The sequence below is a fragment of the Galenea microaerophila genome (genome assembly GCF_054657255.1).
In genome coordinates, this window is the sequence record NZ_BAAHWZ010000001.1 from 230,687 (window position 1) to 287,555 (window position 56,869).

Here is a 56,869-nt window from a genome sequence, read left to right on the forward strand (position 1 = left end):
GGTGGTGGATGAAGCAGATTTCTTTGCGCGTTGTCATCATGTAGAGGGCGATTGCGGAGAGGGGCGTTTATCGGTGGTGATTTGGACGACCACGCCATGGACGCTGCCGGCTAACCAAGCGGTCTCTATTCATCCGGATTTAGATTATGTGGTGGTGCAGGTCGAAAAAGAGGGTGAAAAAGAGCGTCTGTTTGTGGCGGAGGCGATGCTAAAAGAGTGCATGGCACGCTGGGAGATTGAGCACTATCGTGTGGTGGCTTATGCGCCGGGTGAAAAGTTTGAAATGGCGCAGTTGCAACACCCTTTTTATGATCGTCAAGTGCCGGTGATTTTAGGGGAGCATGTCACCACCGATGCTGGGACAGGCTGTGTCCATACTGCGCCTGGTCACGGTCAAGAGGACTATATTGTCGGTATGAAATATGGCCTTGAGGTCGACTGTCCAGTAGATGGCAATGGGAATTTTGTCAAAGGCACGCCGATTTTTGAAGGCGAGAATGTGCTCAATGCAGATGATCATGTGATTGAAGTGCTGACCACGCGCGGCGCTTTGGTGCATCATGAAGCGATTATCCACAGCTATCCACACTGTTGGCGTACCAAAACCCCATTGATTTTCCGCGCGACTCCCCAGTGGTTTATCAGTATGGATCAAAATGGTCTCCGCCAAAAAGCTTTGCAAGAGATTAAGCAGGTCTCTTGGGTGCCTGAATGGGGACAAGGCCGCATTGAAGCGATGGTGGAAGGACGTCCAGATTGGTGTATTTCGCGTCAACGTTACTGGGGCGTGCCAATTACCATTTTTGTGCATAAGGTGACCGGTGAGATGCATCCACGCACGGTCGAGTTGATGGAAGACATTGCACAACGCATTGAAAAAGCGTCGATTGATGCTTGGTATGATCTAGATCCAAAAACGCTTTTAGGCGATGAAGCGGATGAATATGAAAAGGTGCTGGATATTTTAGATGTCTGGTTCGATTCAGGGGTTTCGCATTTTGCGGTATTGGATCAGCGCCCAGAGTTGCAAAAACCGGCAGATCTCTATTTGGAAGGTTCTGATCAACACCGCGGTTGGTTCCAATCCTCCTTGTTGACAGGGGTGGCGATAGACAATCATGCGCCTTATCAGCAGGTGTTGACGCATGGGTTTACTGTGGATGCGGAAGGCAAAAAGATGTCTAAGTCGCGCGGTAATGTGGTGGCTCCGCAGCAGATTGCCAATAAATTGGGCGCGGATATTTTGCGTCTCTGGATTTCGGCAGCGGATTATCGCTATGAGATGACGGTTTCTGATGAAATTATCAGCCGTACCGCAGATGCCTATCGTCGTATTCGCAATACGTCGCGTTTCTTATTGGCCAACCTGAATGGATTTGATCCTAAAGTCAATTTGGTCGATTATGAGGCGCTATTACCGCTGGATCAATGGGCGATTGGGCGCGCTTATACGCTACAGCAAGAAATTTTAGAGGCTTATGAAGCCTATAATTTCCATGCCATTTATCAAGCGGTATTGCATTTCTGTTCAGTCGATTTGGGCAGCTTCTATTTAGATGTGATTAAGGATCGTCAATACACTTGCCAAAAAGAGGGCTTGCCACGCCGCTCAGCGCAAACGGCTCTGTATCATATTATTGAAGCTTTGACGCGCTGGATTGCCCCGATTTTAAGCTTTACCGCCGAAGAGATTTGGCAATCGATTCCAGGCGATCGAGAAAAAACCGTTTTTATCAGTCAATGGTACACTGGGTTGACCCAATTGGATGAAAACAGTGAGATGAATTCTGACTATTGGGCGCGAATCATGCAGGTGCGCTCGGCCGTTTCTAAACAGCTGGAAACCTTACGTAAAGCGGGTGAGATTAAAGGCTCTCTGACAGCGGAAGTGACGCTTTATGCGGATGAACCTTGGCTGTCAGATTTGCAGAAGCTGGGGGATGAGTTGCGTTTTGTATTGATCACTTCTGAGGCGCAAGTGTTACCGGCAGACCAGCGTCCAGTCAGTCTCACTGAAAGTGAAGTGGCGGGCGTTTGGATTGATGCGAAACCCACCGATAAGCCTAAGTGTGAACGCTGTTGGCACCATCGCGCAGATGTCGGCACCCATGCTGAACACCCTGATTTATGTCAGCGTTGTATCGATAACGCCTTTGGCGCTGGAGAAGTGCGTCACTATGCCTAATGCTTCCGCAACAGGCTTAAAAACCCTCTGGTTGGCAATTGGGGTGGTGATTTTAGACCAGTTGTCAAAAATGTGGGCGGTAAACACCTTAACGTTGGGTGAGCCGATGGCGGTGATTTCTCACCTTAACTTTACCCTCAATTATAATGAGGGCGCCGCTTTTAGTTTTTTAAGCGATATGGGCGGTGCACAACGTTGGCTCTTTACCGGCTTGGCGCTGGCGGTAACAGCGGTGCTGCTGGTCTGGCTGCGTAAGCTACCTGCGCACTGGAACTGTGAAGTGGTAGGGATTAATTTCGTGTTAGGCGGTGCGATCGGTAATGTCATCGATCGTGTGCTGGCAGGTAAGGTGACCGACTTTATTGATTTTTATATCGGCAGTTGGCACTATGCGACTTTTAATGTCGCCGATATGGCCATTTCCGCGGGGGCATTCTGTTTAATTGTGCATGAGTTTTGGTGGAAACCGAAACAAAAATGCGCTGCTGAGAAACAGGAAGAAAATGTCTAAAAAACCCAGTCCTGCCCAATCCTTAGCTTCGCAGTCAGCCGCCTCTTTAAAGGTGGAGCCTGCTATTTTAGCCACACTGCCTAAATTTTCTGGCCATCCCAAAGTGGCCATTGTCGGCGCAGGCATCAGTGGTATGATGTCAGCGCTATTTTTGCATTTTGCTGGGGCGGAAGTGGTGTTGTTTGAGCGTCAACAAGCGGCACGAGAGGCCTCATGGGCAGGAGGCGGCATTGTTTCTCCGATGTATCCTTGGCGTTATCCCGATGCGGTTAATGATTTGGCCTCCATCAGTCAGCAACATTTTCCGGCCTTGGCGGCTTGGTTAAAAGCGCAAACCGGCATTGATCCAGAATTATTGGATTCGGGTATGTTGATGTTGGATGGAGAAGAGGCGATTGAAGCGGAGGCATGGTGCCGCCGTTATGGTCATTCTCTGGAAGTGTTGACACCGGAACATCGTAATTTGTTGGAGCCGCGGCTTGAGAGCTCAGCAGAGTTGGCACTGTGGATGCCAAAGATTCAACAGGTACGGAATCCGCGTTTGGTCAAAGCGCTGAAAGCCGCGTTGATTCAATTGGGGATTCCTCTTTATGAAAATACACCTGTCAGCGCTATCTGGCGAGAAGATGAAGGCCGATCAGTTAAAGGGATTCAAGCAGAAATATCGGGAAAAGTTCAATCGCTACCATTTGATCAAGTGCTGATCACGACGGGCGCTTGGACAGCTGATTTAGTGCCAGAAGCGGAAATTTATCCGGTCAAAGGACAGATGTTGTTGTTTGATACCCCTCCCGGTTTTTTAAAGCATATGGTGATGGAAAAAGGCCATTATGTGATTCCACGCAAAGATGGACGAGTGTTGGTGGGTTCTACGGTTGAGCCGCAGTCTGTTTTTGATAAGACCACAACTGAAGAAGCGGAAGTCATCCTTAAGGACTTTGCCTTTAGTCATTATCCAGAGCTGCAAATGTTTGAAATGGAAACGCATTGGGCGGGTTTGCGGCCAGGGAAACCGGATTCCGTCCCTTATATTTGTCAACACCCACATTATGATAATGTCTATTTAAATGCGGGTCATTTCCGTAATGGTGTGGTGCTTTCGCTGGGTTCCGCCTATCACTTAACCCAAGTAATGGCAGGGCAGGCGGACGGATTAAATGTGGAAGCTTATCAACTTAAGCTTTAGACGCTTTTTTCTGTTTTTGTTCAATTTTTTGCTGCACTTCCTTAATGTCTTCATGCAGTTTCGCCAGCTGGCTTTCTGTTTTACTCAGTTCGCTTTGAATTTTCCAAAATAGAAAGCTGGCAGGCTTTGGGGTTTTGCCTTGCGTTTCTTTTTTTGAGGGAGCGTTAGGGGTTGTCATGGGGTTTATCCTTTGCCTGTTGCAGATGTTTCAATAAGCGCAGTGTAGGTTGACCGTCGGCAGGCAAGTGATGCTGTTGTTGATACTGACGAATGGCAGAGCGAGTTTTATTGCCAGCAATGCCATCTGCTTGGCCAACGGGATAACCGAGCTGTAGGAGATGGGACTGAATGGCCTGCATTTGCTGTTTGTTTAAAGCTTTATCATCCTTGGGGCGTTGAACACTTAAAGGTGGACGACCGACAATGCGATCTGCTAAATGGCCGACAGCAAGGGCATAATTATTTGAGTTATTCCAGCGTTTTATCACATAGAAGTTGGGATAGACCAAGAAAAAAGGCCCTCGATAGTCGCTCGGCAGGAGCAGCGCGGCTTGCAGCTCTGTTTGTGGGAGTGGACGACCATCGGCTAATCGCAGTCCCATTTTCGCCCATTCGGAAAGCGGCTTTTGACTTTTGCCATCTGCTAAACTTAAATCAAAATTGGCCGGCAGTTTGACTTCTCGTCCCCAGTTTTCACCTTTATGCCACCCTAATTGATTCAGAAAATTGCCCATCGAGTAAAAGACATCGGCTAAGCTGTGCCAGAGGTCAATTTTGCCATCCCCGTCCCCATCCACAGCATAACGCAAGACATTGCTCGGCATAAATTGACTCTGTCCAACAGCGCCCGCCCAAGAGCCTTTCATCTCCTCGAATGTAATATCGCCACGGTCTAAAATTTTGAGCGCCTCTATCAACTCTTTTTGGAAAAATTGTGAACGCCGGAAATCAAAACTTAAGGTGGCCAGCGCTTCAATGGTATTGATATTGCCCGTATAACGACCATAGTTGGTTTCCAGCCCCCAAAAAGCGACCAGAAAACGACCGGGCACCCCATATTGACGTGTGACTTGGTCAAGCAACTGCCGATGCTGTTGATAGAGTCGGCGCCCTTGCAGAATTCGCCACGGTGTGACCGCCCGATTTAAGTAGCCCCAAAAGGTTTGACTGAATTCGGGTTGATAGCGGTCCAGTTTGAGCACTTTTCGGTTGAGGTGAATGCGGGCAAAGGCGTGATTGACCGTTTTTGGGGAAACGCCTGCTGCGATGGCTTTTGGCTTAAACGTTTGCAGCCATTGTTGAAATTCGACTTCTGTCGGTTGTGATTGCGCGGCAGCCACGCCAAAGCACACACTACTAAGTGCGATAAGGATCAATAACTTATGTAAGGCTCGTATTAGATAAAACATTCTATTATTTTACCCTTTTTATTAGGGGTTTAGTAAAATAACACAATTGTAATAAAGAGACCTCTGCACGAGATGGTTCTACGGCTAAAAATGGCTAAAATTTCCCCTATCGTTGTTGGAAAACTTGGCAATAGCTAGCTATTCCCTGCGTTTCCCGCCTAGATAAGGAAAATTTTTTCTCATTTTTAGCTCGCATCCCACTCATGCAAAGGTCTCTAAAAGAGAAATAATTGTGTTTGAATGTTTTGCCACCGCACCGAGCGGACTCAGTGAATTATTAAAAGAAGAACTTACCGATCTTGGGGCTGAAGAGGCCAAAGCGCAGCCGAGAGGGGTGCATTTTGTCGCGGATCAGGAAACGCTCTACCGTTGTTGTCTCTGGTCACGCTTGGCGAATCGTTTTTATTTAACCTTGGTGTCGGCGGAGCTGAAAGATCAAGATAGCCTCTCTAAGTTGGTGAAATCGATCAATTGGCAGCAACATTTGAATGTAGAAGGATCTTTTGCCGTGACCTTTTCGGGTCAAGGTTTGGGCATCGACCATACGCATTATGGCGCATTATTGATCAAAGACGGGGTGGTGGATTATTTTAAAGAGTACTTTGGTGATCGCCCTAGCGTTGATACGGAACAGCCGGATATTCGCATTCATGGACACCTAAATCGCAATCATTTCACCTTAAGTTTAGATATGACCGGCTATAGTCTGCACCAAAGAGGCTACCGAGAAGGGCGGCAAGTGGAAGCGCCATTGAAAGAGAATGTGGCCGCGGCCATCTTAATGCGTGCGCAATGGCCACAAATTGCCGCTGAGGGGGGGACTTTATATGACCCCATGTGCGGTTCAGCCACCTTTTTGATTGAGGGGGCTTTTATGGCCACAGATCGCGCGCCGGCATTGTCTAAAGTGAATGAGATGGCGTTTATTCACTGGAAAAAACATGATCCAGCCATATGGGAGGCCTTGGTGGCAGAAGCCGAGCTTCGCCATGAGAAGATGAAAGGGGAAATTCCGCCCATTTATGGTTCGGATCTCTCTCATCGCTCTTTGGAGGTTGCCGAGTCGGCCTTATGGGCAGCTGAATTAGATGACGTGGTCGAGCTTAAGCAGATGTCGGTGGCGCAAGGACGACGTTGGGGCGATTGGCCGCCTGGCTTGGTCGTGACCAATCCCCCTTATGGTGAACGACTCAGTGATGAAGCGTCGGTGAAACAGATTTACCTGCAATTGGGCACATTTCTGCGCAATGAATTTCAAGGGTGGCAAGCGGCTGTGCTCACTTGTCATCCAGAGTTAGGACTGTATTTGGGAATTAAAGCGATACGTAGCCACAGTTTTAATAATGGCGCCATGGCGTGTAAGCTGCTACGTTTTGAAATTGCTGAAAAATGGTTCCGTCAGCCGGCCTTAAAGGGGGGCTGGCAGTTGCCTCAACAGGTGGTTGAGACTTTTCCCGATTTGATTGAATCGGAGGGGGCAACGATGGTGGCCAACCGCATTAAAAAGAATTTGAAATCGCTTAAGTCATGGGTCAAGCAAAATGAGATCCATGCTTATCGTGTCTATGATGCGGATCTGCCGGAATATGCATTGGCGATTGATTTTTATCAAACCCTAGAGCAGGGCAATTGGTTGGTGATTAATGAATATGCAGCACCGAAATCGGTTAACCCTGCCAAAGCCAAAAAACGTTTGTATGAAGCCTTAGCGGCTTTAGAGCAGGTGTTTGTCAATGACTATTTTGTGCCGCGTGACCAACGTGTCTATAAGGTGCGTGAACGACAAAAAGGGCATGCACAATATGAGAAGCAAGCAGAAGAGCAACAGTATTATACGATTATCGAAAATGGCGCGAAAATTCGTGTAAATTTTACCGATTACTTAGATACGGGGGTTTTTTTAGACCATCGAGACGTGCGTCAATATTTGGCGCAATTAGCACGCGGTAAATCTTTATTAAATCTATTTTGTTATACGGCTACCGCAACGGTCGAAGCCGCTGTGCAAGGCTGTCAAAGCAGCTTAAGTTTGGATCTGTCTAAAACCTATCTCTATTGGGCGCAACACAACTTTTGGGCCAATCAGCTGTCAGAGCAGCAGCATCGTTTGCAACAGGAAGATGTTTTAAAGTGGCTCACTACGGAGTCTATTGCGCCCAAAAAGCAGTTTGATGTGATTTTTTTAGATCCCCCTAGCTTTTCTACGTCAAAACGGATGGAGGCGGTTTTGGATGTGCAAAGAGACCATGTGCGCTTGATTCAGCAGGCAGCAAAGTTATTGAGACCGCAAGGCATTTTGATATTTTCAACCAATTTGCGTAAGTTTAAATTGGATCAAGCCAGTTTAGAGTCAGACTTTATTTTGCAAGATTTAACTCGAAAAACCTTGCCCAAGGATTTTCAACGTCATCCCAAAATCCACCAAGTTTGGCAGATAGAAAGGAAGTAGAAGATGATCAATGCGATCCGATTTCAGGAAATGGTCGGAACTTCAGAGCTTGAATTGCAAGCAATAAGAGAAAGAGAAGATCAAATCTTAGCTTTTTCTGATGAATTTGTACATGAGTTGAAAAATTGGTTTAATGCACATGACATTTCTCCAGATTCTACTGATCTTGATCAGACCATTGAGACGTTATACCAAACGATTATCCGCAATGGGATGAAGGACAATTTCTATGAGTTGATCTCTAAACCCGCATTGCAATGGTATCGTAGTGGCCTACGGCAAACTGAAACGATGATGATGTTAGGCCTGATGCGTCAATTTTTAATTAAAAAAGCAGAGCAGATGAATTGTCGAGAGCTCGTTCATGGTTACTGTCATTTATTGGATATGGTGAGCTTCGTTTTTAATACTCTTTATCAGTTAATGGCGGAACACGCACGGATTCAGCAAGTTGTAAAAGATGAGCTCAAACGGTTTGAGCGGAATTTTCATTTGTTAGGCTTAGAAATGCCAAAGGAATTGATCAAGCCTTATGTGGATCATCAAATGTGGAAAGTAGCTGCTTTAGAGTTAGCGACGGGATTAAAGCGGCCCGAACAGATTTCTCTTAAGACGGATGAAACTCAGTGTAAATTGGCTAAATGGCTTGATAGGGGTGGTTTAGAAAAAATTCCACCTGCAAACTTGCCGGACTTTTTGGAAGATCACCGTTTGATACATGAATATGGACGGCAAGCGCTGAAGGATGCGCAAAATCATCATCCAGAGCAGATTTTAACTTACTTCAGTCGAATGGAATGTGCTTCGGATCGCTTAAGTCTAGTGCTTTTGAATTTAATTGAGGATGAGTTTATTCACTTGGCGACTTCAGATCATCTGACGGGGTTGCCCAATCGGCGTGCCTTTGACTTGGAGTTTAAGCGTACACTCGCTTTTGCTGAACGTCATCAGATGTGGTTAGGGCTTATTATTTTGGATATTGACCATTTTAAGCAAATTAACGACACCTATGGTCATACGGTGGGAGATGAAGTATTACAGCAGCTTGCCAAGGTTTTGCAAACACAAGCTCGAACAGAAGAGTATCCTTTCCGCTGGGGTGGAGAAGAGTTTGCGCTATTAACAATGGATAATAAACCGGGTGGCTCTGAAAAACTTGCAGAAAGAATTCGTCATGCGGTCGAAACCACAGATTTTCAGGTAGAGGATCAATTGTCGCTTAAAGTGACCGTCAGTATCGGTTCTCTCTGCTTTCAACCCCCGTTGAATCTTCCAAGCCATGAAATTTTTGCCAAAGTGGATAAACTGCTCTTTCAAGCTAAAGAAAACGGTCGTAATCAAGTGGTACATAAGACCATTCATTATTCTAAGGAGGTATAAGTGGCATCATCGGTTGTTCAGTCTATTGATTTTGATGAGGATTTAATTAAGCGTTATAACCAAACCGGTCCTCGCTATACCTCTTATCCGACCGCACTGCAATTTGAAGAAAGTTTTTCGATTGAAGACTATCAGAAAGCCGTAGAACGCAGCAATGAAAGCGGCCGTAATTTGTCACTCTACTTTCATATCCCTTTTTGTGACACCATCTGCTTTTTCTGTGCCTGTAATAAAGTGTGGACAAGAGACCGTTCAAAAACGACCCCTTATCTAGAGCGCCTGTTTAAAGAAATTGAGATGCAATCTCAGTTGTATGATCCAGACCGAAAAGTGAACCAACTCCATTGGGGCGGGGGTACGCCGACATTTATCAGTATGGATGAGATGCGGCAATTGATGGAGAAAACGCGTCAGCATTTTAATCTGTATGATGATGACAGTGGCGAGTATTCCATTGAAATTGATCCGCGAGAAGCGACGCGCGAATCGGTTTTGTTGCTGCGGGAACTGGGTTTTAATCGCATGAGTTTAGGGGTACAGGATTTTGACCCGAAAGTTCAGCAAGCAGTGAATCGCATTCAGAGTGAAGCAGAGACATTTGCTGTCTTAGAGGCAGCGCGCGAAGCGGGCTTTTTGTCGGTGAATGTGGATTTAATCTATGGCTTGCCGTTTCAAAGTGATCAGAGTTTTTTAAAGACGCTAGATCGTTTATTGGAAGTGGAACCTGACCGTTTTTCAGTTTTTAACTATGCACATATGCCGAGCCTCTTCCCTGCCCAAAAGCGGATGAATGCTGAGGATATGCCGACACCCGATGAAAAATTGCGTATTTTACACAGCACCACTGAACGCTTATTGGAGGCTGGTTATGTTTACATTGGCATGGACCACTTTGCCAAACCGGATGATGAATTGGCGGTGGCACAGCGCAATGAGACGCTGTATCGCAACTTTCAAGGCTATTCAACCCACGCGGAGTGTGATTTAGTGGGAATGGGTGCAACCTCTATCTCTTTGGTGGACAACACCTATGCACAAAACTATAAAGCACTGGAAGACTATTATACCGCCATTGATGCTGGGCACTTAGCCACTTGGCGCGGCGTGTGGTTGACAGAGGATGATGAATTGCGTCGCGATGTCATTTCGCAATTGATTTGCCACTTCCGTTTAGACTTTGCAAAAGTAGAGCAGAAATGGCAGATTGTGTTTCAGGAATACTTTAAAGAGGCATTGGAAAAATTAAAACCGATGCAAGAAGATGGTTTAATTGAGCTGACAGAAACTCAATTACAGGTGACGCCTAAAGGCCGGCTGCTGATTCGCAATATCTGCATGCCTTTTGATGCTTATTTAAAACCTGAGATACAAAACCGTTTTTCTAAAGTGATTTAGCGTTCCGGCATCCGATCGGCGTTAGGGTAGCCAAAGCCCGCCTAAGATGGCGGGTTTGCCACTGCCGGTAATTTGCGTTAAATCAATCGGGATCTGTTGCAGACGCTGCCAGCCTAACCACGCACAGAGCATGGCTTCAATCGCCATAGGATCTATACCTAAACTTTGTGTGGGTTTAACCGGGACAGCAAGCGCAGCTTGGAGATTTTCCACTAAAGTCGCATTTAAAGCGCCACCGCCACAGAGGTATACTTCTGTGGCTTCTGATTGTTTCACTGCGTCGGCAATTAAATCCGCCGTCAGTCGATTCAGCGTTGCCAACAGGTCTTGTGGCTGTTGCGGCAGATCAAAGCGGGTGAGCCAGTTAAGATTAAAGGTCTCTTTGCCTGTGCTTTTAGGGGGGCTTTGTTGGAAAAAGGGGTGCTGTTTCAGTTGTTGTAGCAGCGCTTCATCCACTTTCCCCGCGCGAGCCAAATCGCCATTTTGATCATAATCACACTGCAAAAAACGTTGGCACACTTCATCCATTAAGCCATTGCCTGGACCGATATCAAAGCCAGTGACTTGACTCGGCGAGAGCACACTGATATTGCTGATGCCGCCAATATTGACAACCGCGACTTTGCCCAATGTTTGGGTGATGTTCTGAAATAAAATTTGATGAAAAGCGGGCGCTAAAGGCGCACCTTGGCCACCTAATGCCATATCATCGACGCGAAAATCTCCGGCAACAGCAATACCTGTACGTTTAGCAATGAGAGCAGGGTGTCCCACCTGTAAACTCATGCCCAAATGATGCGTTAAATGTGGGGCATGAAAAATGGTCTGTCCATGACTGCCAATAATTTTGACTTGATCAGATTTAATGTGCGCTTGTTGCATGAGTCGTTGCGCTGCGCCTGAAAAGGCGAGCCCTAAATCGAGCTGTAATTGTGCCAGATCCGGTAGAGAAAGCGTTGGATTGAGATTGAGGGCATGCAACGACTCTGTTAGTGTGGGATTAAGCGGAAAGGTCAAAAAATGATGCAGTTTGGGCGAGCAGTTGGTAGAAAATTCCACCAAAGCGGCGTCAATGCCATCTAAAGAGGTGCCGGACATTAAACCAATGGCCAGTTGCGTCATCACTCAAATCCTTTGACCCAGCTAGCCGGTTCAGCCGGTGTGCGATCCAATTGACTTTTCATCACTGAAACGACATGTTCAAACGCTTTGCGGTATTGGTGGGCAATAGGAGCCGCATCGGGAAACTTGACCTTAAGCGGATCTACATGCTTCCCATTAATGCGGAACTCATAGTGAAGATGTGGCCCAGTTGCCCAACCGCTCATGCCAATATAGCCAATGATATCGCCTTGTTTCACCCAATCCCCTTTCTTGTATTTTCCAAAACGGGACATATGTGCATAGACCGTCGTATATTTTCGGCCGTGGCGAACATAAATCACTCGACCATAACTACGACTCCAGCCCCGTCGAATAATTTTTCCGTTGCCTGTGACATGAATCGGCGTTCCAATAGGGCCCGCATAGTCCACACCATGATGTGCACGCCATTTATGAAGCACAGGATGGAAACGGCGGGGTTGGAAGCCGGAGGTAATGCGGACATAATCAACAGGATTGCGTAAAAAAGCTTTTTTTAAGTTGTGGCCTTTTTCATCATAATAACCGATTTTTTCTCCGGCTCTGTTTTTAAATAGAAAAGCGTAGTGATGTTTGCCATCATGGGTGGTGATTTCAGCAGCTAAAATATCCCCATCCCCAATATATTTTCCCTCAATATAATTTTGTTCGTAGATCACTTTAAAGGTGTCTCCGGGACGCAATTGGCGAATAAAGTCGATTTCCCAGGAGAAAATATCTGCCAGATTCATAATGGTCTTATCACTCAATCCCGCTTTTTGGCCGGACAGATAGAGTGAGTTTTTGATTTTGCCCCCCGTAATCTGAATATGATGTTCGATGGTTTTGACCTGTTTTTCAATCTGTAAGGGGGTGCCATCGTCACCGATTTTTAATACATAAGTGGTTGTGCGGGTTTTAGGGTAACGAATTTCTTTTAGATGTTGTTGATTGTCAAAGCCAAACAGCAGCTCATCTCCAGCACGTAATTGGATAAAGAGATTGCCTTGTTTAAGTTTGCTGATCTGATAAGAGAGCAGAAATGGCGCCCCCATTTTCGCTAAGGCTTGAGACAGACTGCCATTTTTTGGCAAGGTGTAACTTTGATAGTGGAGTGATGGAGAAGCGGTCTCTTCAGCATAAAGCGTGCTGTGAAAACTGCAAATAATCAAAAACAGAAAAGTAAAAATAAAGCGCATAAAAAGATTATTTTAATATTATTTTGTGATCAGAAAATGCCAAACAGGTGTGCCGGCTTCATCAAGTTGGGTGGGCGCAGAGATTTGATGGTGATTGACTTTACACCAGCTTGTTAAGTCACTTTCCGCTCCGGGATCGGTGCAAAAAATTTCAACGCTTTGTCCCGGTTCAAGCGCGCGAAGCGCCTGCTGCAACTTAATCACAGGCATGGGGCATTTTAAACCACGTGCATCGACTGTGCACTGAGGGCTGGTGGAAAGGGTTTGTGTCATCTAAATCACGAGAGTTTGATATAATTGCTGCATTTTACACGATTTGCAAGGAAAACTGTAACGATGAATGCGGCGAGCGATATTTCAACCTTCCAGGGACTCATTCAGACGCTTCAAGCCTATTGGGCAGAGCAGGGATGTGTGGTTATGCAACCCTATGATATGGAGATGGGGGCAGGGACTTTTCATCCCGCCACTTTTTTGCGCTCCATCGGCCCTGAGCCTTGGCGAACAGCTTATGTCCAACCCTGTCGACGTCCGACAGATGGTCGTTATGGGGAAAACCCCAATCGATTGCAGCACTACTATCAATTTCAAGTCATGCTGAAACCATCGCCCGATAATATTCAAGAACTCTATTTGGACTCTCTGAAAATGTTGGGAATTGACCCTTTAGAGCATGATATTCGTTTTGTTGAAGATAACTGGGAATCGCCCACACTGGGTGCATGGGGGCTAGGTTGGGAAGTGTGGCTCAATGGCATGGAAGTGACCCAATTTACCTATTTCCAGCAAGTGGGCGGTTTGGAGTGCCGGCCTGTTACAGGGGAAATCACCTATGGTTTAGAGCGCATTGCGATGTACCTGCAAGGGGTTAATTCAGTCTATGATTTGACTTGGGTCGATGGTCCGGGCGGTAAGGTGACCTATGGGGATGTTTTTCATCAAAATGAAGTGGAAATGTCCACCTATAATTTTGAAAAAGCGGATACGGAAAAACTGTTCCGTACCTTTGATGATTGTGAAGAGATTTTTGCCAAATTGGTTGAAGATAAGCTACCGCTGCCCGCTTATGAGCAGGTGCTGAAGGCGTCTCATGCATTTAATTTATTGGACGCTCGCCATGCGATTTCAGTGACGGAGCGTGCCCGTTATATTGGTCGAGTACGTGCAATGGCGCGTGCCATTGCTGAAGCCTACTATGAAGGGCGTGAAAGCCTTGGATTCCCGCTGTTAAAAGACGGGGAGGATAAATAAGATGAGTGAACAAAAGATGGAAACCGCACAATTTTTAGTTGAGATCGGCACAGAAGAGCTGCCCCCTAAAGCCCTAAAGCGCTTAAGCCAAGCTTTTGCGGATGGCATTGAAGCGGGGCTACAAGAAGCAGAATTGCCTTATGGAGAGGTCGATGTTTTTGCCACCCCTCGTCGTTTAGCCGTTCGCATTCATGATCTGCAAACGCGACAGGCTGACAAAACCGTCGAGAAAAAAGGACCTGCTAAAAAAGCCGCTTTTGATGCCGAAGGTCAACCGACGAAAGCTTTGCAGGGGTTTGCCCGCAGTTGCGGTGCCAGTGTGGATCAATTGCAAGAGTTAGTAACGCCTAAAGGCATTTGGATGGTGTTCTATCAGCAGGTTGAAGGACAGTCTGCGGCGGAGTTACTCCCAGAGATTGTCGCTCAATCTCTCGCAAAACTGCCTATTCCAAAACGCATGCGTTGGGGCAGTTCTGAGGTGGAATTTGTGCGTCCAGTGCATTGGGTGGTGATGATGCTCGATGAGCAAGTGGTGCCCGCAACCATTTTAGGGCACACCGCAGGAAATCAGACGCGTGGGCACCGTTTTCATGCGCCAGAACCTTTAACTTTAGAGCACCCTAATGCGTATGAGGTGCTTTTAAAAGAGAAAGGATTTGTGATGGCCGACTTTGGTGAGCGTGCGCATCATATTTTTCAAACCGTGACGGAAGCTGCTAAGGCGCATGGGGGTCAAGCGGTGATTGATGAGGCCTTATTAGAAGAGGTGACCGCTTTGAATGAGTGGCCGATGCCAATTGTGGGTAGTTTTGATACCGAGTTTTTGGCCGTCCCCCCTGAAGCTTTGATCTCGGCGATGAAAGGTCATCAAAAATATTTCCATATGGTGGATGCGGCAGGCAAACTGATGCCGAACTTTATCACTTTGGCTAATATTGACAGCAAAAATCCTGAGGCGGTGAAAGATGGAAATGAACGGGTGATCCGCCCAAGATTGTCAGATGCGAAATTCTTCTGGGATCAAGATCGCAAACAGCCTTTAGAATCTTTTCTTCCTCGTCTAAAAACGGTGGTTTTCCAGCAGAAATTGGGCACACTGCTCGATAAGACGGATCGGTTGGAAACCCTGTCGGCCTGGATAGCAAAAGCACTGAAGCAAGATGCTGAGACGGTGGCGCTTTGTGAACGAGCAGCGCATCTATCCAAATGTGATCTCATGACAGAAATGGTCGGTGAATTTCCCGATTTACAAGGGGTCATGGGGCGCTATTATGCATTAGAACAGCAAGAAGCTGAGACGGTTGCGATGGCCATTGATGAACAGTATCAACCCCGTTTTGCTGGCGATCAGGTGCCGCAAACGGTAGAAGGGCAGGTGCTGGCCATTGCGGATAAATTGGATACGATTACCGGAATTTATGGCATTGGCCAAGGCCCGACGGGGGATAAAGACCCCTTCGGCTTGCGCCGCGCAGCCTTAGGGATGATGCGGGTGATGATTGAAAATGAGCTGGATTTAGAGCTACCGCAATTGATTCAGCAAAGCTTAAGTCTGCACGCTGAAGTGGAAAGCAGTGAAGCCTTGGTCAATGAGATCTATGATTTTATTATCAGTCGTCTACGCGCTTATTATGCGACTTTGGGGATTACGGCAGAGCAGTTTGAAGCGGTGCGTGTGTGTCACCCTGCCTCACCTGTGGATTTCCATGCGCGTATTGCAGCGGTGCGAGAATTTGCAACCATGCCTGAAGCGGAAGCTTTAAGTGCGGCCAATAAACGCATTCAAAATATTTTGAAAAAGATTAAAACGCCTTTGTCTGAAACCGTCAATGCTGAGCTGTTGTCCGAAGCGGCAGAACAAGCGTTGTACGAACAATGGGTGAACATTCGTCAGCAGGTCGCAGAGCTGGTCAAGCAGGGGGACTACACTGCCGCCATTCGTCTCATGGCGACTATGCGTGCAGCGGTGGATCAGTTCTTTGATGAAGTGATGGTAATGGCAGAAGATGAATTGATTCGTCAAAACCGTTTAGCACTTCTCAATGCCATTCATCAAATGTTTACCCAGGTGGCGGATATTTCGAGACTTTAATAGCTGGAGACCTTTGCACGAGAGGGTTCGACGGCTAAAAATGGCTAAAATTTTAGCTCGCATCCCACTCATACAAAGGTCTCAGGCAAACGAAACAGTTGCCTGGATGAAGCCATCGAGGTGATCAAAAAATAAAACAGGAGTCGAATTGATTAAGTTGACCGAATACAGTCATGGTGCTGGGTGTGGCTGTAAAATTTCACCGCTGCTATTGGAGCAGATTTTGCAAACACAACAGGTGCAGGCCCCTCATCCGAATTTATTGGTAGGGAACGCCAGCAAAGATGATGCGGCAGCTTTTGATTTGGGGAATGGCACTTCTGTCTTAAGCACGACCGATTTTTTTATGCCCATTGTGGATGACCCTTTTAAATTTGGACAGATTGCGGCGACCAATGCGATCAGCGATATTTATGCAATGGGCGGAGATCCTTTAATGGCGATTGCGATTTTTGGCTGGCCGATTGATAAACTGCCGCCTGAAATTGGACAGCAGGTTATTGAAGGAGGGCGTGCGACTTGTGAAGCCGCGGGCATTCCTTTGGCAGGGGGTCACTCGATTGATGCGCCCGAACCGATTTTTGGGTTAGCTGTGACCGGGTCGGTGCAGAATCAATACCTCAAAACCAATAACAATGCGCAGCCCGGTTGTGAACTGTTTTTAACCAAGCCTATTGGCATTGGGATCTTAACAACGGCGCAAAAACAGAAGAAAATTCATCCCGAACATTTAGAGATGGCGATTGAGACGATGACAACGCTGAATCGTTTTGGTGCAATTGCGGCCAAATTGCCTGGTGTGCAAGCGATGACCGATGTGACCGGTTTTGGGTTGTTGGGACACTTAATAGAAGTGTGTGAAGGCAGTGGCATTCATGCGGAGGTGGATTTTGATCAAGTGCCTCTGCTGCCTTATGTGCAAGACTATTTAGCGCAAGGTTGTATGCCTGGCGGGACGGGTCGTAATTTTGAAAGTTATGGACATAAGGTCTCTGAATTGACTGAAGAGCAGAAATATCTACTGTGTGATCCGCAAACTTCTGGAGGCCTATTAATCGCTGTTGAAAATTCACAGGTCACTGATTTCTTAGCCGAAGCCGAAAAAGCGGGTCTTTCAATAAAGTCTTTAGGGAGAACGGTGAAAGCTGAAGCCGAGCAACCGGTGATAACCGTCAAATAGGATAGAACATTCAAGCATGAATAAACAAACGCTGCAAAACGCATTAGCGACCACGGATGATTTTCGCCAAATTGTGCTGCAAGAAACGCCGTTGATTGATGTGCGGGCACCGATTGAGTATGAAAAAGGTGCCTTTCCTAAGAGTGCCAATTTACCCCTCATGAATAATGAAGAACGGCATCAAGTGGGCATCTGTTATAAAGAACAGGGCAACGCCTCAGCGGTGGCATTGGGACATCAGTTGGTGAGTGGTGAGATTAAACAGCAGCGGATTGAGGCGTGGAAGGCTTTTATAGAGGCGTATCCTAATGCGATGCTCTACTGCTTTCGTGGCGGACAACGTTCCCGCATTGCGCAGCAGTGGCTGCAAGAGGCGGGCGTTGAGATTGTGCGTTTAAATGGGGGCTATAAAGCTTTTCGTCAATATCTGTTGCAGCAATTAGGTCAAGCCGCACAACAGTTGCAAAGCACCGTGATGCCAATAGTCTTAGCGGGACCAACGGGTTCTGGTAAAACACGCGTTTTACATAATATTGAGCAGACCATAGATTTAGAAGGGATCGCGAATCATCGTGGTTCAGCTTTTGGCGCTTATTTGACGCCACAGCCGACTCAAATTGATTTTGAAAACAGCTTAGCCTATGCGTTTATTCAAGCTTTTGAGCAGCAGTGGTCTTATATGGTGTTTGAAGATGAAGGTCGTAATATTGGCAGTGTGCATCTACCTAAATCGCTGTTTGAAGCGATCAAATCTGGACCTAAGGTGATCGTGGATACGCCTATGGAGAAACGTATTGAATATACGGTGCAAGAGTATGTGGAGTGGGAGCAGGCGGCTTATATTCGTCTGTATGGTGAAGTGGAAGCGGGATTACTAGAGTGGCGGCACCATATGGAACAGAGTCTCAATCGTATTCAGCGTCGATTAGGGGGTGAGTTGCACCAGCGCATTATGCGATCATTGGATGAGGCGGTGACGCAACAAGAAGAGAGTCATAATCCAATGGAACATGCGCATTGGATTAAGCTGCTGCTGACTGAATATTATGATCCGATGTATGCTTATCAACTTAAAAAGAATAGTTCGCCTATTTTATTTAAAGGCGAGCCAAAGGAAGTGGTGGCGTTTTTTAGGGATTATCAACTATGAAAATCATTGTGTTAGATCGAGATGGGGTGATCAATGAGGACTCGGATGCTTATATTAAGCATCCAGATGAGTGGCACCCCGTGCCTGGCAGTTTAGAAGCCATTGCCCAGCTCAAGCAAGCGGGGTGGACGGTAGCGGTGGCAACCAATCAGTCCGGGATCAAGCGGGGCTATTACGATCGCGCCACCTTGAGTGCCATGCACCAAAAATTACAAAGTTTACTGGCCGAGGTAGATCCTAAAGCGAAAGTGGATTGGATTAGCTTTTCCCCTTATGTGGGCGAGGATAGGAGTCCTTGTCGTAAACCCAGTCCTGGAATGTTGCAAGCGATTGAAAATCGATTTGGCGTCTCTTTAGCCGGGGCACCGATGGTGGGGGACACTTTGGCAGATATTCGTGTGGCAAAAGCCAAAAAAATGACACCCTATCTGGTGCGTTCGGGCAAAGGTGAGCGAACCTTGGCGACCGATGATCCCGTCTTAAAAGAGGTCGCGGTCTATGACAATCTACTGGCCGTTGTACAAGCCATTCTTAAGGAAGTTTCCTAATGCAAAGTTTTCCTATCTTATTGATTCGTTCTACGCTTTTTTCTTTAGGACAGGTGATCACCCTGATCTTTTTTTCAACCATCGGCTTCTTGCTATTGCCCTTTAGTTTTAAAGTTCGCTATCAGTTTATGTCAAAATGGGCAGTGTTTGTGGTGTGGTGGGCCAAAATCACTTGTGGTATTCGTTATCAAGTTTATGGCGCTGAAAATATTGATAAATCAAAACCTGGCATTGTGCTTGCTAGACATGAATCCGCCTGGGAAACTTTTGCTACGCAGCTGATTTTTCCACGCCAAGCGTTTGTTTTGAAACGCGAGTTGCTGAATATTCCCTTTTTTGGCTGGGGAATGCGCCTGCTTCATCCCATTGCGATTGACCGGGGGGCAGGACGCCAAGCGTTGAATCAATTGTTAGAAGAGGGGCAACAGCGACTTCAGGAAGGCGTTTGGGTCATCATTTTTCCAGAAGGCACACGGATGCCAGTCGGAGAGCTGGGTAAGATCAATATAGGCGGGCCTATGTTGGCGGTCAAAAGTCAAGCGCCAACCTATTTGATGGCTCACAATGCGGGTCAATGCTGGCCAAAAAATAGTTTTATTAAGCGCCCTGGCTTAATTGAGGTTTATATCAGTGCGCCATTAGACCCAAGCCAAATGGGTGTAAAAGAGATTAGCCAAGCGGCAGAAAATTGGTTTTTGCAACACAGTGTCTCCAAAGAACAAAGTGCAGGAGGCACAAAATGAAATAGGATTTTATGAGTAAAATCGCGTCAGTCATTGGTCTACTGCTTGCTTTAGTGGTACTGTTTGTTGGGATCTTTGACTTTTCCACTGGACGAATCATCACCGCCTTTTTTAATGGGCAGGCTTTTTTGGTGGTGTTAGGTGGTAGTTTGGCGGCTTTACTCATTAACTATCCACTTTCTCATCTACGCTGTTTAGGATCCGGTTTTAAAAAAATCTTAACGGCTGAACCCCATGATGTCATAGAGACCATTGAGCAGATTGAAGAACTGAGTCGGATTGCACACAGCAAAACGCTCTTGGCCTTAGAAAAAGAGATAGAAAATCTAAAGGATCCGTTTTTACAGTTTGCGGTCTCAGAAGCCCTCGTTTTTAATGATATAGAGATGCTGAGAGAGAGTCTCAAAAATGAGATTTATTCTTTACAGCGTCGTCATAGCATCTGTCAGGATGTTTTTAACAATCTCGCCTCTTATGCGCCTGCTTTTGGCATGATGGGAACGGTGATGGGGCTGATTGTGATGATGACCCAGCAAGCGGGGGGCGAGCAGGTCATTTATGGGACTGAAGCGTCCCAAGATATGTTGGGCAGTTTGCTGCAAGGGATGGGGCTCGCTTTGGTGACCACTCTGTATGGCGTGGCCTTTTCAAATTTGCTGTTTCAACCGGTGGCAGGAAAACTGAAAAGTTTGACAGATGCGGAAGTGTTAAAAAATGAAGTGATTGTGCAAGGTATTTTGCAGATTCGTAAAAATCAGCCGCCCATGTTGGTGAAAGAAGCCTTAATGAGCTTTGTGAATCAGGTTGAGAAAGAGGCCATGGCTTGAGATGTCTCGAGAGGAAAAAACAGCCAAGCAGACGTCGGAAGAGGAGGCTTTAACGCAATCAGAGATTCTCTCTAACAACCAAGAAATTATTGAGCATAGTCGGCGTGAAAAGCGTTGGCTTTTTATCTATATTTCGCTATTTTTAGCCATTATGGCGCTGTTTATATTGATTACTTCCTTGATCCAGATAGAAGGGGCGCCGGCAAAAAGAGAGTTTGAAAAGCTGAACAATGAGCTTTATCAACATGCGATAAAGCTCAAAAAAGAAGAGGGATTGGATTGGCTGCTGGTGGAGAATACCTTGGCAAAAGGGGTTCGCTTAACCTTAGATAAGTCTAAAATGCCCCCTGTGCCCATTTTTCCGCCAGCACGCGCCAAGTTAAATCCTCGCTATCAACCCTATCTCCAGCAGTTTTCCATGTTTTTAAAACGTTTATTTATCAAAGAGTATCAACGGCGTTATCAAAAATCTATTCAGATCATGAACTCTTTGGGGTATCAAGTTGCCTTTACCGTGCGCGTAGAGGGGCATACGGACAGTACACCTTTAGCAAAAACCGCTTTTTATCGCAATAATATCGAGTTAAGTGCCTTTCGTGCCTATAACGTGATGAAACTGTTGCAGAAAAATACGCAATTACCGCCCGCACTGTTTTCGATAGCCGCTTATGGTGGCTTTCATCCCATTACACAAGATCCGACAGATCCGAGAAACCGTCGGGTTGAAGTCTATATCTTACCGGCGTTAAAAGCTTTACCCGAGACAAGCAAATGAGTCGCGCCACACCGATTACCAGCTCAGAAGCCCGTGCTAAAAACAGTTGGTTACTCTCATTTGGGGATGTCATCACCTTAATGATTACGTTTTTTATCCTATTGATTGCCGTCAATAAAGGAGAGATTACTAAGATTCAAAAATGGAGTGATGAGCAGGTAGAGTCCAGCTATCATATTTTACAATCACAAGTTGAACAGGCACAGCTGCCCATCGAAATCAAATATAGTTTAGAAGGCATTAAGCTAATCTTAAAGACGGATCAGTCGTTTGCATCTGCAGATTATCATCCGCTGCCGCGTTTAAAGCAGACTTTGCGCCAGGTGGCTGGGATTCTAAAAGCATTACCTTTGATGAATTTACGCCAAAATCCGCAAACCGCCGAGTTCATTAAAAAAATTGAGGCGACGGGTTATCATTGGTATTTGGAAGTCGATGTAGAAGGTTATACCGATAATGACCCAGTGAATCCCAAATCTCCAGTGCGTAATAACTGGATACTCAGCGCTTTGCGCGCGCAGACAGTCGCTGATCTTTTGGCTGAAAACAGTGGCTTGCCTCATCACTTATTTGCAACCAGCGGTTACGGTCAATATCGACCTTTGGTGCCGAATGATAGCCCTGAACATAAGGCGAAGAATCGTCGGATTGAGATTACCATCATTGCCTATTTTCAAAAGTTAAAATAGCGTCTCTCCTTAAGGGCAAATGGCTCGCCAGTCGATCGGCGTTTTGCCATGGGCTTCTAGGTAAGCATTGGTTTTAGAAAAGGGGCGGCTACCAAAAAAACCTCGATAGGCTGAAAGGGGCGATGGGTGTGGACTTTTCAAAATCAGGTGTTTTTTCGGGTCAATAAAACGCGCTTTTTTCTGTGCCTGAGCGCCCCAAAGAATAAACACAACATGTTCTTTTTGTTCATTAATCGCTTTTAAAATCGCATCAGTAAATAGCTCCCAACCTTTGCCTTGATGGGAAGCGGATTTGCCCGCTTCAACGGTCAGCACGGGATTTAACAGCAAAACGCCTTGTTCCGCCCAGTGTTGTAGATAGCCGCATTGACTGTTATCAATCCCAAGATCGTCCTTGAGTTCCTGATAAATATTGATCAGGGATTTAGGCAATGGTCGAACATCCGGACGTACAGAAAAACAGAGCCCATGCGCATGTCCAGGGGTCGGATAGGGATCTTGCCCTAAGATCACAACCTTAACTTGATCAAAAGGGGTGCTATTTAAAGCATTAAACCACTCCGATCCCTTGGGTAAAATCTGTTTTCCCGCCGCTTTTTCTGCCAGCAAAAACTGTTTAAGTTTTTGCATATAAGGCTTATGGAATTCGGGTTCTAAGACCTTCAGCCAGCTAGGATGTAATTGAATTTTAGACATGATCGGCATGGTTCTATGGGCTTAAACGTTGAATTTGCCATTTTTCTGGTTTTAGGCCATAGCAGGACTGGGGATTTTGACAAATTTCGGATTTTTGCGCGACCTTTTCAGACGCTTTTAGAATGGGCGTGTAACAAAAACGGTCATGGAGGCGATTGGGACGTCCTTGCCAGAATTCAAACCAAGTGGCGTGCAGGCGATAGCCTCCCCAATGTGAAGGACGGGGGATAGTTTTGTCCTCAAACTGTTTAGTTGCCGCCTGCAATCGTTGTTCTAATTCGGCACGGCTCTCAACCACTTCGCCTTGATGGGAGATATAGGCGCTGAGCTGACTGCCTCTTGGGCGGCTGTGAAAATAGCGGTCTGATTGTTCGGGGGAAATCTTTTCTACCCACCCTTCAATCCGAATTTGGCGATCCATTTGTGGCCAGAAAAACAGTAAGCTGGCTAATGGATTTTCCTCTAAATCCTGCCCTTTTTCACTTTGATAGTGGGTGTAAAACACAAAGCCATCCGCATCAAAGGCTTTGAGGAGCACAATCCGCGCATGTGGGAAACCTACTTTATTGGCCGTGGCTAAGGTCATGGCTGTGGGGTCAATGATATCGGCTTTAAAAGCTTCATCCATCCAGCTCTGAAATTGTTGGTAGGGATCCGTGTTTAAATCTTTGCGACGCAGACCGGCAAACTGATATTCTCTGCGTTCGGCTTGATAGTCTCGATTGGGCATAGCATAATGTCTTTTTACGTGAATGCTTCTTATTGTAATCCCGAAAGGAACCAAAAGTGAGTAAAAATTACAGAGCGGCAGAAATAGAAGTTTTAACCGGCTTAGATCCTGTGCGTAAGCGGCCAGGTATGTATACCGATACCACGAGACCCAATCACTTAGCGCAAGAGGTGATTGATAACAGTGTGGATGAGGCATTAGCCGGTTTTGCCAATGAAATTATTGTGGTTCATCATGCGGATGGTTCACTTTCGGTGCAGGATAATGGACGAGGCATGCCGGTCGATATTCACCCTGAAGAGGGGGTGCCAGGCGTTGAGGTCATTATGACGCGCTTGCATGCAGGGGGGAAATTTTCCAATAAAGCCTATGATTTTTCCGGAGGGTTACACGGCGTTGGGATTTCTGTCGTGAATGCCCTCTCTAAACGGGTTGAGATTGAAATTAAGCGCGACGGGAAAAAATATTTTATCGCCTTTGAAAAGGGAGAATTGGTTCAGCCATTAGAAGAGATCGGCAAGGTAGGGAAAAAGAATACTGGTACTTATGTGCGTTTTTGGCCCGATCCACAATTTTTTGACAGCCCCAAATTTGCACTTGGAAAGTTAAAGCATCTTTTACGCGCAAAAGCTGTTTTGAGTCCCGGTTTACGCATCGTCTTTCAAAATGAAGCGCCAGCGGAAACCACCGAGTGGTTTTATGAAAATGGCTTACGAGATTATTTAAATCAAGCTCTGGAAGGTCGAGAACGTTGGCCAATTGAGGGGTTTGTCGGTGAGGCGAAAGGTGAGCGTGAAGCGGTAGAATGGGCGATCGCTTGGTTAGAAGAGCCCAGTGATGCGTTATTAGAAAGTTATGTCAACTTGATTCCGACGCCACAAGGCGGCACCCATGTGAATGGGTTAAGACAGGGCGCCACCGATGCGGTTCGTGAGTATTGTGAATTCCGGAATTTAATCCCGCGCGGCGTCAAAATTTCGCCGGAAGATGTTTGGCAAAATGTTGCTTTTGTGCTTTCTGCAAAATTGCGCGATCCACAGTTTGCTGGACAAACGAAAGAACGGCTTTCCTCTCGAGAGTGCGTCCCCTTTATCTCAGGGGTGGTGAAAGATGCGCTCAGTCTATGGTTGAATCAACATACTGATATTGCAGATAAAATTGCGGAATTGGTGATCAACAATGCCCAAGCGCGTCAAAGAAAAGCCAAAAAAGTGGTGCGAAAAAGAATCACTTCTGGCCCCGCTTTACCGGGCAAGTTGGCAGATTGCACGGAGACGGATCTGGCTTTGACAGAACTGTTTTTGGTCGAAGGGGATTCTGCGGGAGGGTCGGCTAAACAGGCTCGAGATAAGACCTTTCAAGCGATTATGCCGTTGCGCGGTAAAATTTTAAATAGTTGGGAGGTGGATGAATCCCAAGTATTGGCCTCACAAGAGATTCATGATATCAGTGTGGCCATTGGTGTAGATCCCGGTTCAGAAGATTTAAGTGGCTTGCGCTATGGCAAAATTTGTATTCTGGCGGATGCGGATTCGGATGGCGCGCATATTGCCACCTTAATTTGCGCTCTGTTCGTCAAGCACTTTCCTAAACTGGTAGAAGATGGCCATGTTTATGTCTCAATGCCGCCTTTGTATCGAATTGATGTGGGCAAAAAAGTGTTCTATGCTTTGGATGAGGCAGAACGCGAAGGGGTATTAGAACAGATTGCGGCTGAAAAATTACCTGGAAAGGTACAGGTGACGCGCTTTAAAGGTTTAGGCGAAATGAATCCAGCGCAACTGAGAGAGACGACGATGATGCCAGCCACTCGCCGTTTGGTACAGTTGACGCTAGACCGCAGTGAGGCGCAAGAAGTGATGGATAAACTGCTGTCTAAAAAACGTGCCCCTGACCGTAAAGCATGGTTAGAAGAGAAGGGGGATTTGGCCGAAGTTGTGGTTTAGAGAACGTCTAAAAAAGAGGCAGATTGAGTATGATGAAGACTCGTTTCGTGTAGTCGCTTTTTATAAGCGATAAAATCCTTAATGGCGAGTAAGCTTTCAGAATCGATGTTTTCAAATTCTAGTGTTAGACGATAGCCCTCATTCACAATCAGGCTTTCCGTTACTTTTGCCTGGAGGCGAAGGGTTTTAAATTCCCCAAAAGCGGGGATTTCAAATTCAATTTCTAAGCAAGTGCCGACCTTCGCGCCTCTTTGGGAAATCACGACTGCATATTTTGTGGAAAGTTCGGTCATTTGGGCATGTGCATGACCATTGCGACCGTAAAGTGTGGCAATTCGATGAGTCTTAACCATGGTTTCAACACATTTTAAGATTCATTACCGTAGTGTTCGATGATTCGATGCAAAGCATATTGGTAACTGGTTGGCAGGGGTTTAAATTTTACCCCCGTCAGATATTGATTTTGGGTTTTAAAACAGTGCACTACCTGAAAAGGCAATCGCAAGGTAAATTGCTCATCTTCTAAGGGAAATGTGACTTCTATTACGCCTTCTGTTTGATCCGTTGGGCAAATGGAGGCAATAAATGCGCACCCCTCTTCTGAAAGATCGGTTAATTCAATTGGCATTTCATGTTCTCCCAGCTTTAAATGTGCTGGGCGCCGTAAGATAATGCGTTTTGCTTGTCGACGATTGGGTTGCATAAAAAACACTTAATATGAAAATGGGATTATGATTTTACAATTTTTGCAGAGAAAAAAGTAGGTAAAATGGTTATTTAACAACAGTGCAGTACTAGAAGGAGAATTGGGATGTCGCAAATAATTATTGTTGTCGAAAATATCAAATGTGGTGGCTGTGCCAACAGCATTCAGAAAAAACTGCGAGAAATTGCAGGTGTGTCTGCGGTTGAAGTCGAGATAGAGCGCGGTGCGGTCATTGTCGAATTGACAGATGAGTCTGTGATAGAGGCCGTGAAAGACGCTTTAGCTAAAATGGGGTATCCGGAAATCGGGCGTACAGAAGGGTTGTCGGCTTTAGGCGCCAAAGCCAAATCTTTTATCTCTTGTGCCACAGGAAAGTTAGATCAATAAGGAGAGAAATAGGATGGGTCAAGGTGTGATTAATTACGAAGGCATAGAACAGCAATCGGTCGCGCAATTTACCGAGAAAGCCTATCTCGATTATGCGATGTATGTCATTTTAGATCGCGCCTTGCCACATATTGGCGATGGGCTTAAACCGGTACAGCGCCGCATTATTTATGCAATGAGTGAGTTGGGGCTAAAAGCTTCGGCGAAATATAAAAAATCGGCGCGTACGGTGGGGGATGTGTTGGGTAAATTTCATCCACATGGTGACTCAGCTTGCTATGAAGCGATGGTTTTGATGGCACAACCCTTTTCTTTTCGCTATCCACTGATTGATGGTCAAGGCAACTGGGGGTCGATTGATGATCCTAAATCCTTTGCCGCCATGCGTTATACCGAAGCGAAATTATCAAAATTCAGTCAGCTGCTGCTTGAAGAGGTGGGGCAAGGCACTGTCGATTGGACTTCGAATTTTGATGGCTCTTTGCAAGAGCCTATGGTTTTACCCGCTCGTGTGCCCCATGTGCTGCTCAATGGCACCAGCGGGATTGCAGTGGGGATGGCCACCGATATTCCACCGCATAATCTTAAAGAGGTGGTCAATGGCTGTGTGGCACTGCTGGAATCCCCAAATTTAACGGTCGAAGCGCTCTGTTCCTATATTCCTGCACCCGACTATCCCAATGAAGCGCAAATTATTACCCCTAAAGCTGAACTGCGTAAACTTTACGAAACCGGACAAGGGTCTGTTCGCCAGCGTGCAACTTATCATCTGGAAGATGGGGTGAATGTGGTGATTGATGCCTTGCCTTATCAAGTTTCGGGTGCCAAAGTGTTAGAGCAGATCGCTGCTCAAATGCGCGCTAAGAAATTGCCAATGGTGGTGGATTTACGGGATGAGTCCGATCATGAAAACCCAGTGCGTTTGGTGATTGAATTGCGCTCTAAGCGGGTCGATGTTGAAGCTGCGATGTTGCATCTGTTTGCCACTACTAGTTTGGAAAACAGCTATCGTGTCAATTTGAATGTGATTGGCCTAGATGGACGCCCTCAGGTTAAAAATTTGAAATCGCTGTTAAGTGAATGGTTGAGTTTCCGCATTGAAACCGTGCGGCGTCGTTTGCAATATCGATTGGAGAAGGTCTTAGCTCGACTGCATATTCTGGAGGGGTTATTGATCGCTTTTCTCAATATTGATGAGGTGATTGCCATTATTCGAGAAGAGGATCAGCCTAAGCCGATTTTAATGTCCCGCTTTAACTTAACTGAAACACAAGCTGAAGCGATTTTAGAGTTGAAATTGCGCCATTTAGCAAAACTGGAAGAGATGAAAATCCGCACTGAACAGGCGGATTTGGCTGCAGAGCGAAAAAAATTGGAATTGACCTTAAGTAGCGAGCGGCGAATGAAAACGCTGGTGAAAAAAGAGCTATTGGCCGATGCAGAAACCTATGGAGATGAGCGTCGTTCAGTGATATGTGAGGCAGCTGCAGCGCGACCGATGCGAGAGCAAGATCTGTTGCCGGCTGAACCCATTACGGTGATTTTGTCAGAAAATGGTTGGGTGCGAGCAGCCAAAGGCCATGATGTTGAAGGAGAGGCCTTGAACTATAAGGCTGGAGATGCCTTTAAAGATCAGGCAGAAGGTCAAAGTCGGCAAATGGCGGTCTTTTTAGACAGTACAGGGCGCGCCTACAGTCTGCCAGCACACAGCTTACCTTCAGCACGCGGTCATGGCGAGCCTTTAACAGGAAAACTCAATCCGCCACAGGGCGCACATTTTGAGCAGGTCATTTTGGGGAATCCTGATGATCAAGTATTGCTGGCCAGCACTGCCGGTTATGGTTTTGTAACAAAGTTAGAAAACTTGTTCTCAAAAAGTAAATCGGGCAAAGCGGTGATCACCTTGCCAGAAGGGGCGAAATTATTAAAAGCGGTGAAGCTACCACGTTCTGATGAAGCAGATGCGCTATGGGTGGCTGTCACCAATAATGAGCCTCGACTATTGGTTTTCCCGCTTGAGCAATTACCACACTTGGCCAAAGGCAAAGGCAATAAATTGATGCAGATGTCAAAAGAAGCACAGTTAACCGGTATGATGGTGTTTAAACAAGGACAAAAATTGATTTTGATGGGAGAAAAAAATCAAAAAGTCTATGGAGGCGTGGCCTTAGAAGAGGCGTTTGGACAAAGGGCTAAACGAGGTATGGTTCTGCCTAGAACTTTAAAGAAAATACAAAAAATAAGCATTTCAGAGTAATCTGGTATTCAATTTGCTTAGTGATTTTATTAGAGACATAGGCTAAGAGTAAAAGGTTCATGATTTCAAAAATCCTTGCAGTGTTTATTATTTTCGGCAGTTTAATTGGCGGCTTCCTTATGGAAGGTGGCAATTTGGCTGCTTTGTGGCATCCAGCAGAACTGGTGATTATTATTGGGATGGGGATTGGCGTTTTTTTAGGTTCAACGCCATTAGCTGTTTGGAAGCAAACGTTACGCTATATTGGCCGCTACTTTAGCGGAGGCATGATTAATCGAAGGCTCTATGATGAGACCATACAAGCGCTTGGAGAACTGGGTAAAGAAGCACGTGTCTCGGGCGTTTTATCTCTGGAAGAACATTTGGACTCCCCAGAGTCGAGCCCGATTTTTTCGAAGTATCCGGCGCTATTAAAAAATGAGATGGTATTGAGTTTTATTGTCGATAACCTTTCTTTTATACTGTTAAACCCGCCTAAAAACATCGATATGGGCGAGCATCTAGAGAGCCAAATTGAAGCGATTATTTCCGCCAAGATGGAAGTGCCTAAGGCAACTGGGAAAGTGAGTAATTTAATGCCGGGTTTTGGGATTATTGCGGCCGTAATGGGGGTGATTTTAACGATGCGGCTGCTCGGCGGTGAGATGGATGTCGGTCAAATAGGGGAATCGATTGGGGCAGCCTTAGTGGGTACGCTTACCGGTATTTTTGTCGCGTTTGGGGTGATCGCACCTTTTACCCATGGGGTAGAAATTATTATTCGCCAAGAGCAGGCAATGTTGGAAATGGTGGCAGGTTTTTTAGAATTGTTTTCTGAAGGCGTGGCGCCCACTTTAGCGCTTGAAGTCGGTAAACAGCGGATTCCGCCAGAATTTCGTCCGCATGATGAGTAGAAATCTGTATGCCCGGTAAAATAGGTAGAAAACGCGAAGAGCAAGCAGAGAGCAGTGCATGGGAGATTGCTTTTGCTGACTTGATGACGACCTTAATGGTTTTCTTCCTAGTGATGTGGCTTACCTCAATTATTGATCCTTCCAAACGCCAGCAGTTTGTGGATGCGCTTTCTGGTCAAACGGTTGCAAAAAATTCAGCTGGGAATAATGTGGTTATGGATAAAAGCGCCTCAAATCAAGAGGGCACTATCAAGCCAATTGAGACAAAACCACCGATTTCACCGGAAGAGATTAAACAAATAATGAAAAAAATCGATCCTAAAGCGATCAAAATTGAGGAGACTGAAGATTACACCAAAATAACTTTGCGCTCGGATAGTTTCTTTGAAAGTGGACGCGCAACAATAAACGATAATATTTTAGAGCAGTTGGAAAAATTGGGTGAAAGTTTAGCTGGACGAAATCAGAAAATTTATATTACCGGCTATACAGATAGTGTCCCTATCCATAATTTACAGTTCCCTTCCAACTGGGAACTTTCAGCTGCGCGTGCAGCATCAGTTGCCAGGACCTTTATTTATATGGGGGTGGATAAGGCGTTATTGACCATATTAGGCCGAGCGGATAATGATCCAATTGCACCAAACAGTACCGCTTATGGGCGCTCTTTAAACCGCCGGGTAGAAATTGTTTTAGAAAAACCTCATGCCCAGCAACCCATGTCTAATATGCCATCGGAAATTCAAAAATTGATACCGCCCGATAAACGTGAATAATTACTGTCCGCAGATGGGACACTTTGGATCCGCTTTAAGATTCAGCGTGCGAATCATCATGGTGAGGGCATCCACTAACATTAATTTTCCATGCAGTGTCGGCAAGTTTAAGAGCACCTTAATCGCTTCAATGGCTTGCATACTGCCGATCATGCCTACGACTGGAGCCAGAATACCATTTCGAGAGCAGGTCATTTCGGTTTCACTGCCCGCTTTGTATAAACACTGGTAGCAAGGCCCTTGACCTTGACGGAAGTCATAGGTGCTTAATTGACCTTCCCAACGAATCGCAGCACCGGAAACTAAGGGGGTGCGAGTGGCAAAGCAAGCCGCATTGAGTGCAAAACGGCTGCTAAAGTTATCGGTGCAATCTAAAACCACATCAGCCGTTTGAATCAGAGCCTGCAAGGTCTGTGCCTCTTCGGGTACAGAGGTTAGAGTTTCAATCTCAATATGATGGTTGATCTCTTGAAGCGTCTGTTTGGCGGATTCAACTTTCGTCTGTCCAATGCTTTTTTCTCTATGGACCACCTGTCTCTGTAGATTGGAGTCGTCAACGGTATCAAAATCCACCAAAGTCAATTTTCCGACCCCAGCTGCGGCTAAGTAGAGGCTGGCTGGAGAACCCAGTCCGCCTAAACCAAAAATGATTGCATGGCTGCCTTTTAGATGGCATTGTCCAGCATAATCCACCTCGGGAAGTAAAATTTGGCGGCTATAACGGCTGAGTTCTTCATCGGTGAGTTCAGTTTGCAGGTTCATCGATTTTTCCTAGTGTGATTCGTGGGTGATGGGCAAAGTCTTTAAGGGTTTGAATCTGTTGAAAGCCCGCCTGTTGAAAGAGCGTTTGCACGGCTTCTTGTTGATCGTAGCCATGTTCTACCAGCAGCCAGCCCAACCCATTTTGCGTGGTCAGGTAATGCGGGGCTTGTTGGATAATGTGCGCTAAGTCAGCGAGCCCATGTTGTTCAGCCATTAAGGCGGTTTTTGGCTCGAAGCGCACATCTCCTTGCCTTAAATGTTCATTTTCGGGGTCAATATAGGGCGGGTTACTGCAAATTAGGTCAAATTTTGAATTTTCAATCGCAGATAAGGGCGCAAACCAACTGCCATGCAGAAAGGTGACCGTAAGTTGTAAGCGTTTGGCATTGAGCTGCGCAATTTCCAAAGCAGTGGGTGAAAAATCGGTTGCGATTATTTGTGCCGCAATCGACTGAGATTTGAGTTCATGACTTAAGGCCAAAGCAATGGCGCCACTGCCGGTGCCTAAATCGAGCAAGTTTAATGGTTTTAAAGGGTTGGAATGAGTGGTCACTTTTAAGATTAAAGCAACCGCGGTTTCCACCAAAAGCTCTGTCTCTGGACGTGGGATTAAGGTGTCCGTTGTCACTTTAAGCGGCAGCCCCCAAAACTCTTTTTCCCCCAATAGATAAGCAATGGGGTAGCCCTGTGCACGCTGCTGAAGCAACTCTGCAAACTGTTGTTGTTGAAAAGCGGTTAATGTCGTTTCCGGCCAAGTATAGAGGTAACTGCGAGGCTGTTGTAGCACTTGACTGAGCAGCAACTCACTGTCCAGTCGCGGGGAGTCCTGAAGCCCAGCCTGAACCAGGTGCTGCTCTCCATACTTTAAGGCTTCGGTCAGTGTCAGGGTTTGGCTAGGACTCTTCATTGCTCAAGGAAGCGAGCTGTTCGGCTTGATGTTCGTTGATCAAAGGATCAATCACCTGCTCTAAACCGCCATTCATAATTTCCTCCAGCTTATAGAGGGTCAAATTGATTCGGTGATCGGTCACCCGTCCTTGAGGGTAGTTATAGGTGCGGATGCGTTCAGAACGATCTCCTGAACCGACTAAGCTTTTACGCTCTTCTGCAATTTCCGCTTGTTGCGCCTGTTGTTGAGCGTCATTGATGCGTGCAGCCAATAGTGACATGGCGCGTGCTTTGTTTTTATGTTGTGAGCGTTCGTCTTGGCATTCGACCACAGTTCCAGTGGGAATATGGGTGATGCGAATCGCTGAATCGGTTTTGTTGACATGCTGTCCACCCGCACCTGACGCCCGGAAGGTATCAATGCGCAGATCGGCAGGATTGAGTTGCACTTCTTCAAGTTCTTGCGCTTCAGGCAGAATGGCAACGGTTGCTGCTGAAGTGTGTACGCGTCCTTGGGTTTCGGTCGCAGGGACACGTTGCACGCGGTGTGCCCCAGATTCAAATTTGAGGCGAGAATAGGCGCCTTGACCGATAATTCGAGCCACAATCTCTTTATAGCCGCCATGTTCTCCTTCTTGTGCGTTCAGCACTTCTACTTGCCAGCCCATTTTTTCCGCATAACGGCTGTACATGCGGAAGAGGTCTCCGGCAAAAATGGCGGCTTCATCGCCCCCCGTTCCGGCACGTATTTCTAAGAAAATATTGGCGTCATCATTGGGGTCTTTGGGCAGCAACATTTTTTGCAATTCAAGATTGAGCGCTTCTAATTTTTTGGTGAGAATGGGGAGCTCTTCCTGTCCCATCTCTTTTAAATCTGGATCGCCTGAGTCGATCATCTCTTTCGCTTCATTTAGATCAGCTTCAGTGGCCTCATATTGAGTAAAGGTCTCGACCACAGGGGTTAGCTGGGCATGTTCCTGAGAAAGGGCGCGAAAACGATTTTGATCGCTCATCACTTCTGGATCAGAGAGGAGGGCATTGACCTCATCTAGGCGTTCAACTAAATGTTGTAATTTTTGACGAATAGATTGTTTCATAAGGCTCTTTTTTGTAAATAAGACGGTATTTTATCACTGTGTCAATAGCTTTGCACAATGGCGATTAGGGTTAAGTATCGGCTCAAATTTGTGGTTTAGCGGACAGATGAGAGTAGCTAAGATTCTTTATCTGAGAGTAGGATCTGTTTGCTGCATTCAATCAGTTGTGTATCGCCTTTAAGGCCAGCTTGATTGAGGTGCTGTGTCGGCGTATGCAGGAGTCGATTGGTCAGTTGATTGGCCAGCTTTTGTAACACCTGTTCAGCCGGTTCGCCAGCAGAAAGGGATTTGAGGGCTTGTTGTAAAGAGTGGTCTTTAATTGCCATCGCTTGTTGTCTAAAATCCCGAATAATGGGGTTGACCTCATTCATGGCACGGAATTGCATGACAAATTGATTGGCTTGTTGTTGAATGATCTCTTCTGCGGCCAGTGCTGCATCGGCGCGCGCGCGTTTATTCTCTTCAATGATACTTTCAAGATCATCTACTGTGTAGAGATAGACATTGTCCACTTGACTCGCTTCGGCTTCAATATCACGAGGCACGGCTATGTCAATCATAAAAACAGAGCGACCTTTGCGCTTTTTCATTGCCGCTTTCACCGTTTCCACTCTTAAAATGGGTTTAGGGCTTGCTGTGGAGGCGACGACTAAATCGGCTTCATGCAGATGATTGGGGATTTCATCCAGTTCAATTGCATAGCCCTCCACTTCTTCAGCCAGTGTATGGGCTTTTGAGAGGGTGCGATTGGCAATAATAAGGCGTTCGACTTGCGCTTCTTTCAGGTGGCGAGCCACTAATTCAATGGTTTCACCCGCCCCAATTAAAAGGGCGGTTTGGTTTTGCATATTGCCAAAAAACTGTTTGGCTAAGGCAACGGAAGCAAAAGCAACCGAGATCGGACAGTTGCCGATCTCTGTGTCGGTGCGTACCTGTTTGGCAGTGCGAAAGACATGTTGAAACAGGTTTTCCAAAGTATGGTGAATACTGTTGGCTTGATGTGCTGCACTGTAGGCATCTTTCAGTTGTCCCAAAATTTGGGGTTCGCCTAAAATTAATGAGTTCAGGCCGCTAGCCACTCGCATCAAATGTTGCACGGCGGCAAGATCACGGTGGAGGTAGAGGTAAGGCTTTAAATCCTTAATATTAAAAAAGTTTTGTAGCCACTCGATTAAATGGTTTTCATCGTTATTTTTTAGCGTGCAGTAAAGTTCTGTCCGATTACAGGTGGAAAGAATCACACATTCTGAAACCAGTTTTTCATCCTGTAAAGCTTCAAACGCTGCCTTGAGCTTGCCATCGGCCGCAAAGGAAACTTGTTCACGAATTTCAACAGGGGCCGTTTCATGGTTAACGCCAAGGGCTATTAATTTCATATAAATTATCGATTTCAGAGATTAAGAAGGCTTTAAAAGGTGAAAAAGTTCAAATAAGATGGCTAATTTTGCTAAATTATACCGCTAAATGCAAGAAGAGATTTTGGAATCAATGAAAAGTCAGAAGGGTCGTTCTTTTAATCGTTGGATAAAAGGGTTAGGCATTTCAGCCACGATTGGATTGGGAATCACATTAAGTGGTTGCACGCAAATGCCCGCTTTTTTGGAGGCATCAAATACAGATTTGGTGGAAGCTGAGAAAGAAAGTCCATCGGCGTTAGATGCGCAAACGGTGTATCAAATTTTAGTGGGTGAGATGCTGGTACAAAAAGGCCAACCCGCGGCGGCTTTTGATGTGCTTTATCCGCTGGCTAAAAAGTTGAAAGACCCAGAATTGGCGAAATATGTTTTTCAACTCTCTATGTATACCTACCAAGTACCCAAAATCGAAGCAGCCACTCAGCTATGGCTCTCATTTGATCCAAAAGACCCAATGCCTTGGAAAGCCGCTTATCTCATGTCGATTCGTCAAGAGAAGATGACGCAAGCCTTGCATCAATGGCAAAAGTGGCAAGCTTTAACTGAGGGGCCTTGGTATCAAAAAGTGTTAGATTCTGCTCAAAGAATTGCACAATCCACTCCTCCGAAAGCGGGTTATAAATTTATCAAGCGGTTGGCTGCGCACTATCCTGATCAGTGGGCCGCGCAGTTGGCATTAGGTTGGTTTGCCGTCAATCAAGGCGAATACAAAACCGCTTGGCAGGTATTAAACCAAGCCTGGCGACTTGCCCAGAAACTGCCGTCAGGAGAAGAGAAAAACTTGGCGCAGCGAAAAACGGCGCAAGTTTTACTGGAGTTGGCTTTGAAGGCCCCTCAATATGGCACTCAAGTATTAGATGGCTTATTGGCAGATTATATTTCCCAACCAACTGAAGATTTTACCCTGTTGCAAGAAGTCGCAAGATTGCAAGTTCAAATGAATCGTTTTGAACAGGCGCAACACACTTTTAAACGTATTTTAAAACAAGACCCCGATCATCCAATGGCTTTGTTTGGATTGGGAGTGCTCGCATTTCAAATGGGGGATTTAAAGCGTGCTGAACAGCACTTTCATCATTTGAAAAAACAATCACAACTCCGAGCGGTTGCTGATTACTACTTAGGCCGCATTGCCCAAGTGCGTAAACAGTGGACCCAAGCAGCGCAGTATTTCAAACAAGTAGATCAATCTCCCTTTCAATTAGATGCACAAATTCAATTGGTTTTATTGCAAGTTGCGCAAACCCCCAATAAAAAGGCCTATGCGGCTGCTCAGCAAAAGTTGGATCAATTACGACTCAAAGAAAGTGTGAAAAAAGATAAAAAAAGCTTGGCAAAAGTGTGGGTGGCTAAGGCGGCATTGTATGCTGAGGTAGGGGATAAAAAGCGCGCTATTAACGCCTATCGGAAAGCCATCGCATTGTCTCCAGAAATAGAGTGGCAATTTGCCTTAGCGGCTTTGCTTTATGAAACGAAACAATATGCAGATTACGAAAAAGTGCTGAAACAGATTTTAGCTCAGTCGCCAGATAACCCAGATGCGTTAAATGCACTTGGCTTTTACTATGTAGAGCAGGGGAAAAATCTCGAAGAGGCAGGCAAACTGTTGCAGCGAGCAATGCAAATTGCGCCCAATCGTTACTATATTATGGACAGTGTGGGGTGGTGGTACTTTATGAAAGGTGACTACCCAAAGGCAGAATATTGGTTGGAAAAGGCGTTGAGCCAACAAATGGATGACGAAGTGTTGATACATTTGATTGAAACCAAATGGTATGCGGGTAAACATCAAGAGGCGATAGAACTGTGGCAGAAGCATCACGCTCAGTTCCCAAAAAATGGTAAACTACAAAAATTGATAGAACAGTTGCAACAAGGTCAGGATTAGCCGCGTTTGACTGTTAACGATCTCTGCATGAGATGAGTTCGTGCTAAAAATGGCAAAAGTTCGCCTAAGTCGTCTAGGATTAGGGCGTTTAGAGCTTATTTTTAATGCGCGCACCCTACATGCCAAGGTCTTTAGATGAAATTTTTTTAAAACTTTTGTTGAATTGTTTTTTGAAATATGGATAATACGCACCTGTCTTAACGACAGCATCTACTGGGCTATCGCCAAGCGGTAAGGCAACGGGTTTTGATCCCGTCATGCGCAGGTTCGAATCCTGCTAGCCCAGCCATTTTCCTACCGAATTCCAAAAAACATTTCCTTATTCAGGAGCTGCCTTAGATGGCTTATCAAAATGTTCGTTTGTTTGCTGGAAATGCAAATGTTTCTCTTGCTGAAAGTATTTCAGAAGCCATTAATATTCCCTTAGGTCAAGCAGACGTCGGTCGCTTTAGTGATGGCGAAATCATGGTGCAGATCAATGAATCTGTTCGCGGAAAGGATGTGTATGTCCTTCAGCCGACGTGTGCGCCAGAACCGGCAGTGAACCTGATGGAAATGTTAACCATGATTGATGCGATGAAAAGAGCATCAGCGAAGCGCATTACTGCAGTTATGCCTTATTATGGCTTTGCCCGTCAAGATCGCCGACCTCATTCAGCACGGGTACCGATTACAGCTCGATTGGTTGCCGATATGATTACCGTTGCCGGTGCCGATCGCGTGATTACCGTTGATTTACATGCGGATCAGATTCAAGGCTTTTTCGATATTCCAGTTGATAATATCTATGGCTCACCTGTGCTGGTAGAAGATATGCTCAAGTCGGGCAAAATTAATAATGACCTCATGACGGTTGTATCTCCCGATATGGGCGGTGTGGTGCGCGCGCGCGCGGTGGCGAAAGCGATTGATGCGGAGATGGCCATTATTGATAAGCGCCGCCCAAAAGCCAATGTGGCCGAAGTGATGAACATTATCGGTGATATTGAAGGGCGAGACTGTATTATTGTTGATGATATGGTCGATACAGCTGGAACACTGTGCAAAGCGGCAGAAGCCTTAATGGCGCGGGGTGCGAACAGTGTGACCGCCTATGTTGTGCATGCAGTGCTTTCTGGGCCGGCTGTAGAGAATATTAAAAATTCAAAGTTAACAGAACTGGTCGTTACCGACACCATTCCCCCTTCCCCAGAAGTGTCTAAATGTGAAAAGATTCGACGGGTCAGCATTGCCCCCATGCTTGCCGAAACCATACGGCGCGTGCATCAAGAAGAATCTGTGACTGAATTGATGATGAGACCTTAAGTCTTTCTCTTTTAAAAGCCCTCAATTGAGGGCTTTTTTACTGGCATCCATTTAAAAAATCAGTATAATGCTCTTTTTCCCGTATTTGGTCGCGAATATGGGGTAATTTTAATATCCTAATGGAGAAAATTATGACTCAGTTAACTTGGACTGCAGAAGCCCGTACTGAAGAAGGGAAAGGTGCGAGCCGCCGCCTTCGTCACCAAGGCAAAATTCCTGCAATCATCTATGGCCTAGACAAGCCAGCCCGCAGCATTACCCTTTCAAGTAACCTAGTTGAGCGTGCATTACAAAATGAAGACGCCTATAACTCATGGATTGAAGTGGATGTGGAAGGGGATAAAGAGACCGTTGTTATTAAAGACCTACAACGTAATCCTGCGAAAGAGTATGTCACGCATTTAGATCTTCAGCGTGTTAGCAATGACTCTTATATTATCAAGCGTGTTCCGTTTGAATTTACAGGAACGCGTCAAGCACCAGGTGTGAAGAAAGGGGGCTTGCTGACCATTCTTCAAGCTTCAGCGGAAGTGCGTGCGAAAGCCAGTGAATTACCGACTAAAATTATTGTCGATATTTCTAAGTTGGATGCAGGTGAGAATTTGCGTCTTTCTGAAATTCCATTGCCAGAAGGCGTGGAATTTATGGCACTTCGCCACGGTAGTTCAGACTATGACCAAGCCGTTGTGAAGATTGGTAAGGTCCGCGTGAAGGATTAATTCCTTTTTCGTTGAGTAAAAACAGAAGCCAGCTTATGTCAGCCATTCGTTTGATTGTCGGATTAGGAAATCCCGGCGCACAATATGAACGGACTCGACATAATGCTGGTTTTTGGTTTGTGGAGGAAGTTGCTCGGCAATATGGTGTGCAATTTCGTCCAGAGACCAAATTTCTTGGGCAAACGGCAAGAATCCAGCAAAATGGGTTAGATTTTTGGTTGCTCAAGCCGACCACTTTTATGAATCGGAGTGGTCAATCGATCCAAGCGATGGCCAAATTCTACAAAATTTCTGTGGAACAAATTCTGGTGGCTCATGATGAATTAGATTTACCGGTGGGCACCATTCGTTTGAAAAAAGGGGGTGGCCATGGCGGGCATAATGGTCTTCGGGATACCATTGCCGCCCTCGGTTCAAAAGATTTTTATCGTTTGCGCATCGGAATTGATCATCCAGGTGACCGAAATAAAGTGGTCGATTATGTTTTGAGTTCCCCTTCAAAAATAGAGATGCAGCAAATAGAAGATGCCATTTATGAGGCTTCTCGCTATGTGCCGCAACTGGTTAAAGGGGAATTTGAAGCGGTCATGCAAACCTTGCATCAGAAATCATAATTGGAGAAAACAAAATGGGATTTAAATGTGGCATTGTGGGGTTACCCAATGTTGGAAAATCAACCTTATTTAATGCGCTCACCAATGCGGGGATTGAGTCGGCCAATTACCCATTTTGTACGATTGAACCGAATGTCGGTGTGGTGCCAGTGCCAGATCCACGGCAAGAGAAAATTGCAGAGTTTGTGAATCCCGAGCGCATACTGCCGACTACGATGGAGTTTGTCGATATTGCAGGGTTGGTTGAAGGCGCCTCCAAAGGGGAAGGTCTGGGGAATAAATTCCTAGCCAATATCCGGGAAACCGATGCCATTGTTCAGGTGGTGCGCTGCTTTGAAAATGACGATATTGTGCATGTTGCCGGCCAAGTGGATCCACTGTCAGATATTGAGGTGATTAACACCGAATTGGTTTTGGCAGATATGGAGTCTCTGGAAAAGGCGGTGCAGAAAGTTCAGCGCGTCGCTAAGAGCGGTAATAAAGAAGCTCAAGCCAAACTCGATCTTTACACCAAAGTGTTAAAAGAGGTGGAACAGGGCAAGTTAGTCCGTCTTATTGATTTAGATGAAGAAGCGTTAAAAGGTTTGCAAGACCTGCATCTACTGACCATTAAGCCTATGATGTATATTGCCAATGTGAATGACGATGGCTTTGAAAACAACCCCTACTTAGAGGCGGTTCGCAAGGTGGCTGAAGAGCAGGGTGCAGTCGTGGTGCCGGTTTGTGCGGAAATTGAGGCTGAAATTGCTGAATTAGATGAAGAGGATAAAGCGGCATTTTTAGAAGAGATGGGTCAAGAAGAACCCGGACTCAATCGTGTGATTCGTGCCGGCTATGATCTTCTTGGACTACAAACCTACTTTACCGCAGGGGTGAAAGAAGTCCGAGCTTGGACGGTCAAAAAAGGTGCAACAGCCCCTCAAGCCGCTGGCGTGATTCATACAGATTTCGAGAAAGGTTTTATCCGAGCTGAAGTGATCGCCTATGAAGATTTTATTCAATATAAAGGCGAAGCGGGCGCTAAAGAGGCCGGAAAAATGCGCTTAGAAGGGAAAGAGTATATTGTGCAAGATGGTGACATTATGCACTTCCGTTTTAATGTATAAAGAGGCCTTTGCACGAGATGGTTTTAGTTCGCATCCCACTCATGCATAAGTCTCTAAAAATTATTTACTGAGATATTGACAGCAAAACGAAAAACCTTATAATACGCCCATCTTTTGGCTACATAGCTCAGTTGGTCAGAGCACATCACTCATAATGATGGGGTCCCTGGTTCAAATCCAGGTGTAGCCACCATATTTTTAAAGCCCGCATTTAGATATTCTAAATGCGGGCTTTTTTATTTTCTGCTCAAATATTTCCCGACATTTTTGATAGATAATCACGGTATCTAACAGGTGCGTCAAAATAGGCAAAAAGAAAGCAACCCATCCTAAAAGAACTTCAACTGCTTGAGGTTAAGCGAGCGGGCTATCTGCTTGATAAATGGGGTATTGCAAATTTTTTACGATACAAGATGGCGTGATAGTGACTCACTGCATTTGACTGCTGATGCTTATGAGTGATTGCTCAATCCGCGAAAGAGCGGATTTTTTGTTTTAAGAAGGTGTAAAATTAAAATTGAAATATAAACAATTTTTTAGCTTTTCTATACACCTATAGTAGGTTAGGAGGGAGTATGAAGCGGTTCAGTCAAAACATAGGAGCCTTTTTAGTCGGCAGCTTGATTTATCTCAGCTTTATTTCTGTCAGCTATGCAGATCTAAAGCCAATGCCTGAGTTGCAAACTCAAGAGGATTACTTTCCTGGAGATCCACCCGCGCATCATGTGGTGTATATGCTGAATAAAGCGGATACAGAGTATCAAACGCATATTTTGAATTCGGTGCAAGCGATGATTCAGATGTATGGCGGGAATGTAGAGATTGCGATTGTTTTTATTGGCTCTGGGGTGAATTTGCTTGCGAAAAAGCCCATTCGAAAAGTCAATGCTGAGCTTGCGGCACGAGTTGAGAGTTTTGCAAAAGATTATGGGGTACGCATGATTGTTTGCGGAAATACGATGAAAACCGTAAGATGGGGTCATGACGATATTAAGCCTTTTGCTGAGTATGCTCAGGTTGGCGCATCAGCGCTGATGGTGCTGCAAGAGAAAGGCTTCGCCTATATTAATTGGTAGGTGAAATTTGATTGAATCCGTGGGGGGGAAAGACCGTAAACGGATTCAATCAGTTTGACTAATGTGTGATGCGAGCAGAGGTTGTTTGCGCGCTGGAGATATTTGCCATTTGAGCATTGACTTTTGAAGGCATTTGCTCAGAAAGTTCCATAGGCAGCTCTAAATCAATCGTTGGATTCTGCAAGCGATTGAGCTGGTGTGCAAACTTCTGCAGGGACTTCATCACTTCTCGGCTCAGGAGTTGATCGGACTGTTGAAAGATGGCGGATTGCAGTTCGCTGATCCATTTAAATTGGATTTTCCGCACTTTCTCGATATGACTGGCCAAATCATTATTTTGTTTCGCTTCATAATAGTCATCGGTAAGAAATTTAATATCTTCAATAATGGTTTCAGCAATGTTAATGGTGTGGTTTTTATTCTGTTCAAGTTGCTGATCTAAGAAGCCTAAACAGGTCTCCATTTTTTCTGAAATGGGCGATTGAGGCTCCGGTTTTAAGGCCATTTTAGATTTGTTTTTCTTTGCCATAACAAAGCTCCTTGTGTGAAAATTAATCTGTCAAAAAACTGACGGTTTTTCTCATTTCATTGGATATATTTCAAAAAGCATGCCAAAATGACAAATGCCTTAAAATCCCAAATTTCAGAATCCGCAATACAGAAGATTCAACAGCGTTTTCAGCAGGTCTATGACCTCTCTTTATCGCATCCCATTCCTATCGATTTAGAAACCTTTTCCTTGATGCAGCGGGTGCATGCCCTGGCTAACACTTTTGCCCATGCTTTGGCGCAGCGGTTTGATCTGGAAGGTCGTAAAACTTATAGAGAGGTGATTGCGCGTTTGCCTGAGGTGGCAGAGGGCTTGCCCGATATGGTTCAGTTGATTTTCCCGCAGATGATTGTGGTGTGGGGGTTGAAGCGTCCGCAATCGTTAGAGGAGAGTCTGAAAGGATTGCAGCAATTAACAGCGCTTTACACGGCTGAGTTTGCGATGCGTCAATTTATTGCAGAGTATGGAGAGCAGGAGAGGCTATGGTCATTTTTACAGCAGCTCACGCAATCTTCTAATCCGCACCATCGCCGTTTAGCCAGTGAAAGTACACGGCCTCGCTTGCCTTGGGCGTCTCATTTGCCACTGACCATTGCGCATCCTGACAAAAGTTTGGAAATGCTGCAACCGTTGTGGGAAGATTCGCACCCTTATGTGCGTAAAAGTGTCGCCAATCATCTGAATGATCAGCTTAAGTTTAATCGAAACTGGACGTATCAAATTTTGCAAAAATGGGCCAAAAACCCCAGTCCTGCTACCCAGTGGATAGTCAAGCAGGCTTTGCGTAATGCGCTGAAAGCAGGTGAGTGGCAAGCTTATCAAATTTTGGACTATCCGCCTGCGCAGGCGTTTACTGTTCAAAATTGGCAGTGGCAGGTCACGCAAACCGAGGGGGTTTGGCAGTTTGGTTTCCAAGGCGAGATACGCAATAATGGTCACCGTGCATTAAAACTGAGATTGGATTGGCGCATACAATGGCGAACCTTAGCCGGTAACATAAGTGTGAAAACGGTTAAAGGGTTGGAGGCCAATGTTGAGGGGAATACCCCTTTAATGTTTAACAAAACGCTTAATCTAAAAGGTCAAGCGTATCAAAATTTAGCTGAGGTGGTGCAGGTGCAGTTGCAGGTGAATGGAAAGATTAGAGAGACCTTTACACGAGATGATTCTACGGCTAAAAATGGCTAAAATTTCCCCTATCGTTGTTGGAAAACTTGGCAATAGTTGGCTATTGCCTGCATTTCCCGCCTAGATATGGAAAATTTTTTCTCATTTTTAGCTCGCATCCCACTCATGCAAAGGTCTCTAATGAATAGGCAGCGCTTTAAGATTAAATTGAATCATCCTGATTTTTATGTGATAGAAAAACCGGCAGGGTTGAACTTTCACTCGGAAAATGGGGAAATGGGTTTTGTGGTGCAATGTCAGCAGCAGTTAAAAGAGCTGATGGACGAGGGCACTGAGCTTTATCCGGTGCATCGGTTGGATAAAATGACTTCAGGACTGGTGATTTTGGCAAAAAACCGCGTGGCAGCACAAAAATTTCAGCGTCTTTTTGCGCAAAAACAGATAGAAAAGGTATATCTAGCGCTCAGTGCGCAGAAGCCGAAAAAGAAACAGGGATGGATTAAAGGGGATATGGTGCCCGCGCGACGCGGCAGTTGGAAGTTAACCCGCACGCAACATCATCCTGCCATCACCTACTTTGAATCTCAAGGCTTGGCCAATGAAAAAGTGCCAGGCTTTGCCTCATTGCGTCTGTTTTATCTCTATCCTAAAACTGGGAAAACGCATCAAATCAGAGTGGCGTTAAAAAGTATCGGCGCCCCCATTTTAGGGGATGAGCGTTATGCGGATAAGGTGAGTGCCAGCAAACAGGATAGAGGCTATTTGCACGCTTTTGGTTTAAAATTTGAGTGGGCGGGGGAAATGATCTCTCTGTACGCTAATCCCCAAGAAGGCGTGCTATTTCAATCAGCGCCTATTCAACAATTAATCAGAGAAAAGATGCATGACAAAAGAGAATGAAAATGCGCCCTTTTGGGAAACTAAAACACTTGATGAGATGACGCAAGAAGAGTGGGAGTCGCTGTGCGATGGGTGCGGTCTGTGTTGTTTGAATAAATTGCAAGATGAGGAAAGCGGAGAGATTGTCTATACACGAGTGGTTTGCCCTTATTCTGATTTAGCCACTGGACAGTGTTCAGATTATGCCAATCGATCTAAAAATGTCCCCACCTGTGTCCCTTTAACTCGAGAGCGGGTGGCTGAATTTGATTGGCTGCCTGACAGTTGTAGTTATCGTTTAATTTATCGAGGGCAGCCGCTGCCTGATTGGCACCCTTTGGTGACCGGCGACCCAGAGAGTACGAGAAAAAGTGGCCATGGCATCACCGCGATTCCCGTCGTCGTCGATCAACCCGGATTGGATTATGAAGATTATCTAATGGAAAAGCCTTAAGCGATTAGCGTTGGGCTATGTTAAAATTGCTTGCATTTTTAGAAACATTTTTAGAAATTAAGGGAAAGCGATGTTACAAACAATTAGAGATCATGCTCAAGGGTGGATTGCCTGGATTATTGTGGGGCTGATTATTTTGACTTTCGCGCTGTTTGGCATTGAGCAGTATGCTCAGGGTCAGAAAACGGTTGTGGTGGCGACGGTCAATGGCGAAAAGATCACGGCCAAACAATTTTTAACGCTTTATCAGCGCCAAAAAATGCGTTTGCAGCAGCAATTTGGTGAAATGTATGATCAAGTGGTCAAAGATGAAGAGCTGCGTAAACAGGTACTTGAAGCCTTAATTCAATCCGAAGCGATTAAACAATATGCCAAAGCGCATCACCTTGTGATCAGTGATCAACAATTAGCAGCCATGATTCATGCCGCGCCCGTTTTTCATCAGGATGGCAAGTTTGATCAAAAATTGTACGAAGATATCTTGCTAAGAAATGGGCTTTCTGTGGCGCAGTTTGAAACTGAGCAACGTCAAAATTTAATTGAGCAACAGTTTAAGCAGCTCTCCTTAGCTTCTACCTTTGCAACCCCTTCAGAAGTGGCGCAAATTGTCGCCTTAGAAAGCCAAGAAAGAAAAGTGGCCTATTTAGGCGTACCCAAATATGTGTTTATGCCGAAGGTCAAAGTCTCAGAGGCGGAATTGCAAAAATATTATCAAGCGCACCAAGCCGATTTTGTTGAACCGGAAAAGATCAAAATTGATTATGTCTTACTTTCTAAGCAGGCATTGGCAAAAAAACTGCAGCCGACTGAAGCTGAGTTAAAAGCCTATTACGAAGAGAATAAAGACAACTTTATTGAGCCTGAAAAGCGTCGCGCGAGCCATATTTTGATTCGCTTTAAAGCCGATACCCCTGAAGCTAAAGCAGAAGCGAAAAAGCAAATTGAAGAAGTGTTAGCCAAATTGAAAGCGGGTGGAGATTTTGCGGAGCTGGCGAAAAAATATTCTCAAGATCCGGGTTCCGCTCAAGCAGGCGGCGATCTAGGCTTCTTTAATCAGGGGGTGATGGTCAAACCTTTCGATGATGCGGTCTTTTCTATGAAAGAAGGCGAGGTGCGTGGTCCGATTGAAACCCAGTTTGGATATCACATTATTAAACTGACAAAAATTCAGCCTAAAAAAGTGTTGCCTTATGAAGCCGTCAAAGAGCAAGTGAAAGCTGAGTGGCTAAAGCAGCAAGCGGATAAACAATACTATGCGCTTGTGGATAAATTGACTTCCATCGCTTATGAGCAACCCGACAGCTTGGAACCGGCTGCAGAGGCCATCGGTATGAAGGTGCAGACTTCAGAACCCTTTAGTCGTCAAGGCGGAAAAGATTCGATCACTTCCAACCCCAAAGTGATTCAGGCTGCTTTTTCGGATGAGGTGTTGAAGTCGCATGAAAACAGTTCAGTGATTGAGTTATCGCCTAATGAGTCAATTGTGATTCGCATCAACCAAGTCATCCCTGAAAAACAGCTGACTTTTGATGAAGTCAAAACGCGTATTCAAAAGCAGTTGGTTTCACAAAAAGCGCAGGCCGCAGCAAAAGCGAAGGCAGAAGCGCTGTTAAAACAAGTGATGGCCGGCACGGCACCTGAAAAATTAGCGGGTGAAGGGATTATTTGGAAAGATCTAGGTTGGGTGAATCGTGGCAGTCGTCAGGTTTCTCCAGAGCTACTTCAAGCCATTTTTAAGGCGAAAAAGCCAACAAAAGATCAGCCGAGTTGGCAAGTGATAGAATTGCCAAATGGGGATGCTGTCGTGCTTGAGGTGATGGCTGTGCGTGTGGGTAAAGCCCCATCTGCGGAACAAAAACAGCAATTGCAGAAAGCTTTAGCAGATGTTTATGGCAATGCTGAATTGACCGGCCGTTTGGCGGCTTTATTGAGGCAAGCGGAAATTGAGCGCAAACAGAATTACTTAACGCTCAAATAAAGTGATGCCTTTATTGAATCAAAAGGCCGCTTTTTAGCGGCCTTTTTTATGATGTTTAAAAGAATTGATAATGTTTGCGTACGGCTTGATGAATTTCCCAAGTACAGTTAAGGCCTTGTTCAAAGGTGACTAAGTCTCCAGCTTTAAATGTCACCGGTTCGCCATTTTCAGGGGTGACCGTCACTTCTCCCTCTAAGATGTAACAAATTTCTTGTATATCATAAGTCCAAGGAAAGGTGGATGCCTCTTTTTCCCAGATGGGCCAATCAAAAACTTCCATTTCAATCAGTTTGCTTTCAGCAGGTTGGGTTTCGACAGTAATCATTTTGGGGCTCCTCGTTGGTTAATGATCTGGATTGAAAAAATCTCGCTTTTTATCCAATTCGGGTAAATAAAGGGCTTGCGCTGCAGCTAAGTATTTCTTACGCCCAAAAATTAAGCCTAGTCGAGTCCCCCCGACTTGTCGCCATAGCACTGCTGCACGGATACCGGCTAATAAGCAAGCGCGTATTTTATTGGCAACTTGGGTGTTTTGGAGATGTCCGTGTTGACCTTTAACCATAATCCGAGGCGAAAGGGTGCTGACATTTTCCGTGTATGCTCGCGCCAGCGTGGCAATCGCATTGGGGTGATCTTCACCAAAGTGCAGGCGTTGCTGTTTTGCATTGTGAATCATCCGGCTGATCTGATCGAATGCGCCTTCTGTTTTGGCCAGCTTTCTTTCTAAAATAATCAGATGCAGCACATAGGTGGTCACTTCAAGGCGACGAGGTTTTAAGGCTTCTGGCGATTGCATTTGCGACAGGAGGGTTTGCACGCCCAACTGGATATTTTCCAACCGACCACCAAAAACCGCTAAGGTGTTGTCAGGATTTTCAATGAATAGAGACTCTATACTGACAGAAAAATAAGGCTCCGGCGCTTGCCCCGTTGTTGCCAACAGATGCACCAGCTCAGCCGCTTGATAGAGGCCACTGAGGGCAATGGTTCGATCTCGGTCTGTGTAATGACTCATTCAGTCTCCATGCTTGCTGCTAAAGCTTCTTTTTCAGTATGAAAGCGTTGTTGAATAATACCGCCTCCTAAGCACTTTTGTCCATCATAAAATACCACAGATTGTCCAGGCGTGATGGCAGTTTGTGGCTGGTCAAAGGCGACGATGATCTGTTCGGGGGTGGCGGCGATGATTTGACAAGGTTGTTCAGGTTGTCGATAGCGTGTTTTTGCTTTCAGCGGAGTCTGAAGGGGTGGCATTTCTCCACTCACCCAGTCTAAAGTGCGAGCGATTAAATAGCGGTGATTTAATAATGGATGATCAGAGCCTTGCACCGCAATTAAGCGATTGTTTGTTAAATCTTTATCCGCAGCATACCAAGGCGCATTGCTGCGACCTTGACCTCCGCCTATGCCTAATCCTTTGCGTTGCCCGAGGGTGTGATACATGAGTCCATCATGGCGTCCAATCACTTGACCGGTTTCATCCACAATTTCGCCGGGTTGAGCAGGCAGGTAGCGTTGTAGAAACTCTTTGAACTTGCGTTCGCCGATAAAGCAGATGCCGGTGCTGTCTTTTTTCTTCGCCACCACTAACCCGAGTTTTTCCGCAATTTCTCGCACTTTGGGTTTTTCTAAATGGCCGATAGGAAACAGGGATTTGCACAGTTGGTGTTGTTGTAGGGTGTAAAGAAAATAGGTTTGATCCTTATTGTTGTCCACACCTTTTAACAAGGTGCATTTTCCACTTGCATCTAAACCAATTTGGGCATAGTGACCGGTGGCGATAAAATCGGCGCCTAAATCCAAAGCATGATTGAGAAAGGCTTTAAATTTCACTTCCTTATTGCAGAGAATATCGGGATTGGGGGTGCGGCCGGCTTGGTATTCTTGCAAAAAATAGGCAAATACATGTTCCCAGTATTGTTGAGAAAAGTTTTCCACATGTAGAGGAATCTCTAACTGTTCACAGACGGCGAGCACATCTTTTAAGTCTTCCGCTGCGGGGCAGTAGTCCTCAGTATCGTCCCCTTCCCAGTTTTTCATAAATAACCCTTCCACTTGGAACCCTTGTTGCTTGAGAACCCAAGCGGTAACAGAAGAGTCAACGCCGCCAGAGAGGCCGACAATCACTTTGGTCTCTTCAGGGGCTTTGGTCAAATGAGGGGGAAGGGGAAAATCCATAGATGAACGCTCAATTTAATTGTCAGGACTGGGTATTTTAGCAAAAGTCAAAGCGAAAGGCTTTCCCATTCGCCTGGCTGCAGATTGCCCAATTTGTATTCGCCAATTTGAACGCGAATCAAGCGCAGGGTCGGGAAACCAACCGCAGCGGTCATGCGACGCACTTGGCGATTGCGGCCTTCGGTTAGAGTGACTTGAATCCAGGAGGTGGGAATGCTTTTGCGCTCGCGAATGGGCGGGTTACGTGGCCAGAGCCAGCAGGGTTCGTTGATTTTTCGACATTTCGTCGGTTGTGTCATCCCATCTTTAAGGGGCACGCCTTTTTGCAATTGCTGAATGGCATTTGAACTGATTTCGCCCTCCACTTGCACCAGATAGGTTTTCGGCCATTTGTGTTTGGGGTCGCTGATCCGATGCTGAAGTTTGCCATCATCGGTTAGAAGCAATAAGCCTTCACTGTCTCGATCCAGTCGCCCGGCGGGATAGACATTGGGGACATCAATATAGTCTTTGAGGGTTTCTCGACCCTGTTCATCTGTAAACTGACAGAGGACGTTATAAGGTTTGTTAAAACGAATGAGTTGACTCATGCTGATCCAAAAGTGTGTGGGGTATTCATCTGCTATAATGTTGCTAATTTTAGCGTATTTAATTTTGAGGAACTGAAAATGTCAAAAATTGTCTATACCTATACCGATGAAGCCCCTATGTTGGCGACGCATTCTCTTTTACCTGTGATTAAAAAGTTTGTGGCCGCAGGCGGAATCGAGATGGCGCTCAAGGATATCTCTTTAGCCGCGCGGATTTTGGCCAATTTTCCGGATTACTTGACAGAAGAACAGCGCGTCGAGGATGCGTTGGCTCAGCTTGGGGAAATGGTGAAACAACCCGAAGCCAACATTATTAAGTTACCCAATATCAGTGCGTCAGTGCCTCAGCTGCAAGCAGCGATTTCAGAGCTGCAATCTCAAGGCTATGCGGTGCCCGATTATCCCGCCAATCCGCAAACAGAAGATGAGAAAGCGATTCAAGCGCGTTATGCGAAAGTGTTGGGTTCTGCTGTCAACCCGGTATTACGAGAAGGGAACTCTGACCGCCGTGTGGCGCCACCGGTGAAAGCTTATGCAAAAGCGCATCCCCATAAAATGGGGGCTTGGTCAATGAGCTCTAAAACCCATGTGGCCTCAATGAAGCAGGGGGATTTTTATGGCACTGAAAAATCGGTCACCGTGCCAGATGAGACAGAATATCAAATTATTTTGCAAACCGCTGAAGGTGAGCAGGTGCTTAAAGATTACGCCCCTTTGCAAGCTGGAGAAGTGATTGATGCGGCGGTGATGTCGAAAAAAGCCCTCACCGAGTTTTATCAAAAAGAGTTGGAGGATGCTAAATCTGAGGAGGTGTTATTCTCTCTTCACCTTAAAGCGACCATGATGAAAGTGTCCGATCCGATTATTTTTGGCCATGCCGTCAAAACCTATTTTCAGCCTCTGTTTGAGAAATTTGGGGATCTGTTTACTGAGTTGGGCATTAATCCGAACAATGGGTTCAGTGATGTAGAAGCCAAAATCGCCGGCTTGCCAGAAGAGACACAAGCAGAAATTCGTGCAGAAATTGAAGCTTGTTATGCGCACAATCCAGATTTGGCAATGGTGGATTCCGATAAAGGCATTACCAATTTGCATTTTCCAAACAGCGTGATTGTCGATGCGTCCATGCCAGCAATGATTCGTGATTCGGGCAAAATGTGGAATAAGGCCGGTCAACGCCAAGATACGAAAGCAATGATTCCCGACCGCTCATATGCGGGTGTCTATCAAGCCACAATTGATTTTTGTAAAGCCAATGGAGCTTTTGATCCCTCTACTATGGGCAGTGTTTCCAATGTCGGTTTAATGGCGCAAAAAGCGGAAGAGTATGGTTCGCATGACAAAACGTTTGAAATGCCTGCAGAAGGGACCGTTAAAGTGGTGGATAAAGCGGGACAAACGCTGTTATCACAAGCGGTTGAAGCAGGGGATATTTTCCGTATGTGTCAAACCAAAGATGCGCCGATTCGCAATTGGGTTGAGTTGGCGGTAGAGCGTGCGCGGGCAACGGGTCAGCCAGCAGTATTTTGGTTAGATCCTGATCGCGCACACGATCAGCAGTTGAAACTGAAAGTGGAAGAAACCTTAGAACAGCTGGATACAGAGGGCTTAGAGATTTTAATCTTATCGCCAGTCGATGCCACCAATCATGCATTGCAACGCGCGAAAGAGGGCAAAGATACCATTTCTGTGACGGGTAATGTCTTGCGTGATTATCTCACCGATTTGTTTCCCATTTTAGAGTTAGGGACCAGTGCGAAAATGTTGTCGATTGTGCCTTTAATGAATGGCGGCGGACTGTTTGAAACCGGTGCGGGCGGTTCTGCACCCAAACATGTCGAGCAGCTACTAACAGAAAACCACTTGCGCTGGGACTCTTTGGGCGAGTTTTTAGCCTTGGCGGTGTCATTGGAACATGAAGCAAAAGTGCATAAGAATGCAAAAGCGCAACTGTTGGCCGATACGTTGACAGAGGCGACGACGCAATTATTAAATAATGAAAAATCGCCTTCGCGTAAAACGGGCGAACTGGATAATCGCGGCAGTCATTTCTACTTAGCGCTTTATTGGGCGCAAGCTTTGGCCAAGCAAACAGAGGATGCTGAATTAGCGGCTCAGTTTAAGCCTATGGCTGAACAGCTAGCAGAAAATGAAACGCAGATTGTTGAAGAACTGAATCGCGTTCAAGGACAAGCTGTCGATCTGGGAGGCTATTATCATCCAGATGCGAGCAAAGTCGATGCGGTGATGCGTCCCAGTGAGACCTTTAATCAGATCATCAATGCTTAAGAGGTTTGCATGGCACAATGGCAAGAGATTGGGGGCGACGATGGCAACTTATTGTTGGAAAAAGAGCGCGCCAAAGTTAAGCCCCCAAAACGCTATCAAGTGGTTCTGCTCAATGATGACTTTACCCCAATGGATTTTGTAATTGAGGTACTGATGCGTTTTTTTAGAATGAGTGAAGAACAAGCCACCACTGTGATGTGGGCCGTACACAATCAAGGAAAAGGGGTTTGTGGCGTCTACAGTCGAGAAGTCGCTGAAATGAAAGTGTTGCAAGTGAATCGCTATGCGCGTGAACATCAGCACCCTCTAATGTGTCAAATGGAGGTCGCCTAATGTTAAGCAAAGAACTGCAAATGACCTTGAGTAATGCCTTTAGTTTAGCGCATGAGTATGAACATGAATTTGTGACCACTGAACACTTGTTGCTAGAGTTATTGGCGCTACCTTCAGTACGAGAAGTGATTCAAGCTTGCGGGGGAGAGCCGAGTTTAATTGAAAGTCAATTAGAAAACTATTTAGAAACCGAGCAGGTGTCTCCACCAGACGGAGAGCTGCAACCGACGCTGAGTTTTCAGCGAGTAATCGAACGCGCCCTCTATATGGTGCAATCGAATGGGTATGCTGAAGTGGAAGGGGTGCATGTGTTGGCTTCGCTGTTTGCGGAGCAGGATTCACATGCGGTTTATATTTTAGAGAAAAACGGCGTTGAGCGCATTGATGTGCTCAGTTATCTCTCTCATGGCGTGACCGCAGATGACAGTGGCGCTTTTGATGAGACGATACAAACAGCGGAACAAGAAGGGGAGGATGCGCAAGAAGAAACGCCATTAGCCAAATATACCCTGAATCTTAATCAAATGGTCGAAGAAGGTAAAATCGATCCGATTATTGGTCGCACTTGGGAGTTAAATCGGACATTGGAGATTTTATCGCGTCGACGGAAAAATAATCCGCTGTTGGTGGGTGAGCCGGGGGTCGGAAAAACCGCCGTGGCAGAAGGTTTGGCCTATAAAATCGTGCACCAACAAGTGCCAGAAGCCTTACAAGAAGCGGTCGTCTATAGTTTAGATATGGGCGCTTTATTGGCAGGTACGCGTTATCGTGGAGATTTTGAAAAACGCTTTAAAGCGCTGCTGCAGGCTTTAGAGCAAGCGCCTAAAGCCATTCTTTTTATTGATGAAATTCATACCATTATTGGGGCTGGTTCCGTGCAAGGGGGGGCGATGGATGCCTCAAACTTAATGAAACCCGCCCTGGCCAATGGTCAGTTACGCTGTATTGGGGCGACCACTTATGAAGAGTATCGCGGCATCTTTGAAAAAGATCGTGCTTTGGCGCGTCGTTTCCAAAAGGTGGAAGTTAAGGAACCCTCAGTGCATGAAACTTTTGAGATCTTAAAAGGTCTGAAATCACAGTTTGAGCAACACCATCAGATTAAATATACCTTGCCGGCTTTAAAAATGGCGGCGGAACTGGCAGACCGCTATATCAATGATCGCCAACTGCCGGATAAGGCGATTGATGTAATTGATGAAGCGGGCGCTAAAGAGGCGCTAAAAACACCTAGCAAAAAACGTAAGCAAATCGGCGTGGCTGAGATTCAGCAGATTGTCGCCAATATTGCCCGCATTCCCGTTTCGCAAATTACACAAAAAGAGCGGGATAAGTTGCAAAATTTGGAAGAGAGCCTCAAGCGTGTGGTCTTTGGCCAAGATGAAGCGGTGCATCAAGTCGTTGCCGCGATCAAATTGGCGCGCTCAGGGTTAAATGAGCCCAATAAGCCGATTGGCAGTTTTCTGTTTGCTGGACCAACAGGTGTGGGGAAAACGGAATTAACCCAGCAGTTGGCAAAGCATTTAGGCATTGAGCTGATTCGCTTTGATATGTCGGAATATATGGAACGACATACGGTTTCGCGTTTGATCGGGGCGCCTCCTGGCTATGTTGGCTTTGATCAAGGCGGACTCTTGACCGAAGCGGTGATCAAAAATCCTCATGCAATCGTGTTATTGGATGAAATTGAGAAGGCGCATCCAGATGTGTTTAATATCCTGTTGCAGGTCATGGATAATGGCAGCTTGACCGATAATAATGGCCGCAAAGCCGATTTTCGTAATGTGATGTTGATTATGACCTCCAATGTGGGGTCAGAGCAGATGAACCGAACCAGTATTGGCTTTACGGAGCAAGATCACTCCACGGACTTTGTGGCTGAGTTGAAAAAAGTCTTTACCCCGGAATTCCGCAATCGATTGGATGCGGTGATTCAATTTGCGCCGCTAAAAGAAGAAGTGATGATGAAGGTGGTGGATAAATTTATCTATGGTTTAGAGCAACAGCTGCTTGAGAAAAAGGTGACGCTTCGAGTGAGCGATCAGGCAAAACAGTGGCTGGCGCAAAAAGGCTATGATCCAAAGATGGGCGCGCGCCCAATGAAACGTCTGATCCAAGAAAAGGTGAAACAACCTTTAGCAGAGACGCTATTGTTTGGTGATTTAAAAAATGGTGGTGAGATCTTATTGGATATCGAGCAAGATCAAGTGGTTTTCCGTCAGGAATCACTAGTTTCACCTTAATGTAATAAATGAGAACAGAATGAGATAGATCCTTAAAAAACCGCAATAATTTGCGGTTTTTTTATAGCTACTAACTATATAGGTGGTACATTAATTGCTTAAAATTTCCTATATTTCTAGATTAAATGAAGTGATCACAGGGAGTTAAAATCATGTCGAGCATGTCGAGTGGCCAGGAGGTCACTTTTAGTGAAAATGAGTTTATTGTGTCTAAGACCGATTTACAAGGTACAATCACTCATGTAAATCGTACCTTTATGAAGGTTTCTGATTTTTCAACCTTGGATTTATTAGGGAAACCGCATAACATGATTCGTCATCCCGATATGCCGCGCGGGGCTTTTCGGCATTTATGGGACACCCTGAAGTCGGGTCATGAATGGTTTGGTTTTGTTAAAAATAGAACGAAAAATGGCGGTTTTTATTGGGTATTGGCCAATGTGACGATTGATCAAAAAGATGGAAAGCCTATCGGTTATTATTCAGTACGCCGTGCCGCGCCAAGAGGCGCATTACAGGTGATTGAGCCTATTTATGCCAAAATGCGGGAGATTGAAAAGGGGAAATCCCCTGCTGAAGGTGCCACTGCCTCAGTCGCTTATTTAGAGCAACTGGTCAAAGAGAAAAATAAATCTTATCGAGATTTTATCTTGGAAATCTATATCCAAAATAATCCACAGGAGGAGGCATAAGTCATGCAACCACACCATATTAGTAGTCACGTCCCCTTTTTAAAAACCCAAGTAAAGATCATGATGGCGACTTTTATAGCACTCTTTTGGATTACCGGTCTGATCAGTTTTTATCTAAATGGGATCAATTACGCCACCTTAGCGGGTATGATTTTAGTGGTTCCTATGGTGATTTATTTTGCGAGACTTTGTTATAAGCCTTTAGAAGTCTTCGATAAATTGCACTACTCCATTCATGAAGCGATTCAAGGCAACACCAGTTTTCGGGTGACCTCAACCCAGGGGTTAGGCGAAGTGGGGAAAATTATTTGGGATTTAAATGATTTGCTAGATATTATTGAGAGCTATTTTAAAGATGTCTCAACATGCTTTGAAAATGCATCCAATGGAGATTTTAATCGGAAAGCTTTGTTGACGGGGATGCCTGGAGAATTTAAACGTTCATTGAAAAGTATTAATGCGGCACTTCGTACTATGCAGAGTGCGCATGAATTTTCAATTAAAAATCGTCTAATGAGTGAGTTGCACACCTTAAATTCAGCGTCTTTATTGAGTAATCTGCAAAAAAATCAGAGTGATTTAGTGACGGTTTCAGGCGGGTTAAATGAAGTGTTGGACTTTGCCGATCATAATAAGGATCAAGCACTTAACAGTTTAAATACTGTGGGAACGATGGTCAAGGTGCTAACGCAGATGAATAGTCAGATGGGTGAGTTGGCGAAACGGGCGTCAGAATTGGATAAGGCCAGTGAATCGATTGATCAAACGCTTTCGGTCATTTCAGAAATTGCGGATCAAACCAACCTATTGGCACTGAATGCTTCGATTGAAGCGGCACGCGCGGGTGAGCATGGCCGTGGATTTGCTGTGGTGGCAGATGAGGTAAGAAAATTAGCAGAGCGCACATCGGACAGTACCTCTGAAATTAATAAAGTGGTGGCGGAGTTGAGAAATAGCATTTCGGCAATGTCTCATGAAAGTGAAGTCGTCGGTCATCAAGCTGATGAAATTAGTGGCAAGATTCAAGGATTTAGTGAGCAGTTTAAAGAGGTGGCAGAGAGCTCAGAAAAGATGCTACAAATTTTACAAAAAAATAGTGATCAGTTATTTGCCTCTTTAGTGAAATTAGATCATCTCCTCTATATGCAGAAAGGTTATGTGGCTGTAGAGAAAGAAGGAAAAGGAGAGGAAGCTGAAGCGGTGAAGGTGGATGAGCATAGCTGCCGTTTAGGGAAATGGTATGAGCAGGGTCAAGGAAAAGAGGCGTTCTCACATCTGCCGGCTTATAGAGAGATAGCGCCTTGGCATGCTCAAGTTCATCAAGAGGTGCACAAGGCGATTGAACTAACACAGCAAGATTGGATGTATAATGAGGAAGTTTTACAAAGTATTCTTCAAGCAATGCAAAAAGCAGAAGAGGGGAGTCACCATGTGATTGAACTGATTTCCAAGTTGCTGGAACAAAAATATGCGACGCAAAATCAGAATTCTGGAAAGCCGTTGCATTAAGCGGGCGACGGATCAATCGCTATGAATCAAAACTAGCGTCCCCAACCGGAGTTGTTTCGGTTGGGGATTTTAGAGACCTTTGTATGAGTGGGATGCGAGCTAAAAATGAGAAAAAATTTTCCATATCTAGGCGGGAAACGCAGGCAATAGCCAGCTATTGCCAAGTTTTCCAACGACGATTTGGGAAATTTTAGCCATTTTTAGCCGTAGAACCATCTCGTGCAGAGGTCTCTCTTATTAAGGTAAAACAAAACCGATGGTTTCATGCACCTTACGCAGTGTTTGCTCGGCTTGTGCACGTGCTTTTTCCGCACCTTGGTGTAGAATCTGTTTCAGTTTAGCTTCATCTTGCCGGATTTCGGCATAGCGCTGTTGCATCGGTTCAAGATAATCGGCGACCAATTCTCCCAATTCCACTTTCAGGTGACCATACATTTTGCCTGCAAAGTGTTTTTCCACTTCAGGAATGCTTAAGCCGCTGATGACCGAATATAGGGTGATTAAGTTTGAGACGCCGGGTTTGTTTTCTACATCATAAATAATGTCACTGCCGGAGTCGGTGGTCGCTTTTTTGAATTTTTTGATAATGGTTTTGCGATCATCCAGTAGGCCGATAAAGTTATTTTTATTGCTGTCTGATTTAGACATTTTGCTGGTTGGGTCTTGTAAACTCATAATCCGTCCGCCGGATGTA

54 protein-coding genes and 2 tRNA genes (2 of these 56 cut by a window edge) are annotated in these 56,869 nt (G+C 45.6%); 37 read left to right on the forward strand and 19 right to left on the reverse strand.

The features are described 5' to 3' along the window. The 3 genes in view from ileS to ACYQ05_RS01135 are tightly spaced (each overlapping or abutting the next) and all read left to right on the forward strand, a layout consistent with a single transcriptional unit that may run on beyond the window. A protein-coding gene (gene ileS / locus ACYQ05_RS01125) for an isoleucine--tRNA ligase (protein ID WP_459817614.1) crosses the window boundary here: on the forward strand, window positions 1-2,185 show its 3' portion. Its footprint begins 644 nt before the window's first position; only the last 2,185 of its 2,829 coding nucleotides appear in the window; the start codon falls outside the window, past its left edge; it ends in the stop codon at window positions 2,183-2,185. Next, on the forward strand, window positions 2,178-2,696 hold the full coding sequence (gene lspA / locus ACYQ05_RS01130) for a signal peptidase II (RefSeq protein ID WP_459817615.1): 519 nt from the start codon (window positions 2,178-2,180) through the stop codon (window positions 2,694-2,696). Before ileS ends, lspA begins: the two co-directional genes overlap by 8 nt. Further along, window positions 2,689-3,882, forward strand: coding sequence for an NAD(P)/FAD-dependent oxidoreductase (locus ACYQ05_RS01135; RefSeq protein ID WP_459817616.1), 1,194 nt, complete (start codon window positions 2,689-2,691; stop codon window positions 3,880-3,882). The genes lspA and ACYQ05_RS01135 overlap by 8 nt, the downstream gene beginning before the upstream one ends. On the opposite strand, the gene ACYQ05_RS01140 is transcribed toward ACYQ05_RS01135, so the two are convergent. Beyond that, entirely contained in the window at window positions 3,872-4,060 is a 189-nt protein-coding gene (locus ACYQ05_RS01140) for a hypothetical protein (protein WP_459817617.1), read from the reverse strand. The two genes, ACYQ05_RS01135 and ACYQ05_RS01140, sit on opposite strands and share 11 nt — an antisense overlap. Then, on the reverse strand, window positions 4,047-5,222 hold the full coding sequence (locus tag ACYQ05_RS01145; protein WP_459817618.1) for a lytic murein transglycosylase: 1,176 nt from the start codon (window positions 5,220-5,222) through the stop codon (window positions 4,047-4,049). Before ACYQ05_RS01145 ends, ACYQ05_RS01140 begins: the two co-directional genes overlap by 14 nt. Before the next feature lie 301 nt (window positions 5,223-5,523). On the opposite strand from ACYQ05_RS01145, the gene rlmKL reads away from it, so the two are divergent. From rlmKL to hemN, 3 genes are read left to right on the forward strand one after another with little or no spacing between them, the layout of a single operon-like run. After that, on the forward strand, window positions 5,524-7,740 hold the full coding sequence (rlmKL, locus tag ACYQ05_RS01150; protein ID WP_459817619.1) for a bifunctional 23S rRNA (guanine(2069)-N(7))-methyltransferase RlmK/23S rRNA (guanine(2445)-N(2))-methyltransferase RlmL: 2,217 nt from the start codon (window positions 5,524-5,526) through the stop codon (window positions 7,738-7,740). A 3-nt stretch (window positions 7,741-7,743) separates the two neighbouring features. Next, window positions 7,744-9,120, forward strand: coding sequence for a diguanylate cyclase (locus ACYQ05_RS01155; protein WP_459817620.1), 1,377 nt, complete (start codon window positions 7,744-7,746; stop codon window positions 9,118-9,120). Continuing rightward, window positions 9,121-10,515, forward strand: a complete 1,395-nt coding sequence (gene hemN / locus ACYQ05_RS01160) for an oxygen-independent coproporphyrinogen III oxidase (protein WP_459817621.1) — start codon at window positions 9,121-9,123, stop codon at window positions 10,513-10,515. A gap of 21 nt (window positions 10,516-10,536) precedes the next feature. On the opposite strand, the gene ACYQ05_RS01165 is transcribed toward hemN, so the two are convergent. From ACYQ05_RS01165 to ACYQ05_RS01175, 3 genes are read right to left on the reverse strand one after another with little or no spacing between them, the layout of a single operon-like run. Next, window positions 10,537-11,637: an anhydro-N-acetylmuramic acid kinase gene (locus ACYQ05_RS01165; protein ID WP_459817622.1), complete on the reverse strand. Its 1,101-nt coding sequence runs from the start codon at window positions 11,635-11,637 to the stop codon at window positions 10,537-10,539. Further along, window positions 11,637-12,836, reverse strand: coding sequence for a peptidoglycan DD-metalloendopeptidase family protein (locus ACYQ05_RS01170; RefSeq protein WP_459817623.1), 1,200 nt, complete (start codon window positions 12,834-12,836; stop codon window positions 11,637-11,639). The genes ACYQ05_RS01165 and ACYQ05_RS01170 overlap by 1 nt, the downstream gene beginning before the upstream one ends. An 18-nt stretch (window positions 12,837-12,854) precedes the next feature. Then, window positions 12,855-13,109 carry a sulfurtransferase TusA family protein gene (locus tag ACYQ05_RS01175; RefSeq protein WP_459817624.1) on the reverse strand — a complete coding sequence of 85 codons (255 nt, stop codon included), beginning with the start codon at window positions 13,107-13,109 and terminating at the stop codon, window positions 12,855-12,857. Window positions 13,110-13,172: 63 nt separating this feature from the next. On the opposite strand from ACYQ05_RS01175, the gene glyQ reads away from it, so the two are divergent. The 9 genes from glyQ to ACYQ05_RS01220 all read left to right on the forward strand — a co-directional run bounded on the left by glyQ (window position 13,173) and on the right by ACYQ05_RS01220 (window position 22,091). Further along, window positions 13,173-14,087 (forward strand): glycine--tRNA ligase subunit alpha, encoded by a 915-nt coding sequence (gene glyQ / locus ACYQ05_RS01180; RefSeq protein ID WP_459817625.1) that lies wholly within the window; start codon window positions 13,173-13,175, stop codon window positions 14,085-14,087. Between the two features lies 1 nt (window position 14,088). After that, entirely contained in the window at window positions 14,089-16,179 is a 2,091-nt protein-coding gene (gene glyS, locus ACYQ05_RS01185; RefSeq protein ID WP_459817626.1) for a glycine--tRNA ligase subunit beta, read from the forward strand. Between the two features lie 148 nt (window positions 16,180-16,327). Beyond that, the gene (selD, locus tag ACYQ05_RS01190; protein WP_459817627.1) at window positions 16,328-17,359 is read left to right on the forward strand and encodes a selenide, water dikinase SelD; all 1,032 of its coding nucleotides are present in this window, start codon (window positions 16,328-16,330) and stop codon (window positions 17,357-17,359) included. 16 nt (window positions 17,360-17,375) lie between these two features. Beyond that, window positions 17,376-18,509, forward strand: a complete 1,134-nt coding sequence (gene mnmH / locus ACYQ05_RS01195) for a tRNA 2-selenouridine(34) synthase MnmH (protein ID WP_459817628.1) — start codon at window positions 17,376-17,378, stop codon at window positions 18,507-18,509. Continuing rightward, entirely contained in the window at window positions 18,506-19,057 is a 552-nt protein-coding gene (gene gmhB, locus ACYQ05_RS01200) for a D-glycero-beta-D-manno-heptose 1,7-bisphosphate 7-phosphatase (RefSeq protein WP_459817629.1), read from the forward strand. The genes mnmH and gmhB overlap by 4 nt, the downstream gene beginning before the upstream one ends. Beyond that, window positions 19,057-19,800: a lysophospholipid acyltransferase family protein gene (locus ACYQ05_RS01205; RefSeq protein WP_459817630.1), complete on the forward strand. Its 744-nt coding sequence runs from the start codon at window positions 19,057-19,059 to the stop codon at window positions 19,798-19,800. The genes gmhB and ACYQ05_RS01205 overlap by 1 nt, the downstream gene beginning before the upstream one ends. Before the next feature lie 11 nt (window positions 19,801-19,811). Then, on the forward strand, window positions 19,812-20,627 hold the full coding sequence (locus ACYQ05_RS01210; RefSeq protein ID WP_459817631.1) for a motility protein A: 816 nt from the start codon (window positions 19,812-19,814) through the stop codon (window positions 20,625-20,627). 1 nt (window position 20,628) lies between these two features. Continuing rightward, complete coding sequence (locus ACYQ05_RS01215) at window positions 20,629-21,402, forward strand: OmpA/MotB family protein (RefSeq protein WP_459817632.1); 774 nt, start codon at window positions 20,629-20,631, stop codon at window positions 21,400-21,402. After that, window positions 21,399-22,091 (forward strand): OmpA/MotB family protein, encoded by a 693-nt coding sequence (locus ACYQ05_RS01220; protein WP_459817633.1) that lies wholly within the window; start codon window positions 21,399-21,401, stop codon window positions 22,089-22,091. Before ACYQ05_RS01215 ends, ACYQ05_RS01220 begins: the two co-directional genes overlap by 4 nt. 9 nt (window positions 22,092-22,100) lie before the next feature. Here the strand turns inward: ACYQ05_RS01220 and ung are convergent, their stop codons facing one another. Beyond that, entirely contained in the window at window positions 22,101-22,787 is a 687-nt protein-coding gene (ung, locus tag ACYQ05_RS01225) for a uracil-DNA glycosylase (RefSeq protein ID WP_459817634.1), read from the reverse strand. A gap of 13 nt (window positions 22,788-22,800) precedes the next feature. After that, a complete protein-coding gene (pdxH, locus tag ACYQ05_RS01230) occupies window positions 22,801-23,517 on the reverse strand; it encodes a pyridoxamine 5'-phosphate oxidase (RefSeq protein ID WP_459817635.1) in 717 nt (238 codons plus the stop codon). 56 nt (window positions 23,518-23,573) lie between these two features. Here pdxH and parE point away from each other — a divergent pair, with 56 nt between their 5' ends. Next, window positions 23,574-25,463: a DNA topoisomerase IV subunit B gene (gene parE / locus ACYQ05_RS01235; RefSeq protein WP_459817636.1), complete on the forward strand. Its 1,890-nt coding sequence runs from the start codon at window positions 23,574-23,576 to the stop codon at window positions 25,461-25,463. On the opposite strand, the gene ACYQ05_RS01240 is transcribed toward parE, so the two are convergent. After that, a complete protein-coding gene (locus ACYQ05_RS01240; RefSeq protein ID WP_459817637.1) occupies window positions 25,460-25,816 on the reverse strand; it encodes a PilZ domain-containing protein in 357 nt (118 codons plus the stop codon). The two genes, parE and ACYQ05_RS01240, sit on opposite strands and share 4 nt — an antisense overlap. Window positions 25,817-25,830: 14 nt before the next feature. After that, window positions 25,831-26,166 (reverse strand): PilZ domain-containing protein, encoded by a 336-nt coding sequence (locus ACYQ05_RS01245; RefSeq protein WP_459817638.1) that lies wholly within the window; start codon window positions 26,164-26,166, stop codon window positions 25,831-25,833. A 108-nt stretch (window positions 26,167-26,274) separates the two neighbouring features. On the opposite strand from ACYQ05_RS01245, the gene ACYQ05_RS01250 reads away from it, so the two are divergent. Genes ACYQ05_RS01250 through ACYQ05_RS01265 form a run of 4 tightly spaced genes read left to right on the forward strand, consistent with a single transcriptional unit; the run spans window position 26,275 to window position 30,482 of the window. Continuing rightward, window positions 26,275-26,556 (forward strand): heavy-metal-associated domain-containing protein, encoded by a 282-nt coding sequence (locus ACYQ05_RS01250; protein ID WP_459817639.1) that lies wholly within the window; start codon window positions 26,275-26,277, stop codon window positions 26,554-26,556. Window positions 26,557-26,569: 13 nt separating this feature from the next. Continuing rightward, complete coding sequence (parC, locus tag ACYQ05_RS01255) at window positions 26,570-28,813, forward strand: DNA topoisomerase IV subunit A (RefSeq protein ID WP_459817640.1); 2,244 nt, start codon at window positions 26,570-26,572, stop codon at window positions 28,811-28,813. A gap of 59 nt (window positions 28,814-28,872) precedes the next feature. Continuing rightward, on the forward strand, window positions 28,873-29,706 hold the full coding sequence (locus ACYQ05_RS01260) for a motility-associated protein (RefSeq protein WP_459817641.1): 834 nt from the start codon (window positions 28,873-28,875) through the stop codon (window positions 29,704-29,706). An 8-nt stretch (window positions 29,707-29,714) separates the two neighbouring features. Then, the gene (locus tag ACYQ05_RS01265) at window positions 29,715-30,482 is read left to right on the forward strand and encodes an OmpA/MotB family protein (protein WP_459817642.1); all 768 of its coding nucleotides are present in this window, start codon (window positions 29,715-29,717) and stop codon (window positions 30,480-30,482) included. Here the strand turns inward: ACYQ05_RS01265 and ACYQ05_RS01270 are convergent, their stop codons facing one another. The 4 genes from ACYQ05_RS01270 to hemA form a co-directional block, all read right to left on the reverse strand. Then, window positions 30,483-31,244, reverse strand: coding sequence for a HesA/MoeB/ThiF family protein (locus ACYQ05_RS01270; RefSeq protein ID WP_459817643.1), 762 nt, complete (start codon window positions 31,242-31,244; stop codon window positions 30,483-30,485). Beyond that, window positions 31,228-32,151 (reverse strand): peptide chain release factor N(5)-glutamine methyltransferase, encoded by a 924-nt coding sequence (gene prmC / locus ACYQ05_RS01275; RefSeq protein WP_459817644.1) that lies wholly within the window; start codon window positions 32,149-32,151, stop codon window positions 31,228-31,230. Before prmC ends, ACYQ05_RS01270 begins: the two co-directional genes overlap by 17 nt. Beyond that, on the reverse strand, window positions 32,138-33,229 hold the full coding sequence (gene prfA / locus ACYQ05_RS01280; protein ID WP_459817645.1) for a peptide chain release factor 1: 1,092 nt from the start codon (window positions 33,227-33,229) through the stop codon (window positions 32,138-32,140). The genes prmC and prfA overlap by 14 nt, the downstream gene beginning before the upstream one ends. A gap of 116 nt (window positions 33,230-33,345) precedes the next feature. Then, window positions 33,346-34,605: a glutamyl-tRNA reductase gene (gene hemA, locus ACYQ05_RS01285; protein ID WP_459817646.1), complete on the reverse strand. Its 1,260-nt coding sequence runs from the start codon at window positions 34,603-34,605 to the stop codon at window positions 33,346-33,348. Window positions 34,606-34,717: 112 nt separating this feature from the next. Here hemA and ACYQ05_RS01290 point away from each other — a divergent pair, with 112 nt between their 5' ends. The 8 genes from ACYQ05_RS01290 (at window position 34,718) to ACYQ05_RS01325 (ending at window position 41,352) form a co-directional block, all read left to right on the forward strand. Further along, window positions 34,718-36,532, forward strand: coding sequence for a tetratricopeptide repeat protein (locus ACYQ05_RS01290; protein WP_459817647.1), 1,815 nt, complete (start codon window positions 34,718-34,720; stop codon window positions 36,530-36,532). Between the two features lie 214 nt (window positions 36,533-36,746). Then, a tRNA-Gln gene (locus tag ACYQ05_RS01295) sits at window positions 36,747-36,821 on the forward strand. A gap of 50 nt (window positions 36,822-36,871) precedes the next feature. Then, window positions 36,872-37,837 carry a ribose-phosphate pyrophosphokinase gene (locus ACYQ05_RS01300; protein ID WP_459817648.1) on the forward strand — a complete coding sequence of 322 codons (966 nt, stop codon included), beginning with the start codon at window positions 36,872-36,874 and terminating at the stop codon, window positions 37,835-37,837. A gap of 131 nt (window positions 37,838-37,968) precedes the next feature. Continuing rightward, a complete protein-coding gene (locus tag ACYQ05_RS01305; protein WP_459817649.1) occupies window positions 37,969-38,556 on the forward strand; it encodes a 50S ribosomal protein L25 in 588 nt (195 codons plus the stop codon). Window positions 38,557-38,591: 35 nt separating this feature from the next. Continuing rightward, window positions 38,592-39,170: an aminoacyl-tRNA hydrolase gene (gene pth, locus ACYQ05_RS01310; protein WP_459817650.1), complete on the forward strand. Its 579-nt coding sequence runs from the start codon at window positions 38,592-38,594 to the stop codon at window positions 39,168-39,170. Window positions 39,171-39,184: 14 nt separating this feature from the next. Continuing rightward, a complete protein-coding gene (gene ychF, locus ACYQ05_RS01315) occupies window positions 39,185-40,276 on the forward strand; it encodes a redox-regulated ATPase YchF (RefSeq protein ID WP_459817651.1) in 1,092 nt (363 codons plus the stop codon). Between the two features lie 116 nt (window positions 40,277-40,392). Next, window positions 40,393-40,469: transfer RNA gene (locus ACYQ05_RS01320), tRNA-Met, on the forward strand. Between the two features lie 382 nt (window positions 40,470-40,851). Continuing rightward, entirely contained in the window at window positions 40,852-41,352 is a 501-nt protein-coding gene (locus ACYQ05_RS01325) for a DsrE family protein (RefSeq protein WP_459817652.1), read from the forward strand. 58 nt (window positions 41,353-41,410) lie between these two features. On the opposite strand, the gene ACYQ05_RS01330 is transcribed toward ACYQ05_RS01325, so the two are convergent. Then, window positions 41,411-41,881, reverse strand: a complete 471-nt coding sequence (locus ACYQ05_RS01330) for a hypothetical protein (RefSeq protein ID WP_459817653.1) — start codon at window positions 41,879-41,881, stop codon at window positions 41,411-41,413. Window positions 41,882-41,968: 87 nt separating this feature from the next. Here ACYQ05_RS01330 and ACYQ05_RS01335 point away from each other — a divergent pair, with 87 nt between their 5' ends. From ACYQ05_RS01335 to ACYQ05_RS01350, 4 genes are all read left to right on the forward strand, one after another. Continuing rightward, window positions 41,969-43,090, forward strand: a complete 1,122-nt coding sequence (locus ACYQ05_RS01335; protein WP_459817654.1) for a hypothetical protein — start codon at window positions 41,969-41,971, stop codon at window positions 43,088-43,090. A gap of 120 nt (window positions 43,091-43,210) precedes the next feature. Then, window positions 43,211-43,930 (forward strand): TIGR01621 family pseudouridine synthase, encoded by a 720-nt coding sequence (locus ACYQ05_RS01340; protein ID WP_459817655.1) that lies wholly within the window; start codon window positions 43,211-43,213, stop codon window positions 43,928-43,930. Then, window positions 43,914-44,363 carry a YcgN family cysteine cluster protein gene (locus ACYQ05_RS01345; protein ID WP_459817656.1) on the forward strand — a complete coding sequence of 150 codons (450 nt, stop codon included), beginning with the start codon at window positions 43,914-43,916 and terminating at the stop codon, window positions 44,361-44,363. Before ACYQ05_RS01340 ends, ACYQ05_RS01345 begins: the two co-directional genes overlap by 17 nt. A gap of 70 nt (window positions 44,364-44,433) precedes the next feature. Then, on the forward strand, window positions 44,434-46,341 hold the full coding sequence (locus ACYQ05_RS01350) for a SurA N-terminal domain-containing protein (protein ID WP_459817657.1): 1,908 nt from the start codon (window positions 44,434-44,436) through the stop codon (window positions 46,339-46,341). Window positions 46,342-46,396: 55 nt separating this feature from the next. On the opposite strand, the gene ACYQ05_RS01355 is transcribed toward ACYQ05_RS01350, so the two are convergent. The 4 genes from ACYQ05_RS01355 to ACYQ05_RS01370 are packed head-to-tail and all read right to left on the reverse strand — an operon-like array spanning window position 46,397 to window position 49,109. Beyond that, on the reverse strand, window positions 46,397-46,666 hold the full coding sequence (locus tag ACYQ05_RS01355) for a cupin domain-containing protein (RefSeq protein ID WP_459817658.1): 270 nt from the start codon (window positions 46,664-46,666) through the stop codon (window positions 46,397-46,399). An 18-nt stretch (window positions 46,667-46,684) separates the two neighbouring features. Then, window positions 46,685-47,356, reverse strand: coding sequence for a high frequency lysogenization protein HflD (gene hflD, locus ACYQ05_RS01360; protein WP_459817659.1), 672 nt, complete (start codon window positions 47,354-47,356; stop codon window positions 46,685-46,687). Then, complete coding sequence (gene mnmA, locus ACYQ05_RS01365) at window positions 47,353-48,519, reverse strand: tRNA 2-thiouridine(34) synthase MnmA (protein ID WP_459817660.1); 1,167 nt, start codon at window positions 48,517-48,519, stop codon at window positions 47,353-47,355. The genes hflD and mnmA overlap by 4 nt, the downstream gene beginning before the upstream one ends. A gap of 47 nt (window positions 48,520-48,566) precedes the next feature. After that, window positions 48,567-49,109 carry an rRNA large subunit pseudouridine synthase E gene (locus ACYQ05_RS01370; RefSeq protein ID WP_459817661.1) on the reverse strand — a complete coding sequence of 181 codons (543 nt, stop codon included), beginning with the start codon at window positions 49,107-49,109 and terminating at the stop codon, window positions 48,567-48,569. Between the two features lie 78 nt (window positions 49,110-49,187). On the opposite strand from ACYQ05_RS01370, the gene ACYQ05_RS01375 reads away from it, so the two are divergent. The 5 genes from ACYQ05_RS01375 to ACYQ05_RS01395 all read left to right on the forward strand — a co-directional run bounded on the left by ACYQ05_RS01375 (window position 49,188) and on the right by ACYQ05_RS01395 (window position 56,175). After that, a complete protein-coding gene (locus ACYQ05_RS01375) occupies window positions 49,188-51,398 on the forward strand; it encodes an NADP-dependent isocitrate dehydrogenase (RefSeq protein ID WP_459817662.1) in 2,211 nt (736 codons plus the stop codon). A 9-nt stretch (window positions 51,399-51,407) separates the two neighbouring features. Then, window positions 51,408-51,731, forward strand: a complete 324-nt coding sequence (clpS, locus tag ACYQ05_RS01380; protein WP_459817663.1) for an ATP-dependent Clp protease adapter ClpS — start codon at window positions 51,408-51,410, stop codon at window positions 51,729-51,731. Beyond that, complete coding sequence (clpA, locus tag ACYQ05_RS01385; protein ID WP_459817664.1) at window positions 51,731-53,974, forward strand: ATP-dependent Clp protease ATP-binding subunit ClpA; 2,244 nt, start codon at window positions 51,731-51,733, stop codon at window positions 53,972-53,974. Before clpS ends, clpA begins: the two co-directional genes overlap by 1 nt. A gap of 152 nt (window positions 53,975-54,126) precedes the next feature. Next, entirely contained in the window at window positions 54,127-54,666 is a 540-nt protein-coding gene (locus ACYQ05_RS01390) for a PAS domain-containing protein (RefSeq protein WP_459817665.1), read from the forward strand. Window positions 54,667-54,669: 3 nt separating this feature from the next. Next, on the forward strand, window positions 54,670-56,175 hold the full coding sequence (locus ACYQ05_RS01395; RefSeq protein ID WP_459817666.1) for a methyl-accepting chemotaxis protein: 1,506 nt from the start codon (window positions 54,670-54,672) through the stop codon (window positions 56,173-56,175). 237 nt (window positions 56,176-56,412) lie between these two features. Here ACYQ05_RS01395 and trpS read toward each other — a convergent pair whose 3' ends face one another. Further along, window positions 56,413-56,869 carry the 3' portion of a tryptophan--tRNA ligase gene (gene trpS / locus ACYQ05_RS01400; protein WP_459817667.1) on the reverse strand. Its footprint extends 548 nt past the window's final position, so the window shows 457 of its 1,005 coding nt (coding positions 549-1,005); its start codon lies off the right edge, out of view; its stop codon occupies window positions 56,413-56,415.

What these genes read in the sequence shown, in the direction of transcription:
- lspA (WP_459817615.1), top strand. Translation starts at nt 2,178, where the DNA reads ATGCCTAATGCTTCCGCAACAGGCTTAAAAACCCTCTGGTTGGCAATT.
- ACYQ05_RS01395 (WP_459817666.1), top strand. Translation starts at nt 54,670, where the DNA reads ATGCAACCACACCATATTAGTAGTCACGTCCCCTTTTTAAAAACCCAA.
- ACYQ05_RS01270 (WP_459817643.1), bottom strand. Translation starts at nt 31,244, where the DNA reads ATGAACCTGCAAACTGAACTCACCGATGAAGAACTCAGCCGTTATAGC.
- gmhB (WP_459817629.1), top strand. Translation starts at nt 18,506, where the DNA reads ATGAAAATCATTGTGTTAGATCGAGATGGGGTGATCAATGAGGACTCG.
- ACYQ05_RS01330 (WP_459817653.1), bottom strand. Translation starts at nt 41,881, where the DNA reads ATGGCAAAGAAAAACAAATCTAAAATGGCCTTAAAACCGGAGCCTCAA.
- ychF (WP_459817651.1), top strand. Translation starts at nt 39,185, where the DNA reads ATGGGATTTAAATGTGGCATTGTGGGGTTACCCAATGTTGGAAAATCA.
- ACYQ05_RS01335 (WP_459817654.1), top strand. Translation starts at nt 41,969, where the DNA reads ATGACAAATGCCTTAAAATCCCAAATTTCAGAATCCGCAATACAGAAG.
- ACYQ05_RS01345 (WP_459817656.1), top strand. Translation starts at nt 43,914, where the DNA reads ATGACAAAAGAGAATGAAAATGCGCCCTTTTGGGAAACTAAAACACTT.
- ACYQ05_RS01220 (WP_459817633.1), top strand. Translation starts at nt 21,399, where the DNA reads ATGAGTCGCGCCACACCGATTACCAGCTCAGAAGCCCGTGCTAAAAAC.
- ACYQ05_RS01325 (WP_459817652.1), top strand. Translation starts at nt 40,852, where the DNA reads ATGAAGCGGTTCAGTCAAAACATAGGAGCCTTTTTAGTCGGCAGCTTG.
- ACYQ05_RS01355 (WP_459817658.1), bottom strand. Translation starts at nt 46,666, where the DNA reads ATGATTACTGTCGAAACCCAACCTGCTGAAAGCAAACTGATTGAAATG.
- glyQ (WP_459817625.1), top strand. Translation starts at nt 13,173, where the DNA reads ATGAATGCGGCGAGCGATATTTCAACCTTCCAGGGACTCATTCAGACG.
- ACYQ05_RS01245 (WP_459817638.1), bottom strand. Translation starts at nt 26,166, where the DNA reads ATGCAACCCAATCGTCGACAAGCAAAACGCATTATCTTACGGCGCCCA.
- ACYQ05_RS01135 (WP_459817616.1), top strand. Translation starts at nt 2,689, where the DNA reads ATGTCTAAAAAACCCAGTCCTGCCCAATCCTTAGCTTCGCAGTCAGCC.
- ACYQ05_RS01265 (WP_459817642.1), top strand. Translation starts at nt 29,715, where the DNA reads ATGCCCGGTAAAATAGGTAGAAAACGCGAAGAGCAAGCAGAGAGCAGT.
- ACYQ05_RS01375 (WP_459817662.1), top strand. Translation starts at nt 49,188, where the DNA reads ATGTCAAAAATTGTCTATACCTATACCGATGAAGCCCCTATGTTGGCG.
- hflD (WP_459817659.1), bottom strand. Translation starts at nt 47,356, where the DNA reads ATGAGTCATTACACAGACCGAGATCGAACCATTGCCCTCAGTGGCCTC.
- glyS (WP_459817626.1), top strand. Translation starts at nt 14,089, where the DNA reads ATGAGTGAACAAAAGATGGAAACCGCACAATTTTTAGTTGAGATCGGC.
- ACYQ05_RS01155 (WP_459817620.1), top strand. Translation starts at nt 7,744, where the DNA reads ATGATCAATGCGATCCGATTTCAGGAAATGGTCGGAACTTCAGAGCTT.
- ACYQ05_RS01205 (WP_459817630.1), top strand. Translation starts at nt 19,057, where the DNA reads ATGCAAAGTTTTCCTATCTTATTGATTCGTTCTACGCTTTTTTCTTTA.
- ACYQ05_RS01175 (WP_459817624.1), bottom strand. Translation starts at nt 13,109, where the DNA reads ATGACACAAACCCTTTCCACCAGCCCTCAGTGCACAGTCGATGCACGT.
- ACYQ05_RS01140 (WP_459817617.1), bottom strand. Translation starts at nt 4,060, where the DNA reads ATGACAACCCCTAACGCTCCCTCAAAAAAAGAAACGCAAGGCAAAACC.
- ACYQ05_RS01390 (WP_459817665.1), top strand. Translation starts at nt 54,127, where the DNA reads ATGTCGAGCATGTCGAGTGGCCAGGAGGTCACTTTTAGTGAAAATGAG.
- mnmA (WP_459817660.1), bottom strand. Translation starts at nt 48,519, where the DNA reads ATGGATTTTCCCCTTCCCCCTCATTTGACCAAAGCCCCTGAAGAGACC.
- prmC (WP_459817644.1), bottom strand. Translation starts at nt 32,151, where the DNA reads ATGAAGAGTCCTAGCCAAACCCTGACACTGACCGAAGCCTTAAAGTAT.
- clpS (WP_459817663.1), top strand. Translation starts at nt 51,408, where the DNA reads ATGGCACAATGGCAAGAGATTGGGGGCGACGATGGCAACTTATTGTTG.
- ACYQ05_RS01340 (WP_459817655.1), top strand. Translation starts at nt 43,211, where the DNA reads ATGAATAGGCAGCGCTTTAAGATTAAATTGAATCATCCTGATTTTTAT.
- ACYQ05_RS01305 (WP_459817649.1), top strand. Translation starts at nt 37,969, where the DNA reads ATGACTCAGTTAACTTGGACTGCAGAAGCCCGTACTGAAGAAGGGAAA.
- mnmH (WP_459817628.1), top strand. Translation starts at nt 17,376, where the DNA reads ATGAATAAACAAACGCTGCAAAACGCATTAGCGACCACGGATGATTTT.
- ACYQ05_RS01165 (WP_459817622.1), bottom strand. Translation starts at nt 11,637, where the DNA reads ATGACGCAACTGGCCATTGGTTTAATGTCCGGCACCTCTTTAGATGGC.
- pdxH (WP_459817635.1), bottom strand. Translation starts at nt 23,517, where the DNA reads ATGCCCAATCGAGACTATCAAGCCGAACGCAGAGAATATCAGTTTGCC.
- prfA (WP_459817645.1), bottom strand. Translation starts at nt 33,229, where the DNA reads ATGAAACAATCTATTCGTCAAAAATTACAACATTTAGTTGAACGCCTA.
- pth (WP_459817650.1), top strand. Translation starts at nt 38,592, where the DNA reads ATGTCAGCCATTCGTTTGATTGTCGGATTAGGAAATCCCGGCGCACAA.
- ACYQ05_RS01250 (WP_459817639.1), top strand. Translation starts at nt 26,275, where the DNA reads ATGTCGCAAATAATTATTGTTGTCGAAAATATCAAATGTGGTGGCTGT.
- ACYQ05_RS01290 (WP_459817647.1), top strand. Translation starts at nt 34,718, where the DNA reads ATGAAAAGTCAGAAGGGTCGTTCTTTTAATCGTTGGATAAAAGGGTTA.
- parC (WP_459817640.1), top strand. Translation starts at nt 26,570, where the DNA reads ATGGGTCAAGGTGTGATTAATTACGAAGGCATAGAACAGCAATCGGTC.
- ACYQ05_RS01300 (WP_459817648.1), top strand. Translation starts at nt 36,872, where the DNA reads ATGGCTTATCAAAATGTTCGTTTGTTTGCTGGAAATGCAAATGTTTCT.
- ACYQ05_RS01350 (WP_459817657.1), top strand. Translation starts at nt 44,434, where the DNA reads ATGTTACAAACAATTAGAGATCATGCTCAAGGGTGGATTGCCTGGATT.
- ACYQ05_RS01260 (WP_459817641.1), top strand. Translation starts at nt 28,873, where the DNA reads ATGATTTCAAAAATCCTTGCAGTGTTTATTATTTTCGGCAGTTTAATT.
- ACYQ05_RS01210 (WP_459817631.1), top strand. Translation starts at nt 19,812, where the DNA reads ATGAGTAAAATCGCGTCAGTCATTGGTCTACTGCTTGCTTTAGTGGTA.
- ACYQ05_RS01240 (WP_459817637.1), bottom strand. Translation starts at nt 25,816, where the DNA reads ATGGTTAAGACTCATCGAATTGCCACACTTTACGGTCGCAATGGTCAT.
- ung (WP_459817634.1), bottom strand. Translation starts at nt 22,787, where the DNA reads ATGTCTAAAATTCAATTACATCCTAGCTGGCTGAAGGTCTTAGAACCC.
- clpA (WP_459817664.1), top strand. Translation starts at nt 51,731, where the DNA reads ATGTTAAGCAAAGAACTGCAAATGACCTTGAGTAATGCCTTTAGTTTA.
- ACYQ05_RS01170 (WP_459817623.1), bottom strand. Translation starts at nt 12,836, where the DNA reads ATGCGCTTTATTTTTACTTTTCTGTTTTTGATTATTTGCAGTTTTCAC.
- ACYQ05_RS01215 (WP_459817632.1), top strand. Translation starts at nt 20,629, where the DNA reads ATGTCTCGAGAGGAAAAAACAGCCAAGCAGACGTCGGAAGAGGAGGCT.
- ACYQ05_RS01370 (WP_459817661.1), bottom strand. Translation starts at nt 49,109, where the DNA reads ATGAGTCAACTCATTCGTTTTAACAAACCTTATAACGTCCTCTGTCAG.
- hemA (WP_459817646.1), bottom strand. Translation starts at nt 34,605, where the DNA reads ATGAAATTAATAGCCCTTGGCGTTAACCATGAAACGGCCCCTGTTGAA.